We start from the raw sequence: 56205 nt of genomic DNA, 5'->3' as shown, positions 1-56205 counted from the left end.
TCGGAGTGCCCGCCGACGTACTTCGTCGTGGAGTGCACCACGACGTCGGCACCGAGCGCGAGCGGGTTCTGCAGATAGGGCGAGGCGAAGGTGTTGTCGACGACGAGACGGGCCCCCGCCGAACGCGCGATGTCGGCCACCGCGGCGATGTCGGCGATGCCCAACAGCGGGTTGGTCGGCGTCTCGCACCAGACCGCCCTGGTGCTCGGCCGCAGCGCGGCGCGCAGCGCGTCGATGTCGGCGAGGTCGACCGGGGTGTACTCGATGCCCCACGCTGTCAGTACCTTGTCGACGAGCCGGAACGTGCCGCCGTAGGCGTCGTGCGGAATGACCATGTGGTCACCGGGGCGCAGCAGAACCCGCAGCAGCGTGTCGGAGGCCCCCATCCCGGAGCCGAACGCGAAGGCGTGCCGCCCGCCCTCCAGCGAGGCAAGGCATTCCTGCAGCGCCGTGCGGGTCGGGTTCGCACTGCGGGAGTACTCGTAGCCGCCCCGCATCCCCCCGACGCCGTCCTGGGCGAACGTCGAGGAGGCGTGGATCGGGACGATCACCGCACCGGTGGTCGGGTCTGGGTCCTGGCCGGTATGGATGGCCCTGGTCGAGAAACCGCGCATACCGCGACGCTAGCCGTGTTCTTCGCACAGGAGGGAGGCCGGGCTCGGTAGCGCGCGTCGCTGCTGAGCGTGGGTGACACCCCCGCACGACCCGACGCTCATGAGGCAGAGCCGAGAAACGCCAGCACATCCGATCGGGTCACCACGCCCGCCGGCTTGCCGTCCATGAGCACCAGCGCGGCGTCGGCCTTGGCGAACGCGGTCATCGCACTGCCGAGCGACTCCCCCGCGCCCAGCGTCGGGAGCTTTGGGGACATGTGCTTCTCCAACCGGTCGCTGAGCTGGGCACGGCCGGTGAACAGCGCGTCGAGCAGGTCGCGCTCGATCACCGCGCCCGCCACCTCCGCGGCCATCACCGGCGGCTCGGCCCGCACCACCGGCATCTGCGAGACGTGGAACTCGCGCATGTACCGCACCGCGTCGGCGACGGTCTCGTTCGGGTGCACGTGTACCAGGTCCGGGGTCGACCCGTCCTTGCGCCGCAGCACGTCACCGACGGTGGCGCCCTCGGCCGGCGGTAGGAAGCCGTACCTGGCCATCCACTTGTCGTTGAAGACCTTCCCGAGGTACCCGCGGCCGCCATCGGGCAGCAGCACCACGACGACGCTGTCGGCCGCCCGGTCGGCGGGAATCGCCGCGGCGACGCGCAACGCGGCCACCACCGCCATCCCGCACGAGCCGCCGACCAACAGTGCCTCCTCGCGGGCCAGCCGCCGGGTCATCTCGAACGAGTCGGCGTCGGAGACGGCGATGATCGCGTCGCAGACGTTCTTGTCGTAGGTGCTCGGCCAGAAGTCCTCGCCCACCCCCTCAACCAGGTACGGCCGTCCGATGCCGCCGCTGTACACCGATCCCTCCGGATCGGCGCCGATCACCTTGACCCGCCCGCCGGAGACATCCTTGAGGTACCGGCCGGCCCCGCTGATCGTCCCGCCGGTGCCGATCCCGGCCACGTAGTGCGTGATCCGTCCTTCGGTCTGTTCCCACAGTTCGGGACCGGTCGTGGCGTAGTGCGACGCCGGGTTCTCCGGGTTGGCGTACTGGTTCGGCTTCCAGGCCCCCTCGATCTCGGTGACGAGCCGGTCGGAGGTCTTGTAGTAGGAGTCCGGATGATCGGGATCGACCGCGGTCGGGCATACGACGACCTCGGCCCCGTAGGCCTTGAGCACGTTGCGCTTGTCCTCGCCGACCTTGTCCGGGCACACGAACACGCAGCGGTAGCCCTTGCGCTGCGCGATCATCGCGAGGCCGACACCGGTGTTGCCCGACGTCGGCTCGACGATCGTGCCCCCGGGCCGCAGAGCGCCGGACGCCTCCGCGGCCTCGATCATGCGGGCGGCGATGCGGTCCTTCACACTGCCGCCCGGGTTGAGGTACTCGACCTTCGCCAGCACCGTCGCGGAGATGCCCGCGGCGACCGATCCCAGCCGGACGAGAGGGGTGTTGCCAACCAGGTCGGCGATGTGCTCGGCGTAGCGCATAGCGCAATCGTTGCACCCGGCTGGGGTCACCAGCAGAGCGCCACCAGGTGGACATTCGATCCGAATCCGTACGACTTGCGGTCGTTCTCGCGTCCCGGGGTTGCTGGACCCGGCCGGGCAGGGGATACAGTTCGACAGTCCAAGGCGGCGCCCCGGTCGGCGGGCATGCCGGCCGGGCGACCACGTCGTCGCGGCGGACGACCATGCACCCACGTTGCTCACCTGCCACCTCTCCGACCAGCTCCACATCTCCACGACACGCTCAGCTGATCCAGCAGGGAGTCGATGGGCGGGACATCGTCCGTCCCGCCGACGAGCGCGCGGAAGGGGGGAACTGTCTGTGCAGCCGCTCGGAGAGGGCGACGAATCCGGGTTCGCTCCGGTCAGACGGCCAGGCTGGGCCCGCTGGTGCCCGACGGATCCGAGGCCATCGGAGTCGCCCTTGACCCAGACGCCGGAAGCCGCCGATTGCGAACCCGAGATCAACCGGCTGGCCCGCGCCGCCGGCATGGGCGACCAGGACGCACTCGCCCGGCTGCTCGCGATCGTGAATCCGCTGGTGATGCGCTACTGCCGGGCCCGCCTCAGCGGTCATCAGGATGGGCTACAAGGCCCGGAGGACGTCGCGCAGGAGGTGTGTCTGGCACTCTGTTCGGCCCTGCCCCGGTTCCGGCTCGGGTCGACCCCGTTCATGGCGTTCGCCTACGCGATCGCCTCGAACAAGGTCGCTGACGCATTCCGTGCCGCGCGGCGCGACCGGTGCACGCCGACGGACATCCTCCCCGAGCGCATCGATGATCGGTCCGGCCCGGAGGCGCTGGCCGTGGACGGCGACGGCGTCCGGCACCTCTCGCAGCTGCTCGACCGGCTGCCCGAGGTGCACCGGGAGATCCTGCTGCTTCGCCTGGCCCTGCAGTTCTCGGCGGACGAGACCGCGCAGATCGTGGGGATGAGCCCCGGGGCGGTCCGGGTGGCGCAGCACCGCGCGCTGACCAAGCTGAGGCAGTGGATCGCCGGGCCGACCACCTAGCGGGGTCTACCTGCGCGGCACGCTATTCGCGTTCGACTCGGCGCAGGCCCGTTCCGGGCCGCCACGTCTCGATCACGAGCCGGTCGCCCTCGTCGTTCAACCCGGTGAGGACGACCTCCTCGATGTCGGCGCGGAACCCGTCGCCTGCGGTCGGCCCGGCAAGCGCGCCGGTGGGTATCGCGCGTCCGGAGATCTTGGCGTCACCCGGCCAACGTGCGGCGTCGTCCTGCGGCGGGTCGACCGACGCGCTGTGCAGGGCGAACCGCGGGTCGCGGCGTAGGTCGGCGCCCTTGCGGGCGCCGGGCATCGACCCGAAGGTGAGTTCCCCCTCGGCGAACTCGGCTTCGATCCCGCTGATCCGGGGCGAACCGTCGGCCCGCAGCGTGGCGATCGTCTTGTGCTTGTGCGCGTCGAGGATCTTCCGGACCCGGTCCGCGAACTCGGGCGCCGACCCGTTGACGTCCTTCCAGGTGGCCATGCGGCTCATCGTGGACCAGCACCCCGACAGAAAGCCGGCGCCGAAGGGACCCGCACCGGCCGTAAGGTCGAGCTGACGAGGTCTGTTGCGTCTTGGAGGAGAAGGACCATGCCCGAAGCAGTGATCGTCGCAGCGGCGCGATCCCCGATCGGCCGCGCGTTCAAGGGCTCGATGACCACCATCCGGCCCGACGACCTGACTGCACAGATCGTCCGTGCGGCGCTCGACCAGGTCCCGCAGCTCAGCGCGGGCGACATCGACGACCTCATGCTCGGCTGCGGGCTGCCCGGCGGCGAGCAGGGTTTCAACATGGGCCGCGTGGTCGCTGTGCTGCTCGGCTACGACACCCTGCCGGGCACCACCATCACCCGGTACTGCTCGTCGTCGCTGCAGACCACCCGGATGGCGTTGCACGCGATCAGGGCCGGCGAGGGTGATGTGTTCATCTCCGCCGGTGTGGAGACCGTCTCCCGATTCGCCAAGGGCAACTCCGACTCGCTGCCCGACACCCACAACCCGATCTTCGCCGACGCCGAGGCGCGCACCGTCGAGGCCGCGGCCGGCGGGGCCGAGGGGTGGGCGGATCCGCGGGCCGACGGCCGGCTGCCCGACATCTACATCGCCATGGGCCAGACCGCGGAGAACCTCGCGCTCCGCATGGGGGTCACCCGCGAGGACATGGACCACTTCGGCGTCCGCTCGCAGAACCTTGCCGAGAAGGCCATCGCCGACGGGTTCTTCGCCCGCGAGATCACCCCCGTCACCCTCCCGGACGGGACCGTCGTCTCGCGCGACGACGGCCCCAGGGCCGGAGTGACCTATGAGGCGGTCAGCCAGCTCAAGCCGGTGTTCCGGCCCGACGGCCGGGTCACCGCGGGCAACTGCTGCCCGCTCAACGACGGCGCCGCCGCACTCGTGGTCATGTCCGACACCAAGGCGCGCGAGCTGGGCATCACGCCGCTGGCCCGGGTCGTCTCGACCGGTGTCTCAGCGCTCTCGCCGGAGATCATGGGCCTCGGCCCGGTCGAGGCCTCCCGGCAGGCGCTGGCCCGGGCGGGCATGACCATCGACGACGTCGACCTCGTCGAGATCAACGAGGCGTTCGCCGCGCAGGTCCTTCCCTCGGCCCGTGAGCTGGGCATCGACCCGTTCGACCCCGGAAAGCTCAACGTCCACGGCGGCGCGATCGCAGTGGGCCACCCGTTCGGGATGACCGGTGCCCGGATCAGCACGACACTGATCAACGGCCTGCGCACGCGCGACAAGCAGATCGGTCTGGAGACGATGTGCGTCGGTGGCGGTCAGGGGATGGCCATGGTCATCGAGCGGCTCAGCTGACCCCGGAACAACGAACGCCGCGGACGTTCGCTCTCGCGAGCGGCGTCCGCGGCGCCGACGGCCGAGGGAGGGGGGATCACCCGGCCGTGCCTCAACTAGTCCTGTCGCAAATAGGACAGCAGACGCAGGATCTCGATGTACAGCCAGACCAGCGTCGTCATCAGGCCGAAGGCGATGTACCAGGCGAACGAGGCCGGTGCGCCCCCACGAATCGCCTGGTCCGCCATGTCGAAGTCGAGCAGCAGACTGAACGCGGCCACCCCGATGACGACCAGGCTGAAGATGATCGCGAGCGTGCCGCCGCTGCGCAGCCCGAGGTCAGCACCGAACAGGTTGCCGATCAGGTTGGCCAACATCAGCACGACGACGCCGACCATCGCGCCCATCAGCCACTTGGTGAACCGCGGCGTGACGCGGACGGCGCCCGTCTTGTACACGACGAGCATTCCGACGAACACTCCGGCGGTGCCGATCAGGGCCTGGAAGGCGATCCCGGGGAAGTAACTGTTGATCACCCCGGCGATGCCCCCGAGCGCGACGCCCATGGCGGCGGAGTAGGTCAGCACGAGCGCCGGGTTGCTGCTCTGCTTGAAGATGACGATCAGCGAGACGACGAAGCCGACAATGAACGCAGGCAACGCGACCCAGGCGAAAGCGGGCCCGGCGAGTGCCGTCAGCACCCCGGCGACGATGGCGATGCCGGCGCTGATCGCGGTCTTGGTGACGACATCGTCGATGGTCAGCGGGCGCTCGCCAGCGCCTGCCCGCCCGTATCCGGCCTGCGCGGCGTGCGCATCGGCATAGGCGGTGGCACCGCCCATGGTGCTGCCCTGGTGGCCGAACGTGGCGTACCCGCCCTGCCCGCCGGGCAGGTTGCGGAACGCCGGGTTGCTACTGGTGCGCACCTGGATCCTCCTGATAACGCGGGTGAGCGTCCATGCAGTTCAACGCGGGGGTGGCACGGATGGTTCCCCGCAAGGGTAAAGCCAACTTTACTCTCCCCGGCCGACCCGGCAGCGCCTCCCCGCGGCACAGGGTCAGGCGACCGCACGGCCGCTTCCTGGCGGGTCGATCGCAATCCCGACGGCCTCGACCCCGGCCTCGGCGAGCAACCGCGCGAATGCTCGTTCGCTGCTGGCCTCCGCCGTCGCGACCAACGGATCGGCATCGACGCCCACGGCTCGGCACACGTCGACGAGCACATCGTCGTAGGCGGACTGCAGGGCGATCCGGCGCAGCCGGGTGCGCGGGCGTGAGCTGCGCAGTTCCCCACGCAGCCTCCGCAGGTCGGTGACGAGCGATTCCAGTGGCGGCCCGGCCGGAGCGGAAGCGCGGCGGAGCCGCCACCCGGCGACGATCGTCGGCACGCCCAGGGCCGCCCGGAACAGAACTATCGGCGCCACCGTGATCAGGACGTAGACCACCACGCCCCACCACAGCGGACGGTCTCCCGTCACAGCGACAGGGTACCGCCGGAGGATGCTACCGGGAGGCGTCCCTGGGAACTGGCCGCTTCGGCGATAGCGTCGCGGTCATGAGCGACGACGACATGGCCGGCATCGGCTCGCTCGTACACCGCTATCGCGCGACCTCCACCTGGTCGGGGTCGACCGGCGCGGGGTATCGGGAATACGACCGGGCGCACAGCGGGGCGGCGCCACCGGCGAAGGCCGACCTGCGGCTGAGTGCCGACCCCGCCTTCGGCGGCGACTCCGGGCTGCTCAACCCCGAGCAGCTCGTCGTGCTCGCGGCGTCGTCGTGCCAGCTGCTGTCGTTCCTCGCGGTCGCCGCCCGCGCCCGGCTGGACGTGCGCGACTACCGCGACGAGGCGGAGGCCTCGATGCCCGAGGCCGACCGGCCGATCCGGCTCGCCGAGATCGTCCTGCGGCCGCATATCTTCCTGGCCGAAGGTCCGACCGAGGAGCAGGTCCGTCATCTCGTCGAGGTCGCGCACCGGGAGTGCTTCATCGCCAACAGCCTCACGACCCCGGTGCGGGTGGAACCCGTGATCACCTTCGTCCCGGCCTGAACGGCATGATCGCCCGTTGGGCGGCTTCCGCCGCGGCGTTCGCGGTCGCAGCTGCCCAACGGGCGATCTTCCGTAGCGGCGCACGGCGGCGGACGGCGCTACCGCGCCCCACCGGCCTCGAGCAGCACGACGCCGACGACCACGGCCACCAGGCCGCCGACCTGCATCCAGGTCAGCCGCTCCCCGAGGAACGTCGCGCCGATCAGGGCGACGAGCGTCACCCCGGCCGCCGCCCAGATGGCGTAGGCAACGCCGACGGCCAGGCCGAGCTTCAGCACCTGAGCCAGCAGGAAGAACGCCAGCACGTAGCCGACGACCACGATGATCGACGGAACCAGCTTGGTGAAACCCTCGGAGAGCCGGAGGCTGATCGTCGCGCAGACCTCCGACGCGATCGCGCCGGCCAGGAAAACCCAGACCATGTCCCTCCGTAGGCCGACAGCGGGATCCACCGGCGCATCCGCGTCCCGATCAGCGCCGGATTCGCACCATATCCGGATCGGCCAACGGTTTCCCGGCGACAGTCATGCCGGGCAGGTCCGGGCGCAGGTGGTGGTCCGGTACCGGGGAGGCCGACCTGGACGTCGCCGTCGTCGGCGACTGCGTCCATGTGGCCTGCAAACCGGACCACAGCACCCACAGCGCGCCGCTCGACCACGGTCGGTACGGTCGGCCCAACCATGGGGACGAGCGCAGCACCCGAGACGGTCGCCGTGCCGCCCGGCCGGGTGACCCTGTCGGACCGACGAACCCCGCAGCCGCGGGCAGGCGGCAAGCGGCCCAACCCCTGGGGCCTGCACGACATGCTGGGCAACGTCTGAATGGTGCTGGGACCTCTACGACCCCGAGGTCTACGGCCCCTACCGGGTCCTGCGCGGCGGCGGCTGGTTCGCCGAGCACTGGCGCTGCCGGGCCTCCGTGCGCCGGCGCAGCCACCCGACCCTCCGCATCGACGACGTGGGGTTCCGCATCGTCCGCGGGTGACTCCGCTCGACCGACCCCCGGCAAGAGGATCTCAGCGACGACCGGGCTCGGCGGTACCACCACTCGCTGGCCGTCGCCGGTTTCTCTCCGTCACTGCACCTGAACCTGGCCGATGTCTACCGTCGGCTCGGCGACCGGGAGCGGGCACGTCAGCACCTGGCACGAGCCCGAGAGGTCGTCAGCTGAGGACGACGGATACGGCCAGATGATTCGAGGCGGCATCGCTCGATGTGCGGCCCGGCTCAGCGGCAGCACTCCACGGCGCCCTCCTCGCTGAGACCGGCCGGCACCCCGCACTCGCACGACGCCTGCGCCGAGACCCCGACCGGATGGATCGACGTGGCATCGGGCGCGTCGGCCTTCACCGTGTAGACCTCCCACGGCTCGCGGCCCGGCCCGTGCACCCACACCTTGTCCTGCAGCGCGTAGCAGCACGTCGTGTCATCCTCGACCTGGGTGAACAGCCCAAGACCGGACAGCCGCTCGGTGGCCGCGTGGACCTCGTCGGTCGTCTCGACCTCGATGCCGAGGTGGTCCATCGCGGTGGGCTCACCGGCCGGACCCTCGATGAGCACCAGCTTCAACGGCGGTTCGACGATCGCGAAGTTGGCGTAGCCGGGCCGGCGCTTGGCCGGCTCCACGCCGAACAGCGACCGGTAGAAGTCGATCGACCCCTCGAGGTCGGCGACCCGCAGGGCGAGCTGGACACGAGACATGACCCCTCCTTGTTTCGAGAAACATCGAGACAAGCGTTGCACCCTTCATCGAAGGCTGTCAACATAGATGTATGTCGAAGCAAGAGCTTCCGGTTGCGGACGCGACCGCCGAAGCATGCTGCTCCCCGCTGACCACCGAACCACTCGGTGCGGAGCGGGCCACCGAGCTGGCCCGCGTGTTCAAGGCGATGGGCGACCCGGTCCGGCTGCGACTGCTGTCGATGATCGCCTCGCATCAGGGCGGGGAGGCATGCGTGTGCGAGCTGACCGGGGTCTTCGACCTGAGCGGCCCGACGATCTCCCACCACCTCAAGGTGCTGCGTGAGGCGGGTCTGATCTCCGGTGAGCGCCGCGGGACGTGGGTCTACTACCGCGTGCAGCCGGACCGGATTCACCAGGTGTCGGCGCTGCTCGACCTGGACGCCGTGTCGTGACGTCGGTTCCGCCGACCCGTCGGCTGCTCACCGAAGCGGTCGGGACGGCGCCGCTCGGCACCATCGTCATCGGCTCCGGGATCGCGGCTGCGCGGCTCTCGCGCGGTGCCGTCGGCCTGGTCGTCGCGCTCCACCCGACTCGCGCCACCGCACTCGACACCACGTCCGCGGCCGTGGCGCGGCGCCTGTCCCCCACCGTTTCCGAGGAGTGACCGTGTCCGACCTGCCCGACCTTCCCGAGGTCCTGTTCGTCTGCGTGCACAACGCCGGCCGCTCCCAGATGGCCGCAGCGCTGCTGCACCACCACGCCGCCGGCCGCGTCCGGGTCAGCTCCGCCGGTTCGGCTCCCGCGGACGAGATCAACCCCGCGGTCCGCGTCGTCATGGCCGAGCTCGGGATCGACCTTTCCCACGAATTCCCCAAGAAGCTCACCACCGACGCCCTGCAGGCCGCCGACGTCGTCATCACCATGGGCTGCGGTGACACCTGCCCCGTGTTCCCCGGCAAGCGCTACCTCGACTGGCAGCTCACCGACCCCGCCAACCGCAGCGTCGACGAGGTCCGCCCGATCCGCGACGAGATCGACTCTCGGGTCCGCGAGCTGCTGCGCACGCTCGTGGCGGAGCCGGCGGTCTAGCCGTGGCCGGCCCTGGACGCACGTGCCCCCTCGCCTACCGCCACCAGCCCGAGGACCTCGCCGGTCCCCCGGTCTTCGAGACCACGACGCTCTATGTCGTGGGCGGCCTCTACGGCAACACCCACGCCCTCGATGCCGTCCGCACCCGCGCCGCCGCCGAGACCGCCCGGACCGAGATCGTGTTCAACGGCGACTTCCACTACCTCGACACCGACCCCGAACTGTTCACCGCCATCGAGGAGGGCGTCCATGCCCACCACGCCACGCTGGGCAACGTCGAGTACGCCCTGACCGCGGATGACGACACCCTCGGCTGCGGCTGCGACTATCCCGACTACGTCGCCGACCCGGTCGTGGCCAACTCCAACCTCGTGCTCGCCCAGCTCCGGGCCAGCGCCGGCCTCACCGACGCCGTTCGAGCCCGGCTCGCCGCTCTGCCCCACCACCTCACCGTCACCGTCGGCGGATACCGCGTCGGGATCGTCCACGGCGACCCGGAGAGCCTGGCCGGCTGGCGCCTCGCCCTCGAAGCCCTCGACCCACCCGACGAGCAGGCCCGCACCGAGACCGGCTTCACCGGCCCGGCCACGACCTCGGAAACCGTCGTCGACTGGTGCCGCCGCGCCGACATCACCGCCCTGTGCTGCACCCACACCGGCCTGCCCTACACCCAGGATCACACCGCTGACGGCGCCCGGTACCTGGTGGCGAACAACGGAAGCGCCGGCCTGCCCAACTTCACCGGGCGGCGCATCGGGGTCATGACGCGGCTCTCGGCCGACCCTCACCCGCCCACGGACAGCCTCTACGGCACCGCCCTCGACGGGCTCCGCGTCGACGCTCTCCCGGTTCGCTACGACCACGACCGCTGGTCCGAAGACTTCCTGCGCTGCTGGCCCGCCGGCTCCCCCGGCCACGACAACTACGCAGCCCGCAACGACGCCGGCACGTGGCTCACCGTCGACCGCGCTGCCCGCGGCGGCGTGCGGTGCACGCGCGTGCCCTGAGCCCACAGCCGAAAGCTGTGGTGATCTCCGTGCGGAGCCGGAGCGGGATACGCGATCTGCCGCTCAGGACCGGACGAGGCGGGCGACTGCTTCGTAGGCTTCCTTGATCTTCTCGTCCGCTTCGGGGCCTCCGGCGGCGGCGGCGCGCAGCACGCAGTGCTGCAGGTGCTCTTCGAGCAACCCGAGAGAGACCGCCTGAAGGGCCTTGGTGACGGCGGATATCTGCTGGAGGATGTCGATGCAGTACCTCTCGTCCTCGACCATCCGTTGCAGCCCTCGGGCTTGTCCTTCGATACGGCGCAGCCGCTTGAGGTAGTCGTCCTTGCGGTGCAGGTAGCCGCGCTCGAGGGCGTGGTCGGCGGTGTCCATGAGGGTCCTTCGTTCAGCATTCGCGCCGCCCATAGTCTACTCGGGTGTAGTAGCTGCTCGACCGTGCCGACGGAAGCACATTGGCAGGTGGCACCGATGCGCGAGCGGCCTGCCGGATCATGGTCAGACCTCGCTCGTCGTACGGGTCTCGGGGGTGGCCGCCTTCTCGGGTGTGCTGTTGGCGGCCTGGAAGCGGCGCAGCCGCTGGCTGTTGGAGACGACGAACACCGAGGAGAACGCCATCGCCGCGCCGGCCAGCATGGGGTTGAGCAGACCCGCCGCCGCGAGCGGCAGGGCCGCGACGTTGTAGGCGAAGGCCCAGAACAGGTTGGTCTTGATCGTGCCCAGGGTCTTTCGGGAGAGCCGGATCGCGTCGGCGGCAGCGCGCAGATCGCCGCGGACCAGGGTGAGGTCGGAGGCCTCGATGGCCACGTCGGTGCCGGTGCCCATCGCCAGGCCGAGGTCGGCCTGAGCCAGGGCGGCGGCGTCGTTCACGCCGTCGCCGACCATCGCCACGGACTTGCCCTCGGCTTGGAGCCGCTTGACGACATCAACCTTGTCGGCAGGCATCACCTCGGCGATCACGGTGTCCGGGCCGGGGTCGATCCCGACCTGTTCGGCGACGGCCGCCGCGACGGCGGCGTTGTCGCCGGTGAGCAGCACCGGGGTCAGGCCCAGCTCGCGCAGCTGCCGGATGGCGTCGGCGGAGGTGGGCTTGATCGCATCGGCGACGACGAGGACGCCGCGGGCCTTGCCGTCCCAGCCGACGGCGACAGCGGTCTGCCCCTTCTCCGCCGCGGCGGTCATCGCCGCGTCGAGCTTCGGAGGCAGGTGCTGCGACCATTCGGCGAGCAGCCTGGGCCGGCCGACGAGCACCGCCCGGCTGGAGTCCCCGTCGGCGACGATGCCTTGGACGCCGAGTCCTTCGAGGTTGGCGAAATCCTCCACCGTGGGCAGGTCGCCGACACGCTCGGTCGCGCCCCTGGCGATGGCCTGGGCGATCGGGTGCTCCGACGCGTTCTCCAGAGCACCGGCGAGGCGCAGCAGCTCGTCGGTGTCCTCGCCGTCGGCGACGATCGCGTCGATGAGGGTCATCTGCCCGGTGGTGACGGTTCCGGTCTTGTCCAGCACCACGGTGTCCACCCGGCGGGTGGTCTCCAGCACCTCGGGGCCCTTGATGAGGATGCCGAGCTGGGCGCCGCGCCCGGTGCCGATCATCAGCGCCATCGGCGTGGCCAAACCGAGCGCACACGGGCAGGCGATGATGAGCACGGCGACGGCGGCGGTGAACGCGGAGGCGAGGGGCCCGCCGGTGCCGGCCCAGAACCCGAAGGTGGCGAAGGCCAGCAGGATCACGATGGGTACGAAGATGCCGGCGATACGGTCGGCCAGTCGCTGTGCTGCCGCCTTCCCGTTCTGCGCGTCCTCGACCAGCTTCGCCATCTGCGCGAGCTGCGTGTCCGATCCGACACGGGTGGCCTCGACAACGAGCCTGCCACCGACATTCACGGTGGCGCCGACCACGGCGTCGCCAGGGCCGATTTCGACGGGCACCGACTCGCCGGTGATCATCGAGGCGTCCACGGCGGACGAGCCCTCCACGATGCGTCCGTCGGTGGCGATCTTCTCGCCTGGCCGGACGATGAACCGGTCGCCCACGACGAGCTGGTCGATGCCGATGCGCTCCTCACGCCCATCGCGCAGGACGGAGACCTCCTTGGCGCCGAGCTCCAACAGGGCACGCAGCGCGGCTCCCGCGCGGCGCTTGGAGCGGGCCTCGAAGTAGCGGCCGAGCAGGATGAACGTGACGACCCCCGCGCCGACCTCCAGGTAGATGTTGGCCGCGCCGTCTCCGCGGGCGATGGTGAGCTCGAACGGGTGGGTCATCCCCGGCTCTCCGGCGGTGCCGAAGAACAACGCATACAGCGACCACAGCAGCGCCGCGCCGGTACCCATCGAGATGAGCGTGTCCATCGTGGCGGTGGCGTGTTTGAGGTTCGCCCACGCGGCCCTGTGGAACGGCAGCCCCGCCCACACGATGACGGGTGCGGCGAGGGTCAGCGAGAGCCACTGCCAGTAGGTGAACTGCAGGGCGGGGATCATCGCCATCGCGATCACCGGCACGCTCAGTACCGCGGAGACGATCACCCGGTTGCGCAGCGCACGAACGGGCGCGTCCTCGTCCGTGTGGTCCGACGTGTCCGAGCCGGCAGAATCCGACCGGGAGGCCGCCGGTCGCGAGGCCTTCGCGGTGTAACCGGCCTGCTCGACCGCTTCGATCAGGTCTTCCTGCCGGACGTTCTCGTCGTAGGTGACCTTGGCCTTCTCGGTCGCGTAGTTGACGATCGCGGTCACACCGTCGAGCTTGTTCAGCCGGCGCTCGATGCGGCTCGCGCACGAAGCGCAGGTCATCCCGCCGATCGTGAGCTCGACCTGGTTACCAGCGCCCGGGGCTGGGGTCACGTCACTGAGCGCACTCATCGCTTGTCCTTTCTGGTGGAACGCTTCGCCGGCGGCGATCGTCAGTCGTGGTCGCCGTGGCCGCCGGAGTCCTCGCCGCCGCCATCGGGCGCGGAGCCTGTGGCGTGCTGCGTGAACTCGACGGTGCGCACGACGTCCTCGTGCTGGAAGTCGAGGAACAGGCGGTACGGGCCCGCCGACGGGGTGGTGACGATGAAGGTGATGTCCGGACCCGGTGTGGTGGTGCCGTCGCCCGGCTCACCCTCGGGGTGAACGTGCAGGTAGCCGAGGTCGCCGACGCGCAGGGCCACGAGGTGGCCGTAGGCGGCCAGATAGGGCTGCAGGTCGATGACCGGCTCGCCGTCCCGCCTGACGGTGAGGGTGAGCGCGCGGGCCTCGCCCGGCACCAGGTCGCCGTCGAGGGTGACGGTGTAGTCGCCGGCCTGCGCGGTCCGGTTCGGTTCCGGGAGGGGCCGCGGGTCGTAGGGGCCGCCGACGGCGGCGTCGATCCCGAGCGTCGTGGTCCTGGCCTGGCCCGTGGGGTGGAAGTCGGCGACGAGCCGCCAGCTGCCGGGGGCCAGGTCGAGTTCGGTGCTCCAGGTTCCGGACTCGTCCATCACGGGATGCACATGCTGGAAACCCGTGGTGTCGCGGTTCACCGCGATGAGGTGGAGCTCCTTGTCGTGCGTGGGATCGAACTCGGTCACCGGCTGCCCATCGGGGCCGGTGATCTGGAAGGTCACCGTCCGGGTGCCGGCGTCGAAGATGGTCGAGTCGAGGGTCAACGTGTAGCCGTGTTCGGAGACCAGCAGCCCGCCGGGCCCGCCGTGGCCTTGATGACCGGCCTGCTCGTCGCCACCGGGTCCGTGGTCGTGTTCGTTCGTCATCTCGTGTCCGCCTGAGTGGTGTGAGTCGTGGATGCGCCCTGATCGGTCAGCGCCCGTCGGCGAGGCTGTAGCCGGCGTCGGCGACCGCTTCACGGATGCGCTCGTCGGAGACGGGCTCGTCGCTGGTCACGGTGAGCCGGCCGGAGGCGAGATCAACATCGACATCGGTGACGCCGGGAACCTCGCTGACCTCCTCGGTCACCGACAGCACGCAGTGGCTGCAGGTCATCCCGACGACGGTGTAGTTCGCGGTGCTCATGGTGGTTCTCCTTCGTCGGCTGGTCTCGGGTTCCGGTACGGGGTCAGGTGCGAACGGGGTGGGCGATGGCGTCGGAGACCTTCCTGACCTCCTGCTCGGCCCAGCTGCGCCAAACCCGTACTTCAAAACACTATACCCCTGTGGAGTATGTATGGATACTATACCCGCCCACGGTATCAATGCGGGATGCGGTCGACGCCCCGCGACCGCGAGCAAGTGAAGGAGGACGCGATGTCAGCGCATCGGACAGCCATCTCGCAGGAGGACACCATGCCGACCGTGATCAAGACGGTGAACAACGGCCCACTCCGGATCAAGGGCGCGTTCCGGGTCGTCGACCACGACGGCACCACCTATGACCTTGACGGCCGTCGCACGGCGTCCCTGTGCCGCTGCGGCCACTCCAGCAACAAGCCCTTCTGCGACGGCACTCACAACAAGGTCGGCTTCACCACCGACGACCAGAAGCCTGCCTCGCCGGAAGACGACCAGAACTGACCTGACCCCACCGGCCCGGAAGACCCGGACCCTCCCTCGACCTCGTATACCCCCTACTAGTTCGGAGTAAAAAATGTCCACGGCACACGCATCACCGACAAACAGCGTGAGGTGGTGGGGGCTCGCTCTGATCGCCCTGGCCCAGTTCATGGTGATCATGGACGCCTCCATCATCGGCGTCGCCCTCCCGCATCTGCAGGTCGACCTCGGCTTCACCCAGGCCAACCTCTCCTGGGTGTTCAACGCCTACGTCATCGCCCTGGGCGGCATGCTGCTTCTCGGCGGCCGGCTGTCCGACCTGTTCGGCCCGCGGCGCATGTTCGCCACCGGATGGGTCATCCTCGGCATCGGTTCACTGGTGGCCGGGTTCGCCGGCAACGTCGGCGTCGAACTGACCGGCCGCGTCCTGCAAGGCGTCGGCTCGGCACTCATCGCCCCGGCCGCGCTGACCCTGCTGATGATGCTGTTCGGGTCGAACCCGAAGGAGCTCACCAAGGCGATGGCGTTCTACGGCGCCGCCGCTCCCGCCGGTGGTACCGCCGGCGTGTTCCTCGGTGGCGTGATCACCGAGTTCATCTCCTGGCAGTGGGTGTTCTTCATCAACGTGCCGATCGCCATCATCGCGCTGATCGCCACCGGTCCGCTGATGCCGGGGGGCACGATGGGCGCGCGCGGCTCGGTGGACGCGTTCGGCGCGCTCACCGTCACCCTCGGTCTAGCCGCCGTCGTGTTCGGCATCGTCCGCGCCGAGGTCGCCGGCTGGGCCTCGGGCGAGACATGGATCGCGATCGGCATCGGTGTGGCGCTGCTGATCTTCTTCTTCGTCTCTCAGAAGGTGAAGAAGGAGCCGCTGATGCAGCTGTCGATCTTCCGCAGCCCCAACCTGGCCTCGGCCAACGTGGCCCAGTTGCTGCTGGGTGCGGCGTGGATTCCGATGTGGTTCTTCCTGAACCTCTACCTGCAGCAGGTGCTGGGCTTCACCGCCTTCCCGGCGGGCGCCGCGCTGCTGCCGATGACGGTCCTCATCATGATCGGCATGATCGCGCTGGCCCCACGGATCATCGCCGCCGTCGGGCCGAAGATGCCCATCGTCCTGGGCCTACTGGCGCTCGCGGTGGGCTTGGGCTGGATGTCCTTCATCCGGCCCGACGGGAACTACTGGGTCGATGCGTTCGGGCCGTCGCTGCTCGTCGCCTTCGGACAGGTGCTGGCCTTCATCCCCTCGCTGCAGACCGCCATCTCCGCGGCCCCACCCGAGGCAGGTGGGCTGGCCTCCGGGATCGTGAACACCAGCTACCAGGTCGGCTCCGCCCTCGGCCTGGCCGTGGTTACCGCCGTAGCCGCCAGCTACGGGGCAAGCCAGCTCGGCAACCCCTCAGCGTTGACCGACGGATTCTCGGCCGCCTTCATCACCGCAGGCATCATCGCCCTGGTCGGCGCGCTCCTGGCGCTGATCACATTCCACACCCGGCCACGGGTCGCCGAGTCGATCCCGGCCGAATCCACCAGCGCGGGCTGAGCCACTCACCCCACGGGGTCCGGCGGGCCGCCTCATGGTCCGCCGGACCCCGGCAGTCTCACGGAGCTCACAATGCCGAACCTCACCACCGTCCGCAGCAACATCATCTCGGTCAGCAGGTCCCCTGTCGCACGACATATCGCGCGCTGCCTCCTCGGCTGCGCCCTCGCCGCCCTCACCGCCCGATCGCAGTCCGCAGCTCCTCCCGAGCGGGACGCTCGCCGTGATCGGTGTTGACGATGCTCGACGCGGATCGGGACGTTGATATCGGTGAGAATCCGCCGTGACGCGCGAACGACGTAGCCGTCCCGGCACCGGCTCAGCGGCGGTCAGGCAAGGGCTTCCTTCATGGACAGCAGGTGGGCACGACTGCGCTGACCAGCCGCCGGGCCATCGCGGTCGGCGATAGCGTCGGCCAGCGCGATATGCGCCTCGTGATCGGCGTCGCTTCCGAAGTCACTCCGGATGCGAAGCATTTCGATCATGGACTGGCGTAGTCGCGGGGTGAAGCTGTCGAACAGTTCGATCAGGACCGGGTTGTGCGCCGCGACGACGATGGCGCGGTGGAATGCGGTGTCGGCATCGACGTGGTTCTCGATGTCGGAGCGTTGTTCGGCCCGCTGCGCGAGCGCGCGGCGGATCGCGCGGAGGTCAGCGGGGGTGCGACGGGTGGCGGCGAGGCCGGCGGCCTCGGTTTCGATGGCGATGCGTGCCTCGATCACCGCCACGATGTCGGCCTTGCGCAGGACGGTGTCCCAGCCCTCGGGGGCGTCGAGCGCCGCGACGAAGACGCCAGCGCCCTGACGTGAGACCAGCACGCCACGCCCGGCGAGCTGCCGGATCGCCTCGCGCACGGTTGAGCGCCCGACACCGAGTTGCGGGGCGAGGGTCGTCTCGCCCGGCAGTTTCTCGCCGAGACCCCACTCGCCCGCTCTGATGCGTTCGAGCAGGAGCTCTGCGGCCTGGTCTGCCAGGGGCATCCGTGTCACCTGCGCCATACCCGTCACCTATTCTGCTCAGCTTGTCTGAGGAGTTGTGATAGAGTCTACCCGTGCGCTCAGTCGAGTTCCTCCTCCTTCGCTGCCACGGCGGGGCTTAGCCAGACCGGCTCCCCGACGTGGAGCCCAAGCGCGCCGGTCGATCATCCACTGATCGAGAGAGCAAACAAGAACATGACCAGCAGCACCTTCCCGACCATCTCGACGCCTGCAGGTCCGATCCCGGCAGACGCTCCCCTGTGGAACCGGCAACGGCATTCGCACATGCCTTCACATCGCTATCGCGACGTCTACTCCCGCGTCGAGGTGCCGCTCACCGAGCGCGACTGGCCAACCCGGAGACTCACCGCGGCGCCACTGTGGGTTCCGGTGGACCTGCGTGACGGCAATCAGGCCCTGGCTGAGCCGATGGACCCAGCGCGCAAACGTCAGTTCTTCACGCTCATGGTCGCGATGGGCTACAAGGAGATCGAGGTTGGCTACCCCTCTGCCTCGCAGACCGACTACGACTTCGTGCGGCTGATCGCCGATACCGACATCGCGCCCGACGACGTGACGATCGTCGTGTTCACCCCGGCCCGCAGAGACCTCGTCGAGCGCACCGTCGCCTCCATCCAGGGCATCACCAACCCGGTTGTGATCCACATGTACACCGCGACCGCACCGACGTGGCGCACGACCGTGCTCGGGCGCGACCGCGACGAACTGCGCGAACTCATCCTCGCCGGGGGCCGCGACGTGCTCGACCTCGCCGGTCATCTGCCGAACGTACGGTTCGAGTTCTCCCCGGAGGTCTTCAACCTCACCGAGCCCGACTACGCCCTCGATGTCTGCAATGCCATCACCGAACTGTGGAACGCCACCCCCGAGCGCCCGGTGATCATCAACCTGCCCGCCACCGTCGAGGTCGCCACGCCCAACGTGTACGCCGACCAGATCGAGTACATGCACAAGCACCTCGCCCGCCGCGACTCCGTGATCCTCTCCGTGCACCCGCACAACGATCGCGGCACCGGCATCGCCTGCGCCGAACTCGCCCTGCTCGCCGGCGCCCAGCGGGTCGAGGGATGCATCTTCGGCAACGGCGAACGCACCGGGAACGTGGACATCGCCACCCTCGCGCTCAACCTGCATGCCCAGGGCATCGATCCGATGATCGACTTCTCGGACGTCGACGAGGTGCGGCGCACGGTGGAGCACGCAAACCGGATCGAGATTCATCCCCGGCACCCCTACGTCGGCGACCTGGTGCACACCGCGTTCAGTGGCACCCATCAGGATGCCATCAAGAAGGGACTCGCCGAGCACCGCGCACGCGCGGTGACCGAGGGCAGAGCAGAAAGCGATATCGCCTGGCAGGTGCCTTACCTGCCGATCGACCCCGCGGATATCGGCCGAAACTACGACGCCGTGATCCGGGTGAACTCCCAATCCGGGAAGGGAGGCATCGCGTACCTGCTCGAAACCGAGTACGGCGTCGAGCTGCCCCGCCGTTTGCAGATCGACCTCGCGGGCCGGGTGCAGCAGCACACCGACGACTCGGGAGCCGAGGTCACCGCCGAGGAAATCTGGAGCATCTTCCAGCGGAGTTACCTCTCGGCGAACGACGGTGACACAGCCGTCGTCGAACTCGTCCGTTACGAGACATCCGAATCGGCGGGGCGCAGCAGGACGCGAATCGTGCTCCGCGCGCAGGGCCAGGAGCACGCGAGCAGCCACGACGACGTCGGGCCGGTCGAGGCGCTGGCGGCCGCACTGGCCGCGGTCGGCATCCGAATCCAGGTGCTCGAACTGCACCAGGTCAGCATCGGCCAGGGCAACAGCAGCGACGCGCTCACTGTCATCGAGTATCGCCACGACGGAGCCAACGGATGGGCAGCGGGCAGGGCGGGATCAGTGCTCGCAGCGAGCCTGGCCGCGGTGGTCACTGCAGCCAACACCCGCACACGCAGCGCGGCGCCCGCCATCGGGTGAGCACGCGAGGCGCCTGAGGAGGTCCGGTCGGCAACCGCGTAAGAACGCGGTCCACTCCCGTCGGCGGGGAGAGGGCGACGCCCCGATTTCGGCGCGCACGTCGATTCTGGGCCAGGCTCGCAAACCGCCGTACCGTCGGCACATGACCTTCGACCGGATCACAGTGGATCCCGACCTGATGGGTGGCGTCCCGACGATCCGCGGTATGCGCATCCCGGTCGCCACCGTTGTCTCCATGGTCGCCGACGGCATGACGGTCGGCGAGATCGCTCGCCCGTCTGCATGAGGCTGCTCGACTGAACGACGCCGGATGTGGGCGGAGCGCACGTCGTGATCTGAACTTGCACAAAGGTGCAGCATGGTCATCGTGAATCTGGATCTGGTGCGCGCATTCGAGCAGGCAGTCACCGCCGGCGATGTCGAGGCGGCGGCCGGTCTCGTCACCGACGACATCGAGGTCGGAGGCCCGCGGGGCTCGGCGTCCGGGCTGAACGTCTTCCGTCGGTGGGTAGCCAGTTCGGGCATCTCACTGGAGACCGTGCAATTGTTTGGACGCGGCGATACCGCCGTCGCGGTGCAGAAGGCCAGCTGGGCCGCCAGTGCTGATGTCCACACCGTCGCGACAGAGTTCGGTGTGCGGGCCGGACGGATCTGCCGGGTCATTCGCTACGACGACGGCGTGGACGTAGCGCTGGCAGCGGCTGGCCTTGGCCGTACCGACGAGCTGCCCCTCTGAGGATCTGGCGGACGTCGTCCCCCGAACGCCGTGCCCGCTGGCTCGTGAGTGGCGTGTGCTGGGCGCGACGTGGGGCACGAGCGACAGGTCCTTGCCACGCACACGCGGGCGCCCCAAGAGATCGCCGACGGTCTCCATGCCGTGGCCGGCGACGGCACGAGCGCTGGGTTGGCCTGTGACGCCCACGGCCCGCTCGCCGGTGGTGAGTTATCGGGATGCAGGGGCAGGGTACGGCGGCGAGGATTGGCTCGTGCACGTCGAGTTCGCGAGGCGCAAAGGCGGAGGTTCTTTGGCCACGATTGACCGCCCAGATGGAGTCCGGCTCCTGCTGACCTCGTACGACCGCGCGAACACGGTCCCGCACGATCTCGCTCACTTCGTCACCGAACGCGACCTCGGCCTGCGGCGCGGATTGTGGGGCAGCATCGCCACCGGGGCCCTGTTCGACAGCCTGCAGATCCTCTCCGGCAGGCGGCGGCACAACGACGCAGCCCGATCACAGGCGGTCCGCCGGGCCAACGCCGACGAGCTGGCTCTCGCCGAGATCCTGGTCGCAGCGGTGCACCGGGGCCTGCAGCTGAGTGACACCGCCGCGACGCGCGAGATCGAGCGCGCGTGGTCGAGCGTCCGCGACTCACCGTGCCCGTTCCCGCCCGACCGCAGAATCCTCGCTGTCACCGAGCTGCGTCGGCTCGGCCGCCTCTTCGGTGAGCTGGATGACTCAGGCAGGCTACCGCTCGACTGGCCCACTGCTTCGCCCCGCAAGATCGGCGGGAAACGACGGCGCCGCTGATCCCGTACGCCGGCCGAAGCGGCACAACTCGGCCTTTCGGTCCCGTTCGGTAGTGGGGCCGGGTAGCCGGTGCCTCGTGGATCGACTCGGGAGGAACGGCAGCTCGAGCACCGTGCCCGCGGCACAACCCGCGTCCTCCCGAACTGAGGGCGCTGCTTCATGACCACATCGGAGCGGTCGGCAACTCGCCCGACGGCCTCCTGTCCCACGGAGTCCGCGGCGTTCAGCGCGCCGAGAGCACGTACTGCCGTGTGTGGCGCAAGGCCCGTGTCGACGCGCTGAGCGCCGAGGACGCCGCCCGCCGCCCCTCGGGACGGAACTTTGGCGCGTATTGAGCGTGATCAGCCGGACAACACCGGCAACGAGAGATGAGGGAATCCTCAGCTCAGAGCATGGTCGGGCCGGTCAGGCGGGGTGCCCCCGGTGGGATTCGAACCCACACTGTGACCCTTTTAAGGGGCCTGCCTCTGCCGATTGGGCTACGGGGGCGCGGGCCACAGCCTACGGGCGACGGCCCGGCGCCCCGCGGGCCCCGCTCAGACCCCGACGCGCTCGGCGGCCGCGTCCATGGCCAGGCGCACCGGCTCGGCGGATGGCGCGGCCGGAGCGGGGCTGCCGACGACGCGGCTGAACTCCGCGCGTGGGGCGTGGATCTGGCCCAGCGCAACGACCTCGCGGCCCAGCACCAGCGCCCCCGTCCAGTCGAAGATGATCCGGATGCGCCGGTTCCAGGTCGGCATCCGGCTCACGTGGTAGGTGCGGTGCATGAACCACGCGACGATGCCGCGCAGCTTGATCCCGTAGATCTCGGCGACTCCCTTGTAGAGGCCAAGACTCGCCACCGAGCCGGCGTAGGAGTGCTTGTACTGGGTGAGCTTTCGGCCACGCAGGTGCGCGATCACATTGTCGGCCAGCACCTTCGCCTGGCGCACCGCGTGCTGAGCCGAGGGGCTCGTCGTCGCGTCCGGGTCGTCCTTGGACAGATCGGGAACCGCCGCGCAGTCACCGGCGCTGAACACGTCCGGCATCCCGACGACCTGTAGCTCCGCGGTGCAGTCGACTCGCCCGCGGGAATCGCGCGGCAGGTCGGTGTTGTCCAGCATCGGGTTCGGCCTGACCCCGGCGGTCCAGATGATCGTGTCCGCATCGAAGGACTGACCGTCGTCCAGCACCACGTGCCCGTCCACCATGCTCGTCACCCGGGTGTCGAGGTTGACCTCGATATCCGCATCGAGCAGCCGCTCAACGGTGTAGCGGCCCAGCTTCGGGCCCACCTCGGGCATGATCCGGTTCGCCGCCTCGACAAGCACCCAGCGGATGTCCTCGCGGTTGATGTTGTCGTAGTAGCGGCTGGCGTAGCGGGCCATGTCGGCCAACTCGGCGAGCGCCTCGATCCCGGCGTACCCGCCGCCGACCACCACGAAGGTCAGCAACTTGCGCCGAAGTTTCGGGTCGGTCGTCGCGGCGGCCTCGTCGAGCCGCGAAAGGACGTGATTCCGCAGAAAAATGGCCTCGCCGACGTTCTTGAACGCGATTCCGTGCTCGGCCAGACCCGGGATCGGCAGTACCCGCGCGACCGAACCGGGTGCGACGACGAGGATGTCGTAGTCGATGGTGGCGACCCGCCCGGTGGCCAACTCGGCGGTGACCTGCCGCACCGAATGGTCAATCCGGGTGACCCGCCCGGTGAGATGGTGGCATTGACGCAGAACCTTCCGCAGCGGCACGACCACATGCCGGGGCTCGATCGAGCCGGCCGCCGCCTCGGGCAGGAACGGCTGATAGGTCATGTGGGACTGCGGATCGATCACGGTGACGGAGGCCTCCGCGCGACGCAGTTTCTTCTGCAGCCGCAAAGCGGTGTACATCCCGACGTAACCGCCGCCAACCACCACGATCCGCGTGTCGCGCGCCATGGGTCCATGCTCGCATCCGAGGGCCGTCCGCCCACAACGCAGAGGACCGATTCCGCTATACGTCACACCGTCAACAAGGTCAAGACTGCCGTTCGGGTACGCCCTGTCCGTCGCCGATGATCCCCGCCGCACGGCCCGCGGCGTCCAGCACGTCCTGCAACATCTGGGGGGTCAGCCGTCCGGTGAAGGTGTTCTGCTGGCTGACGTGGTAGCTGCCGAACAGGCGCAGCGGGGCACGGCCCGGCGCGCCCGGGGCGAGCTCGGTGTGGGCACCGTGGCCGAACCGGGGCCTCGGCTTCGGCACCACCCAGCCCGTCGCCGCCAGCACCGGCAGCAGCGCCTGCCACCCGAACCCACCCAGCACCACGATCGCGCGCAGCGTCGGCGCGAGCAGCGTGAGCTCGGTGTCAAGCCAGAACCGGCAGTTCTCCCGTTCGGCCGGGGTCGGCTTGTTCGCGGGCGGGGCGCAGTGCACCGGCGCGGTGATCCGGGTACCGCGCAGCACCAGCCCATCGTCGCGATGAACCGCTGTGGCCTGGTTGGCGAGGCCGACGGTGTGCAGCGCCGCATAGAGGACGTCGCCGGAGCGGTCCCCGGTGAACATGCGGCCGGTGCGGTTGCCCCCGTGCGCCGCGGGCGCGAGGCCCACGATCAGCAGCGCCGCATCCGGGGGGCCGAAGCCGGGCACCGGACGTCCCCAGTACTCGTGCTCGCGGAACGCGGCGCGCTTGTCCACCGCCACCTTCTCCCGCCAGGTCACCAGCCGCGGACAGGCCCGGCAGTCGAGGATCGCCGCGTCGAGCGCCGCGATGCTCTCCGGAACGACGCAGGCGTGACGGACCATGGTCAGGCGATCGATCGGGCGATGCCGTCGAGAATGTCGTGCTCGCTGATGACGAGCTCGGAGATGCCCGCGCGCGCGTGCAACTCGTCGGACAGCACATCGACGATCAGCGCGCCGGCCCCGATGACGTCGACCCGTCCGGGATGCAACGCGCCCAGCTTCGCGCGCTCGGAACGCGGCGTGCGCAGCAGACGCTGGGCGACCTCGCCGAGCTCGTCGCGGGAGAGCCGGGACAGGTGCACGGCATCGGGGTCGTAGCTGGGCAGCTGCTGCGCGATGGCCGACAGGGTGGTGATGGTGCCCGCCACCCCGACCCAGGTGCGCACGCCCTCGACCGGGACCGCGGCGAACGCCTCGTCCAGGATCGTGGTGGCGACCGCGCGGGCCTTGTCGATGTCGTCACCGCTCGGCGGGTCGCCGGTCAGGCAGCGCTCGGTGAGCCGGACGCTGCCGATATCCACCGAACGGGCCGAGTGCACCCTCGCCGCGCCGTCGTCCAGCGACCCGACGACGAGCTCGGTCGAGCCGCCGCCCACGTCGACGACGACGAAGGGTCCGTCGGCCGGCTCGAGGTCACCGACCGCGCCCACGAACGACAGCGTCGCCTCCTCCTCCCCGGAGATCACCTCGGCCTCGGCGCCGAGCACGTCGCGCACCATGGCGAAGAAGTCCTCGCGGTTGGATGCGTCGCGGGTTGCCGATGTCGCGACCATCCGGATGCGTTCGACACCCGCGGCGCGCAGCGTCCCGACGTAGTCGACGAGCGCAGCGCGGGTACGTTCCAACGCCGCGGGCGCCAGCATGCCGGTCGCGTCCACGTCCTGGCCGAGCCGCACGATGCGCATCTCGCGGTGCACGTCACGCAGGTCGAGGGTCCCCGCGGTGCTGGCCACGTCCGCGACGAGCAGCCGGATCGAATTGGTTCCGCAGTCGATTGCGGCCACCCGCGGCATGCGCTCCCCCTCATCCGGTGTCGGAGATCTGCCGTCACGGTACGCGCGGTCGCGCACCGTCCAGCGTGGCCATGCCCCGATCGGGTTGTTCGCCGCTAGTCTCGGCCGGGTGACGGATGGACGGATGCGCGGCACCGAACAGACCGTGACCACCCCGGTCGAGGCGCCAGGAAACGGAACCGAGTCGGGTGAGGCGACGGCGGGGCGCCCGTCGTCCTCCACCGGGGTGACGAGCGCGCCGCGTACCCGCCCCCGGCCGGTCGCGGCGCCGGTCGGGACCGACCTCGGTACCCACGAGGTGCTCAACCAGGTCCCGCCACTCGCCGGGTACGACCCGCTGGCCTGCGACCCCGCGCTGGTCGACGCCGTGCGCCGAGAGGGCGCCGGGGACGCGCTGGACAACCTGGCCGTGCTCGGCCGCACCATCGCCTCCGAACCGGCTCGTGAGGACGCCCGGTTGGCCAACGAGAACCCCCCCGTGTTGCGTACCCATGACCGGTACGGGCACCGCATCGACGAGGTCGAGTTCCATCCGTCCTGGCATCGGCTGATGGCGCTCTCGGTCGGGTGGGGCCTGCACGGCGCTCCCTGGCAGGCCGATCCCGGGTCCGGGGCGCACGTCGCCCGCGCCGCGGGCTTCTACCTGATGAACCAACTCGAGCAGGGACATTGCTGCCCGATCTCGATGACCTACGCGGCGATCCCCGCGCTGCGGCACGACCCCGACCTCATGGCGCGGTTCGAGCCCGGCCTCATGGCCCGCGAGTACCAGCCCGGGCTCGCCCGGCCCGACACCAAGTCCGGGCTGCTCGCCGGGATGTCGATGACCGAGAAGCAGGGCGGCTCCGACGTGCGGTCGGGAACGACCGTGGCGGCGTCACGGTCGGACGGCACCTACGAACTCATCGGCCACAAATGGTTCACCTCGGCGCCGATGAACGATCTGTTCCTGACGCTGGCGCAGGCCCCCGGGGGGCTGACCTGTTTCGTGCTGCCCCGGGTGCTGCCCGACGGCAGCCGCAACCCGATCCGGCTGCAACGGCTCAAGGACAAGGTGGGGAACCGGTCCAACGCCTCGGCGGAGATCGAGTACGACGGCGCGATCGGCTGGCGGCTCGGCGATGAGGGCCGTGGCGTGGCGACGATCATCGAGATGGTCTCGATGACCCGATTGGACTGTGTGCTGGGCTCGGCCGCGATCGTCCGGGCCGCGCTGACCGAGGCCGCGCACCACGTGGCGCATCGCAGCGCGTTCGGCTCACGGCTCGCGGACACGCCGCTCATGCAGACCGTGATCGCCGACCTCGCCCTGGAGTCCGAGGCGGCGACCTCGCTGGCGCTGCGGCTGGCGGGCGCGGTCGACCGCGGGGAGCGCCACCTGCTGCGGCTCGCGCTCCCGGCCACGAAGTACCTGGTCTGCAAGCGGACGTCGACGGTCGTGGCCGAGGCGCTGGAATGCCTGGGCGGCAACGGGTATGTCGAGGACTCCGGGCTGCCTCGGCTCTACCGCGAAGCCCCGCTGAACTCGATCTGGGAGGGGTCCGGAAACGTCACCGCACTCGATGTGCTGCGTGCCGTGACCCGCGAGCCCGACTCCGTCGACGCTGTACTGGCCGAGATCGACGCGGCGAGCGGGGCCGACGAGTGGTTCGACCGCGGGGTGCGCGAACTGCGGACCGAACTTCGTTCCCGCGAGGAGCGACGCGCCCGGCGACTGGCCGAGATGCTGGCGTTGTGCCTACAGGGCTCGCTGCTGCTGCGGCATGCCCCGGAGGAGGTGGCCTCGGCGTTCGTGTCGTCGCGGTTCCTGCCCGACGGTCCCTGGCGGACCGCCGGCACGCTGCCCGCCCAGGTGCACACCCAAGCCCTGCTCCAGCGCATCACCCCCACCACCGTCTGACCCCTCCCCCGCGAGTCGCGGTATTTCCGACCGCGAGTCGCGGTCATTCCGCGAGCGAGCCGGGATGGTTGCGGACGTCTCATGCGAACTTCGGATCGGGTCTGCGGATCGAGGCTCGCCGGGAAGGACAGGGCCCCCTACGGTGCTGGCCGTACCGCCTCGACGCGGCCTCGTCATGAACCGTTGCGACGTCAGCACGAAGGAGTGCCAGGTGACGACGTCAGGGATGCAGCGATCGCAGCGTCTCCGAGGGGTTCTGCCCGAACCTCTCGCGGTAGGCGCGGGCAAAGCGCCCCACGTGGGCGAAACCCCAGCGATAGGCGACCTCGCCGACGGTGACGGTGGCGGGCGACGCCTCCCTCAGATCCCCGTGCGCCCGATCCAGCCGGCACCTGCGCAGGTAACCCATCGGGGAGATACCCACATGACGGCGGAAACCGTCCTCGATCGAACGGACACTGATCCCGACGGACGTGGCGAGCTCGGTGATCGTCCACGGATGCTCCGGGCGGGACTCGATGAGGTCCATGACCAGCTTCACATTGCGCGGCCGAGGCGCTCGGCCCGGAGCCCGCAACTCGTCGAGGTACGTATGCGGCTGGCCCCAAAGCAGACCGCCGAGGATGAGGTGTTGCACCTCGGCCGCGAGCAGCGGATGGGCGGCGAACCTCGTGCTCGGCGAACGCGTTGCTGGGCCGCGTCCTCCGGCTGGTGCGTCTCGCCACCGGCCGGTTGCCGCTCGACCTGCGCAGCGACCTGCTGACCCCCACTCAGCTCGACGGGATCGTTGACGGGCGGATCGATATCGGTTTCATGGTCCGACCCGACTGTCCGCCGCCCGCCGAACTCGTGATGCACACCCTGCTCGTCGAGTCGTTGGCTGTCGTGCTCCCCGACGGGCACCCGCTCGCGGGTTACGACGCGGTCCCGCTGGCGGAGATGGCGAACGACGACTTCGTGTCGTTCCCCGCCGACAGCGGCTCGGCCGTCCGGTGGCTGTTCGAGAACGCGTGCCGGACCGAGGGTTTTCAGCCGCGCATCGTGCACGAGGCGCGGGACACCGGCACACTGCTCGGGCTGGTCGCCGCCGGGCTCGGCAGTGCCGTGTTCCCGCTCTCGGTTCGCGACGGCGCAGCGGCGGGCGTCACGGTTCGTCCGCTCGCCGAACATCCACCGGTCGAGATCGTCATGGTGTGGCGACGCACCGAACAACGACGCCTGGTGCGCGAGGTCGTCGACACCATCAATCACGACTTCGGCTCACCCCAGCGGCCCGGCCGGGATCCCGAACCGGCCCGGCAGGGTGGGCACAGCCGCATTCCGGTCGTTCAGCTTCCGACGACCGTACGCTGACGGCTCACCCTCCCGGCCGCCGCGTCACGTCGAACCACGGACAATCGCGATCCCGCCAGTCCCACCGCCAGACCTCGAAGCTGATCGGATCGCTGCCGTCGTCGGGATCGTCGTCCAGCCCGAACCCATAACCGCAGCGCGGGCAGCGCTGCCGCGACGGGTCTCCGAAGTGGACGGCATAGGGCGGTTTGAGCGGTTCGTTCGGCGGTCCCTCGAAAGCCAGATAGGGCGGTTGATCCAACCCGACGAACCAGCACGCCGGGCACGTCACGGCCCGTTCCTGCTGAGTCCGCAGCTCGACCAGGCGCCAGGCGGCCCGACCGAGCCGTTCGAAGACGCGCAGCTCCTCCCGCCGGGCCCCCTCGAGGTCGGCCCGGTCGAGCTCGGCCGCGATCCATTCGCGACAGCCCCGCCATCTGGTCGCGAGTTCACGCACCTCGGCGGTCGTCATCCGGTGCACAGCGGCGATCGCCGGAACCAACTCGGAAAGGTCGCGAGCCACCGAGGGAAGCCGGAGATCCGGATCGGAATATGCATTCGATCCGATTCTTCTGGTCGATTCACACACCCCTGTCATGTCCACCATCGTGCAAGCCCACGGCAATCCGAACAAGAGGAAACCCGGCAAAGATCCGTTATTCACGCCATTTTCCCTGGCCCGGGGATTGAGACCGATCCGGTTCGCACTCAGACCGGATCGATCCTTTACATACGCCACATCCTACAAGACCGTGGTTCCTCAACAGGAACGGAAGCACGCGAAGAGGAGAAGCATGCCCAGCCTGAAACGCGAGGACTGGTTCGATCTCGGACGTCAGCTCGACTGGACCCCAGAGTACGCACCTCGAGACATCCTCTTCCCAGAGTTCGCCACAGACAGCTCCCGACTGCCGGCCGAGGCCTGGGAGAAATGGGACGAGCCGTACAAGGTCTCCTACCGCGAGTACGTCGATATCCAGCGGCAGAAGGACGAGGGTCTCTACGGGGTGAAAACCGCCGTCGGCCGTACCCGGTACATCGAGGGCGCCGACCCGCGGTGGCGCGCGATCATCAAGGAGCACTACGGGATCGCGTCGGTCGCCGAGTACTTCGCCGGGCTGTCCGAGGCGAAGCTCGCCCGGTTCGCACCGTCGGCCGCCTGGCGCACCGTGGCGACGCTGGGCATGCTCGACGAGATCCGGCACGGGCAACTGCAGTTGTTCTTCCCGCATTCCTACGTCAAACAGGACGACCAGTTCGACTGGGCGCACAAGATGTATCACACCAACGAATGGGGGGCGATCACCGCTCGGTCGATCTTCAGCGACCTGTTCCTCGCCGGCACCGCGGTCGATGCCGCGATCGCCGAGACCTTCGTCTTCGAGACCGCCTTCACCAACCTGCAGTTCCTGGGCATGGCGTCGGACGCGCTGAAGGCCGGTGACGTCGAGTTCTCCTCGCTGCTGCAGTCGATTCAGACCGACGAGGCCCGGCACTCCCAGCAGGGCGCCGCGGTGATCGAGGTGCTGCGCCACCACGATCCCGAACACGCCCAGTACGTTGTGGACAAGGCCGTCTGGCGCACCTGGAAGGTCTTCGCGCTGCTGACCGGAATGGGCATGGACTACTACATGCCGCTGGAACACCGGAGGCACTCGTTCAAGGAGTTCATGGAGGAGCTGGTCCTCGACCAGTTCGCCAAGTACATGCTCGACGCAGGTCTGGACCTGCCGTGGTACTGGGGCCAGCTGCTCGACGAGGTGGACAACTTCCACCACTCGATGCACCTGGGTTCGTGGACCTACCGGCCGACGTTGTGGTGGGATCCCGCGGCGGGTGTCTCCCCCGAGGAGCGGGAGTGGCTGGCCACCAAGTACCCGAAGTGGGAGCAGACCTGGGGCCGCAAGTGGGACGTTATCGTCCAGAACGCCCGCAGCGGGCGCGAGGAGCTCACGCTTCCCTCGACGCTGCCGGTCACCTGCAACATGTGCCACCTGCCGATGACGGTGTGGCGTGAGCATGCGGCACCGCTGCGGGTCATCCGGCGCGATGGCCGAACCTACCGGTTCTGCTCGGACCCCTGCCAGTGGATCTTCGAGCGGGAGCCGGAGAAGTACGTCGGCCACGAGTCGCTGATCGACCGATTCGTCACCGGTCAGATCCAGCCGCCCGACCTGGGTGGGGCCTTGAGCTACATGGGCATCACCCCGGAGGTCGCCGGCAAGGACGCGCTCGACTACGCCTGGGCCCGCACGGCCTGATAGGAGACGATCATGGGCAACCCCATGCCGGTCGTCGCGCACTTCCGCGGCGACTTCCTCTACAGCCTCGTCCTCATCGAGGACACCGACACCATCGCCGAGGTCGCGCACAAATGCGCGGAGCACTCGGTCGACCGCCGGGTGCCGCCCCAGAACCGGCCGATGCAGGTCGAGTACGCCGGCCGCGTCCTCGACAACTCGCTGACAGCAGCCCAGGAGGGTGTGGCGCCGATGGAAGAAGTGATCGTCTCCTACGCGGACCGGTGACGGCGTGATGACGACCCTCTCCGAGGCCGCCTGGGAGCGGCTGTGCGCGGCCGACGATGTCTGGGAGGGCGAGATGTCCTTCCACCGGCTGCCCGACGGCACCGCGGTGATCCTGGTGAACACCGCCGGCCGGCTCCGCGCGTTCCAGGGCATCTGTCCGCATCAGGACAACACGCTCGAGGACGCGGACTTCGACGGGGAGATCATCACCTGCCCCGCGCACATGTGGGAGTTCGACGCATGCAGCGGTGCCGGGATCAACCCGACCAACGCCCGCCTCACCGAGTACCCGACCGAGGTCCGCGACGGCGAGTTGTTCGTCCGCGTCCCGCGGAGTCACCCACGAAAGGCATCCCAGACATGACCCAGACCAAGGCGCCGAGCCCCGACGGGCCGTCGGTCTCCGCCGACGCCGCGTTGGTCGGTCCCATCATGCAGGCCGGCGAGATGGCCGAGCTCGTGGCCGAGGCGATCGCCGAGGACAACCCCGACGCGGAGGTCCAGGTCCGCGACGAGGGCTCCTACATCCGCATCCACACTCCCGGGCGTTGCCGGCTGACCCGCCGGACACTGAGCGAACTGGCCGGGCGCCCGGTGCGGATCGGTGACGTCGAACCCCACATGGCCTTCTTCGCCGGCCACATCATCACCACCACCGACGACATCGTGTGGCACTCCCGGCAGGGCGCCGCCCGCCCGACCCCCAAGGAGAGCTGAGGCATGAGCGCACCCACCCGCAAGCGGCGCAGCTGGAGCCGCTACACCGAGCGCAAGGTCCCCACCGAGTACGAGTTCGTCTCTCACGACCTGCACTGGCACTACAAGCCCGGGCAGAGCCCGTGGGAGATGTCCCCGGACCACGTCTGGAACCGCTGGTATGTCGAGCATCGCAACGAGTCGCCGTTCCGGTGCGCGGACTGGAACCGCTTCCGTGACCCCGACATGCTGGTCTACCGCACCTACGTGCGGATGCAGGACGAGGCCGAAACGTACGTGGACGGCCTGATCGACGATCACGAGGGTCGCGGCTCCTACGCGGCACTGACCCCGGAGTGGCTGCGCGCCCTGCGCGGGGGCTACACCCCGTTCCGCTACCTCGGACACGCACTGCTGATGTCGGCCACCTACGTGATGTCGATGGCGCCATCGAGCTACATCAGCAACGCGGTCGCCTTCCAGGCCGGTGACGAGCTGCGCCGCATCCAGCGGATCGCCTATCAGACCCGGCAGCTGCAGCTGCACCACCCGGACCTGGGGCTCGGGGACGACGACCGCGCCCGCTGGGAGCGGGATGCGGCCTGGCAGCCGCTGCGAAAGGTCGTCGAGCTGCTGCTCGCGGAGCGAGACTGGGGCAAGGTGTTCACCCAGCTCAACTTCGTGGTCAAACCCGCGGTCGACGCCGTGTTCAACCTGCGGCTCGCCGAGGCCGCCGCCGCCAACGGCGACGACCTCACCGCGATGCTGCATCGCAACCTGCAGTTGGACACCATCCGCAGCCGTCGCTGGTCGATCGCGCTCGCCGAGGTCGCGATCGAGGACACGGCGGACAACCGGCCACTGATCGCCGGCTGGGTCGAGGAGATCCGGGCGGGCGTTGTGGACGCCGTCGTCGACGCCTCGGCGCTGCTGTCCACATCTGCGTTCGATCTGGATCCGGCGGAGACCCGCAGCGCAGTCGACCACGCCCTGGCCGCCGGGCTGAGCACGATCGATATCGGCTCCGTCCAAGCCTGACGGCCGTTCCCGAGCGGCGGGGCACCCCAGCGCGCCCCGCCGCTCTCGTCCACGGAGAGACTCGAACATCGATGCGCGCATCCGATACCGCCCTTCCCACGACAGGCCGCGGCATCGTCGTGGTCGGCGGCTCGCTGGCCGGCCTGCACGCCGCCGAGGCGTTGCGCGAGCACGGCTACGACGGACCGGTCACGCTCCTGGGCGCCGAGGACGAACCGCCCTATGACCGTCCTCCGCTCTCGAAACAGGTCCTCACCGGCGAATGGCAACCCGGCCGCGCGGCGCTACGGAACGGCGGGGAGCTCGCGGCGGCGCGGATCGAGGTGCGCGTCGGCGTTCGCGCGACCGGGCTGGATCCCGACCGTCGCGAGGTCCGGACCGCCGACGGCGCCGCGGTTGCCTACGACGGTTTGATCATCGCGACTGGCTGCGCCGCCCGCACATTGCCCGGCGCCGACCCGCGTCCCGGTCTGCACACCCTGCGCACCCTGGCCGACTGTATGGCGCTGCGCGCGGAGCTGCGGGCCGGGGCCCGGCTCGTCGTGATCGGCGCCGGGTTCATCGGGATGGAGGCCGCGGCCGCCGCCCGGTCGCTCGGCGCCGAGGTCACCGTCGTCGATCCACTCCCCACCCCCATGCAGGCAGTGCTCGGCCCGCGGATCGGCGCTGCGTTGGGCCGGTTGCATCGGGAGCACGGCGTCCTGTTCCGATTGGGCCGGAACGTTCGTGCAGTCATCGGCAGCTTGCGAGTGGAGGGCGTCCAACTCGACGATGGCACCGTCTTGCCCGGCGACGCCGTCCTGGTGGGCATCGGCGCAACCCCCGCGGTGGGATGGCTGGCCGACAGCGGTTTGGACATCACGGCGGGATTGCGCTGCGACGAGTACCTGACCGCAGGCCCACCTGAGATCACAGCGGCCGGGGATGTCGTCAGCTGGACGAATCCGCTGTTCGGTGAGCGGATGCGGATCGAGCACTGGTCCAACGCCATCGAGCAGGGCGCCGCCGCGGCCCGCAATCTGCTCGCCGCCCCGGCCGAGCGCACGCCGTTCGCCTCCGTCCCCTACTTCTGGTCCGACCAGTACGACGTCAGGATTCAGTTCGCGGGACGGGCGGGCGCGGACTGTCTGACGCTGCTCGAGGACCCGGACGCCCCGGTATTCCTGATCCTCTCCGGTCGGGCCGGGCGGCTGAGCGGGGTCCTGTCGGTCAACGCCGCAAGGGCATTCACCCGTGCGCGTCGGATGATCGCTCAGCAGCGGCCGCTTCAGCAGGCGGCGAACGAGCTCAGTCGGCTGCTGCCCGTTGAGCCCAGCCGCCTGTAAAGGCAGGGCGAGACACCCCCGGACACCTCGCGACCGGACCCAGAATCGGATGAACGTCCGTTTGCGGTGGCGGTCGGGTCGGATCCCGGCGGAGGTGATGCGCGGCGACGTGCTCGATCTGCTGCGCACGAAGTCCGGCGATCATCGCAGCCGGCTCATCTCGCGGCCGAGCGCGGATCTGCCCCGACTCGGTCGCGGAAATACCGCGACTCGCGCTCGGAAATACCGCGACTCGCGGGTCAGGCGCAGGGGCCGGCGGGCCACCACTCGCCGATCTCGTCGAGCGCCTCGTCGCCGAACGGGTTGACACCGCGCCCGCGCGCCAGCGCGTGGGCGACGTGCACATGCAGGCATTTGACCCGGCCTGGCATGCCCCCGGCGCTGACATCCGTGCCGAGGGACTCGATCGCGTCGCGTTCGGCCAGGTACGACTCGTGCGCCCGCCGATAGGCGGCGGCGAGTTCGGGGTCGGTGGCCAGGCGTTCGGTCATCTCCCGCATCCGCCCCTGCGCCTCGAGCGTGCCGATCCGCGCCGCGAGCCGGGAACAGGTCAGATAGAACAGCGTCGGAAACGGCGTGCCGTCGTCGAGCCGGGGTGCGGTCTGCACCACCGCCGGCAGCCCGCACGGACACCGGTAGGCCACCTCTCGGATCGCCCGCGGTGGACGGCCGAGCTGCGCGGCGACCGCCGCGACGTCATCAGCAGCGATGCGGGACTCGTCGATCACGTCGTTCCTTCCGAAACCTCACGCCACAGCCGCGCGTACCACGGTGCGTCTCCGGCCCCATCCTGGCCGGGGCCGCTGCGCACCGGCTCGGGTAACTGCACGATGAACGGGACCTCCCCCGGCCGGACGTAGCCGAGCCGCGACCGCGCGTCGGCCACCACCCGGTCAGGATCGGCGAGTTCCGCGCGCCGCCGGGTCAGCTCGTCGACCTCCGCGGCGAGCGCCCGCTGCTGCTCGCTCACCGCGGCCAGCTCCTGGCGCTGGGTGAGGAAGTTGCGCAGCGGGACGGCGACGCTCAGCGCGATGGCGCACGCCACGAACGCGAGCACCGCGGCCCGTCGGGCGGAGGAGACACCGAGCCAGTCCGTGGTCGCCGCGACGACGCCGACGGCCCGCGCCCGGGTGCGCGTCAGCCGCGGCTCCCGGGTGCGGCGCCCGGTCGCCGCCGGCCGCGGGGGTGCCGCGCCGCGGCCGAACCGGACCCGATCGCTGCGGCTCCGGCCGCGCTCGTCCGCGGCGGACATGCGGATCAGACCCCGGACTGCGGCACCGTGTAACGCGGGAAGGCCAGCTCTCCCGCGTAGCGCGCGGCGTCAGCGAGTGCCTCCTCGATACGCAGCAGCTGGTTGTACTTCGCGACCCGTTCCGACCGGGCCGGGGCGCCCGTCTTGATCTGGCCGCAGCCGGTCGCCACGGCGAGGTCCGCGATCGTGGTGTCCTCGGTCTCGCCGGAGCGGTGGCTCATCATGCAGCGGTAGCTCGAGGTGTGCGCGAGGGTCACCGCATCCAGGGTCTCCGACAGAGTGCCGATCTGGTTGACCTTGACCAGCAGCGCGTTCGCGGCGCCCCGCAGGACGCCCTCCTCCAGCCGGTCCGGGTTGGTGACGAACAGGTCGTCACCCACGAGCTGGACCCGGTCGCCGAGGGAGTCGGTGAGCGCGATCCAGCCCTCCCAGTCGTCCTCCGACAGCGGGTCCTCGATCGACACCAGCGGATAGCTGCCGACTAGATCGGCGTAGATCGAGGCCAGATCCGAGGATGTCAGGTCCTTGCCCTCGTAGCGGTACGTGCCGGCCGAATGGAACTCGGTGGCGGCGACGTCCAGAGCGAGCACGATGTCGCGGCCCAGGGCGTAGCCGGCCCGCTCGACCGCGCCCGCGATCAGGTCGAGCGCGGCCTTGGTTCCACCCTCCAGGTCGGGGGCGAAGCCACCCTCGTCGCCGAGCCCGGTGGCCAGGCCCTTCTGCTTGAGCACCGACTTCAGCGCGTGGTAGACCTCCGCACCCCAGCGCAGCGCCTCCCGGAACGAGTCCGCACCGATCGGCGCGATCATGAACTCCTGCACGTCGACGGACGTGTCGGCGTGGGCGCCGCCGTTGAGGATGTTCATCATCGGCACCGGCAGCACATGCGCGTTGGGCCCGCCGATGTAGCGGAAGAGGTCCAGCCCGCTCGACTCCGCGGCCGCCTTGGCCACCGCGAGCGACACCCCGAGCAGCGCGTTGGCGCCGAGCCGGGACTTGTCGGGGGTGCCGTCGAGGTCGACCAGACGCTGGTCGACCAGGCGCTGGTCGACGGCGTCCATCCCGGTGAGCTCAGGCCCGATCTCGTCGAGCACCGCGGCGACGGCCTTCTCGACACCCTTGCCGCCGTAGCGGCTCGCGTCGCCGTCGCGCAGTTCGACCGCCTCGTGCTCACCGGTCGACGCACCGGACGGGACGGCCGCCCTCGCCAGCGTTCCGTCGTCGAGCGCGACTTCTACCTCGACCGTCGGGTTCCCCCGCGAGTCGAGGATCTCCCGCGCGCCGACCTGCTCGATGACCGCCACCAGTGCTCCCGTCCGAGATCAGAAGGTATGACCCGGTGCGTCAGCCTAACCGCCGCATCCGATACGCGGGTCTCGGAGCCCGCGTCGTGTCCCACTGCCGGTTGTCCACCCTCGCGGATCTCCCGTCGGGCACCTAACGTAGGCATGACCATGATGGGACAACCGGCTTCTGACAACGTGTTCGCTTCATATCGTCGCGCCGAGATGCTGCTTGCCAGCCGGCGCCCGCTCGACGCACTGCAGGCCCTGCTGCCCGTGCTGGAGAGCCAACCCAACGACACCTCCGTGCAACTGCTGGCGGGCCGCGCCTATCTCGACTCCGCGCAGCTGCACCTGGCCGAGGAGGCGTTCCGCCGCGTCGTCGACCTCGACCCTTCCGACCACTACGCGCGGTTCGCCCTCGGCAAGGCACTGCAGCGGCAGAGCCGATTCGACGAGGCCCAGGCCCAGCTGAAGATCGCCGCGGCGATGGACCCGCGCCCGGAGTACCAGGAGGCGCTCGGCGAGGTTCTGGCACGCCTCGCGGCAGACAGCTCCGGGCTGGAGTAGCGCCGTAGTCCGGAATCACAACCGGACGGATCGGGGCAAACTTCTTGTTGTCGAGCCGAGATATGCCACGAGATCTTCCTTCGTCCGCATTGATCAGGCTAGCCTCCCCAGAAATCTGATGAGGCTTGCCTAATCAATCGAAGGACCGTCATGTCCAGATCTCGGATCCCTGCAATCCTGCTCACCGCGGGCGCGGTCGGGCTACTGACCGGTTGTGCCGGCACCACCGGTCCCGCGCCGGCCGACCCCGCCGCGGTGGGCCCGGTCACCGTGACGGCCCACGACACGGCCTGCGACCTCTCCCGCACCCAAGCACCCGCGGGGACGATCTCTTTCGCGATCACCAACAGCGGATCCCAGGCCACGGAGTTCTACCTCTTCGGCGCCGGCGATCGGGTCATCGGTGAGGCCGCGAACATCGGCCCCGGACTCACCCGGTCGCTGACCGTCGAGGTCCCGGACGGCGGCGCCTACACCACGGCGTGCAAGCCCGGGATGACCGGCGAGGGCATTCGCGTCCCCTTCACCGTGACCGGCTCCACGGCCCGCTCCACCGACACGGACGCGCGGCTCGCCGAGGCCACCGGTAGTTACCATCGCTACGTCACCGCGCAGGTCGAGGCGCTGGTGACCAAGGCCGGCGAGTTCGCCGCCGCGGTGAAGGTGGGCGACGTCGAATCCGCCAAGGCGCTGTTCCCGGTGGCGCGCACCCACTGGGAGCGCATCGAGCCGGTCGCCGAGTCGTTCGGTGACCTCGACCCCCGGATCGACGGCCGGGAGGACGACGAGCGCGAACCCGGCGTCCGCTGGACCGGGTACCACCGGCTGGAGAAGGACCTGTGGGTGACCGGCCTGCAACCCGACTCCGGCACGATCGCCGACCAGCTCGTCGCCGACATCCACGACCTGCAGACCCGCGTCGCGAGCGTGCGGCTCACCCCGCTGCAACTGGCCAACGGCGCCAAGGAACTGCTCGACGAGGTGGCCACCGGAAAGATCACCGGCGAGGAGGACCGCTACTCGCACACCGACCTGTGGGACTTCCAGGCCAACGTCGAGGGCTCGCAGGCCGCCATCGCGGCGCTGCGGCCGGTCCTCGACGCCAAGGATCCGCAGCTCGGCGCCGCTCTCGACCAGCGGCTCGCCGCCGTCGAGGCGTTGCTCGCCACCCACCGTTCCGGCGACGGCTTCCAGCCCTACACCGCTCTGGCCCCCGAGGACGTCAAGCGGCTCTCCGACGCCCTCGACGCGCTGGCCGAGCCGGTCAGCCAGGTCGCAGGGGTCATCACGGCATGAGTCCCGCCGACGCAGCGACGTTCCGCGATGGCGGTGCGCCTCCCGCGCTGTCTCGCCGCAGACTGTTCGGTCTGGCCGGGGCCGGCCTCGCCGCGGCCGGCGCGACGGTGGCCTGCTCGCCCGAGGGAGCCGCCGGTGGCGCGGCCGGGGTCGTGCCGTTCCGGGGCGCGCATCAGGCCGGGATCATCACCCCGGCCCAGGACCGGCTGCACTTCGTCGCGCTCGACGTCACGACCACTGACCGATCCGCGCTCAACGCCCTGTTCAGACGATGGACCACCGCCGCCGAACGGATGGTCGCCGGACAGGAGGCCGCGCCCGGGGGCGCGGTGGGGGGCAACCCGCACGCCCCGCCCTCCGACACCGGCGAGGCACTCGGGCTGCCGGCGTCGTCGCTGACGCTGACGTTCGGCATCGGCGCAAGCCTGCTCGACAAGCTCGGGCTGCCGCGGCCGGCCGCGCTCGCCGACCTGCCCGCCTTCACCGGCGACAACCTCGATCCCACTCGCTCCGGCGGCGACCTGTGCATCCAGGCCTGCGCCGACGATCCCCAGGTGGCCGTGCACGCCGCCCGCAACCTCATCCGGATGGGATTCGGGACGACGTCGGTGCGGTGGTCGCAACTGGGTTTCGGACGCACATCGTCGACATCCAGGAGTCAGGACACCCCACGCAACCTGTTCGGTTTCAAGGATGGCACCCACAACCTCAAGGCCGAGGATTCCGATCTACTCGATCGGCACGTCTGGGTGCAGCCCGGCGACGAGCCGGCCTGGATGACCGGGGGGAGCTATCTGGTGGCGCGCCGGATCCGGATGCACATCGAGGTGTGGGACCGGACGTCGCTGGCCGAGCAGGAAGAGATCGTCGGGAGAACGAAGGGTGAAGGAAACCCGCTCGGCGCCCGCGCCGAGTTCGACCCCGCCGACTTCACCGCGCGAGACCCCGGCGGGGCCCCGGTCATCCCTGCCGACGCGCATATCCGCCTGGCCTCGGCAGAGCACCTGGGCGGCATCCGGATCCTGCGCCGCGGTTACAACTTCGTCGACGGCTCCGATGGGCAGGGCCATCTGGACGCTGGGCTGTTCTTCGTCGCGTTCGTCCGCGATCCGCAGGCGCAGTTCGTGCCGATGCAGCGGGCGCTCGCGAACCAGGATCGGATGATGGAATACCTGCAGCACAATGGGTCGGCGGTGTTCGCCTGTCCGGGCGGTCTGGCGGGGGGCGGCCACTGGGGACAGTCCCTCCTGGACTCCTGACCCGCCCCGCCCCGCCCCGCGAGTCGCGGTATTTCCGTGCGCGAGTCGCGGTATTTCCGTGCGCGAGTCGCGATATTTCCGTGCGCGAGTCGCGGTATTTCCGTGCGCGAGTCGCGGTCAGGGCGCGGTGGCATACCGGTTGGCAGCCGCCCAGACGAGCTGGGCGTACTCGACCGACCGGTTGTAGGTCAGCACCCCGTCCCACCAGCCCACCCCGCTGGCCGTGTCACGTCCCTTCGCACAGAGGTAGGCGGCAGCGGCGCGCGCGGCGTCGTCGATGTTCTGTGGATCGCCGTTCCCGCCGTAGCGGGCCCAGGTCGCCGGAAGGAACTGCAGCGGACCGACGGCCCTGTCGTACGTCGGGTCACCGTCGAGCCGACCGCCGTCGGTGTCGCGAATCTCAGCGACTCCGGGAGAGCCGTCCAGCTGCACGCCGATGATCGGCGGACGAGCCACGCCGTCGGAACCGAGCTCGGTCCCGCGCCACCGGCCGTGGTCGGACTCGACCCGTCCGATACCAGCCAGAGTGGTCCAGGACAACCGGCAGTCCGGCGTCACAGCGCGCTGGTCGAGTTCGGCTGCGGCGTAGGCCCGCAGCGCACGAGCGGGAATCGCGGTTCGGTCGGCGGTGTCACGCGACCATCCGACGAGGTCGAGGCCGGCCGGCAACGGGATGCCCTGCGCCACCGGTGTGTTCCGCGTGACGGGCGCCGGCCTCAGCCCGTCCGTCCGGGTCGACGTGCCCAGCGGATCGCCGAGCAACAACACGATCGCGACGACCAGCACACCGAACAGCCCCATGACGATCATCGCGGTGCGCACGACTCCACGGTACGGATTGCCGCTGAGAGCGCCCTCAGACTCGACGGCTCCGGCTCGCCGGGAGCAACTCGATCGCGGAAATACCCCGACTCGCGCTCGGAAATACCCCGACTCGCGCTCGGAAATACCCCGACTCGCGCTCGGAAATACCCCGACTCGCGCTCGGAAATACCCCGACTCGCGGGGCTAGGGGATGGGCCAGTAGTGCTTCCAGCAGTCGTGGTCGAGAGCGTGCGGGTCGAGCCCGTCGGCCCGGGCCGCGGTCTCGGCGGCGCGCACGGCCTCGGCGAAGTGCCGGGCGGCGGCCCGCAGCTCCGCCTCCGGGTCGAGCCCGGCCAGCTTGGCCTTTGCCGCCAGCGCGAACAGCTGATCCCCGACTCCCGGACCGGCGGGCAGGAGCTCGACGGGCAGCCGGGCCCGAGCGGTCCGGCTGGTGAGCTTCGCCGCCAGCGCGACAGCGGGCTGACCGAGCGGAACACCGTCGACGCTCGACTCCCGCTGCTTCTCGGCGCGCTTGAGCTCCTCCCAGCGGTGCTCCTGCCGCTCGGCGGTGTCGATTCGCTCGCCGTCGGCGAAGACGTGCGGGTGCCTGCCGACCAGCTTGGCGACGAGATCGGCGGCCACGGCGTCGATGTCGAACGGCTCGGCGCCGTCCTCGGCGGCCACCCGCGCGTGGAACAGCACCTGTAGCAGGACGTCGCCGAGCTCCTCGCGCATCGCTGCCCGGTCCTCGTCCTCGATCGCCTGGTAGAGCTCGTAGGCCTCCTCGATGAGGTAGGGCCGCAGCGACGCGTGGGTCTGCTCGGCATCCCACGGACAGCCACCGGGCGAACGCAGCCGATCCATCACCGCGACGGCATCGAGCAGCGCCCAGCCCGCCGAATCCGGGGCTCGGACGACGACGTCGGCACCGGCCAGCACCGGATGCTCGGGATCGGTGGTGAGCACGACGGCGTCGGCGGGTGGATCGCCCTCGAGCGGTTCCGCGCCGATGGCCGCGGCGTCCGGGACGTCGGCGGTGGCCAGCACCACCGATGCGGAGCGCAGCGCCGGCAGCGCGGCGGCAGGCAGCACCGAGACCCACCGCGGCAGCAGGACGACGGTGCGGGGCACCTCAACCCGCCGCCGGGGTGATGATGGATCCCGCCTGGTGTCCCGCCGCCACCACCCGCATCTGGATCGGGTCCCACACGCCGTAACGCGGGTTGACCCGCACCCCGAGCTCCTGGGACAACGGTTGCAGCAGCCGCTCCCCGATCTTGGCCAGGGTTGTCTCGTCGATCCGGCTCACGGCCGACGGATCGGTCGCAGCGGCGTCGATGGTGCGCTGAACCACCTTGAGCACGAGCCAGCCGCTCTGGCTGGGGGCGGGCTGGAACACCACGATCTGCCCCGCCGGGGTTCCGAACAGCGCCATCGAAGCGGCTTCCGGGTCGGCGGCGGCCCGGAAGGGCAGGTCGCGCTGTGCGTTCGTCCGGAACGCCGCGTCGGCGGCGGCCCCGCCCGCGGCGATCGCGCGGGCCTTGGCCTCGGCATCGGCCCGCGAGGGTGCCGCGACGATATCGACGACGACGTTCAGCCGGTCGACGTAGCGTTTGGCAAGCTCGACGGCGAGCAACTGGTCGCGGACCCGCTGGCGCAGCGAGTCCCGGTCGTGCAGCGACGACCGCAGCAGCGCGTCGGTCCCGCCGACGGCGGTGAGTTCCTGATCGATCTGAGCGTCGGTGACGGTGAGGCCCTCGGTGGCCGCAGTGCGTTCCAGCAGGTCGTGCATGATCGCGCGGGTCACGACGTCGCGGGCGATGTCGTCGGCACCGACCCCGCGCACGGCGAGCTGCGCCACCACATCGGTCTTGCTGAGCGCCGCATCGATGCGGGACTGGACCTGCGTCAACGAGACCGCGTCCGGCCCGATGATCGCGGCAGAGCCCACCTGGTTCGGGCCGCTCCCGCACCCGCTGATCACCGCGCCGACAATCGCCATGGCCACCGCGACGCGCCTCACTCGCCTGCGCACGCGGGCTACCCTCTCACGGCCCATCGAGGGCCGGCTCAGCCCCCCGCAACCGGCATCGGCGTGCCCGCCGGCACCACCAGAGCGTCGAGCAGCTTCGAGGCCCATTCGAGCAACGCGACATCGCGCAGCGGCGCCCCACCGATCCGGTTGCCCGCCATCGGCTTGGGCACCGTGACCAGACGCGCGGCGGGTTTGTAGGCGCTCTTGGGGTACAGCCGCCGCAGCCGTAGCTGCGCCGACTCCGCCAGCTCGACCGGTCCGATCCGGATCGAGGACCCGGCCACCGCGACCTCGGCGACCCCGAGGCTCCGGCACCGCTGCCGGAACGCCGCGACGGCCACCAGGTTGTGGACCGGGACCGGTGGCTCACCGTAGCGGTCGACGAGCTCCTCGACGATCGCGTCCAACGCCTGCTGGTCGGGCGCCTCGGCGATCTTGCGGTAAACCTCCAGGCGCAACCGCTCGCCCGTCACGTAGTCATGCGGGACGTGCGCGTCGACGGGCAGGTCGACCCGAACCTCGGCCAGCTGCTCGGGCTCCTCGCCGTCGGCCGCCCCGGCCTGTTTGCGGAACGCCGCCACGGCCTCGCCGACCAGCCGGATGTAGAGATCGAACCCGACGCCCGCGATATGCCCGGACTGCTCGGCGCCGAGGATGTTGCCCGCGCCGCGGATCTCCAGGTCCTTCATCGCGACCGCCGCGCCCGCGCCCAGCTCGGAATGCTGCGCGATGGTCGCGAGCCGATCGTGCGCGGTCTCGGTGAGCGGACGCTCCGGGGGGAACAGGAAGTACGCGTATCCCCGTTCGCGACCGCGCCCGACCCGGCCCCGCAGCTGATGCAGCTGGGCGAGCCCCAGCGCATCGGATCGCTCGACGATCAGGGTGTTGGCGTTGCTGATGTCCAGTCCGTTCTCGACGATCGTCGTGCAGACCAGGACGTCGAACTCGCGCTGCCAGAACCCGTTGACCGTGCGCTCCAGCAGGTCCTCGTTCATCTGACCGTGTGCGATGGCGATCCGCGCCTCGGGCACCAGCTCCTGGAGCCTGCGGGCGGCCCGGTCGATCGAGCTGACCCGGTTGTGCACGTAGAACACCTGGCCGTCGCGCAGCAGCTCGCGACGGATCGACGCCGCGACCTGCTTCTCGTCATAGACGCCGACGTAGGTGAGTGTGGGATGCCGATCCTCCGGCGGCGTCGCGATCGTCGACATCTCACGGATGCCGGCGAGGCTCATCTCCAGGGTCCGCGGGATCGGGGTGGCCGACAGCGTCAGCACGTCGACGTGGGTCCGCAGCGCCGTGATGTGTTCCTTGTGTTCGACCCCGAAACGCTGCTCCTCGTCGACGATCACCAGCCCGAGATCACGCCAGCGCACGCCGGGCTGCAGGAGCCGGTGGGTGCCCACCACGATGTCGACGGTGCCGTCGGCGAGGCCCTCGATCGTCTGCTTGGCCTCGCCGTTGTCGGTGAACCGGGACAGCCCCTTGACGGTCACCGGGAACGCCCGCATCCGGTCGGCGAACGTCTGCAGGTGCTGGGTGGCCAGCAGCGTCGTGGGCACCAGCACCGCGACCTGCTTACCGTCCTGCACCGCCTTGAACGCCGCCCGCACCGCGATCTCGGTCTTGCCGAACCCGACGTCACCCGAGATCACCCGGTCCATCGGCACCGGCCGTTCCATGTCGGCCTTGACCTCGTCGATCGCGGCCAGCTGGTCGGGCGTCTCGGTGTAGGGGAACGCGTCCTCGAGCTCGCGCTGCCACGGGGTGTCCGCGCCGAAGGCGTGCCCGGGCGCGGACTGGCGCGCGGCGTAGAGCTGTACGAGACCGGCCGCGATGTCCCGGACGGCCCGGCGGGCGCGCCCCTTCGTCCTGGCCCAGTCGGCGCCGCCGAGCTTGTTGAGCGCGGGCTGCTCGCCCCCGACGTACCGGCTCACCTCGTCGAGGGCATCGGTCGGGACGAACAGCTGGTCGGCGGGCTGCCCTCGCCTGCTGCTGGCGTACTCGAGCACCAGATACTCGCGGGTCGCCCCCTGGACCTCCCGGTGCCGCATCGTCACGAATTTTCCGATGCCGTGTTGGTTGTGCACCACGAAGTCGCCGGGCTGCAGGGTCATCAGATCGACGGCGTTGCGCCGGCGGGCGGGCATCTTGCGGGCGCTGTCGAGACCGGCGCGGCTGCCGGTCAGATCGGCCTCCCCGAGCACGACCAGCCCGATCTCCGGGGCGACGAAGCCATCGGCGACCCGGCCGCAGGTCACGGTGACCAGGCCCTTGTCCGGCGCCGAGGTGAGGTCCTCGACGAGCCGGGACGCGACGTCGGCGTCCTTGAGCTGCTCCATCGCGCGCCGCGCGGTGCCGTGCCCGGCCACGACGATCAGCGCGGCGCCACCCGCCGCGGTATGTGCGCGCAGGTCGACCAGCGCACGATCGGTGTCGCCGCGGTAGGACTCGACCTCGTGCACGGCGGGCACGAGCGCGTTGTCGGCCCCGGACAGCAACGGGGACAACGAGATCACCGGCCGCCCGGTCGCCGTCGCGTGCTCGAGCACATCGGTGAGATCCCGGTAGGCCGAGGCGCCGACGTCGATCGGGGCCGCGCCACCGGTGCCCGCGGCCAGCCAGGACGCCTCCAGGAACTCCTGCCCGGTGCGGACGAGGTCGTGGCTGCGGGTGCGGATGCGCTGCGGGTCGGCGAGCAGGACGGGCGAACCGACCGGGAGCAGGTCGGTGAGCAGGTCCAGCTGCGTGCCGACGAGCGCCGGGATGAGCGATTCCATGCCCTCGGCCGGAATACCCTGCGCCAGGTGATCGAGCAGCTCCCGCAGCTGGGGGTTGTTCTCGTGCTCGCGGGCGAGCGCGGCCGCGTGCTCCCGGACCGGCGCGGTGAGCAACAGTTCCCGGCAGGCGGGGGCGACGACCTCGTCGACGGCTGCGACGGAGCGCTGGTCGGTGACGGCGAACGCCCGCAGCTCGCTCACCTCGTCGCCCCAGAACTCGATGCGGACCGGGTGCTCCGCGGTCGGCGGGAAGACGTCGACGATGCCGCCGCGCACCGCGAACTCGCCCCGGGCGGTGACCATCTCGACGCGCGTGTAGGCCAGTTCGACAAGCCGCTCCAGCAGCCCGTCGAAGTCGTGTTCGTCGCCGACCCGCAACCGGATCGGGTCGAGCGTGCCCAACCCGGGCGCGATGGGCTGGATCAGGCTGCGCGCCGCGGCGACGACGAGTCGCAGCGACTCGTCGTCCGTCGAGAGTCTGCGGAAGATCGTGAGTCGGCGCCCGACGGTGTCCGGGCGCGGCGAGAGTCGCTCATGCGGCAGCGTCTCCCACGACGGGAGCACCGCGACGGCCGGCTCGCCGAGCAGATCGGCGGCGGCCGCGCCCAGATCCTCGGCCTCCCGATCGGTCGCGGTGATCGCCAGCACGGTGCGCCGGGCCCCGTCCTCGCTGACCGGGTTGGTCAGCGCGCAGGCGAGGAACGGCCGCAGCGGCGTGGGGGCTTCGACCTGAACCGCGGGGGTTTCGGGAGGCCGCGCCGGCGAGTCCGCCGCGGCGTGCGCGGCCTCGATGACGGCGCGCACGCCGGGGTCGGACAGGACAAGACCGAGCAGACCGGACAGGGTGGCCACGATGGTCAGATAACCCCTCGATAGAAAGGCGCACGCGGACAAACCCCTGACCGGTTCCCCGGGCGGGGTCTTGCGACTGCCAGGCTACGCCCGCCCTCCCGGCCCGCGACTCGCGCACGGAAATACCGCGACTCGCGGGGATCAGGGGCGGGGTGGGAGGGTCGGGCGGCGGCGCGACGGGCGGGTCTGCGGCTGCGGCGGGCGCACCGCCGGGTGCTGCCGTAGTGCCGCCATGGCCAGCTCGATCGCCCGTTCCAGCTGCGGGTCGCGCCCGGCCACCCAGTCCTGCGGACTGATCACCACCTCGACGTCGGGATCGACGCCGTGGTTCTCCACGTCCCACCCCAGATGGTCGAACCAGAACGAGTACCTCGGCTGGGTCACCCGGGTGCCGTCCACCAGGCTGTAGCGGCTGTCGATCCCGATCACCCCGCCCCAGGTCCGGGTGCCGACCACCGGGCCGAGCCCCAGCCGCTTGAACGCCGCTGTGACGATGTCACCGTCGGAGCCGGCGTGCTCGTCGGCCAGGGCGACCAGCGGTCCGCGGGGGGCATCGCCGGGATAGGTCTGCGGCTGCCGGTGGCGCACCACGTCCCAGCCGATCACCTTGCGCGCCAGCTTCTCGAGCACCAGCTGCGAGGTGTGGCCACCGCCGTTGCCGCGGACGTCGACGATCAGCCCGTCGCGCCGGGTCTCCCGGCCCAGGTCGCGGTGCAGCTGCGCCCAGCCGTTGGCGACCATGTCCGGGACGTGCAGGTAACCCAGCCGGCCACCGGAACGCTCGGCCACGTGGGCGCGCTGGCAGGTCACCCAGTCCTGGTAGCGCAGCGCGCGGTCGTCGGACAGCGGACGGACGACGACCCGCCGCAGCTCGCCGGACGTCCCGCGCACGGTCAGCTCCACCAGCTGGTCGGCGGTCCCGACCAGCAACGGGGCCGGCCCCAGCTGCGGGTCGATCGGCGCACCGCCGATCTCGAGGAGGACGTCGCCCGCGCGGACATCGACGCCGGGGTCGGACAGCGGGCTGCGGGCCCGCGCGGCCGACGTCTCCGGGGGCAGCACCCGGACCACCCGCCAGTTCCCCTCGCCGTCGCGCTCCAGATCGGCACCGAGCAGCCCCGGCCGCCCGGACCGGTCTGCCTCACCCGATCCGCCGATGACATACGCGTGTGACGAGCCCAGCTCGCCGTGCAGCTCCCACAGCAGGTCGATCAGGTCGTCCTTGCTGCCCACCGCCTCCACCAGCGGCCGGTACCGGGCGAGCTCACCGGCCCAGTCGACGTCGGCCATGTCCTCGACCCAGAAGTGGTCGCGCATCAGCCTGCCCGTCTCGTCGAACATCTGCCGCCACTCCGCGACCGGGTCGATCATGACCCGGATGCGACGAAGGTCGATCTCGAACTCGTCGGCGTCGGAGTCGCCCGGCACGCCGGAGCCGGACCGATCGGCGCGCAGTACCCGCAGGGTGTTCCCGTCGCGGACGACGAGCCGGGTGCCGTCGCCGCTGACCTGGTAGGCGCTCACCGGGTCGACGATCGTGTCGAGCTTGCGGCGCACCAGGTCGTAGCGTTCGAGCACCGGTCGCGGTCCGTTGTCGCCGGTGATCGCGCGGCCCTCGCCGAGTACCCCGGCGACCGGTGAGCGCAGCCACAGCAGACAGTCCTTCGCCGCCGCCAGACCGCTCAGCCTGCCCTCCGGGACCGGGATGGGCACCACCCGTGCCGCCAGCCCCTCGATATCGACGACGACCTCGGTCGAGTCCGGCTCCGTCGTCGGCTCCACCGTCTCGTCGGCGGCGGTGGTGGGCAGATCCTGCGGGCCCTCGCCCGCCGCCGCGACCGGGCGCCCATCGGGACTCGCCCCGAACGGTGAGGGCGTGCGGGCGGCCAGCGGGACCAGGAACGGCCGCCAGGACGCCGGGAAGGACAGGTCGAAGGAGTGCTCGTCGTAGATCGGGTCGAAGCTGCGCAGCGACAGGAACGCCAGGTAGCGGCCGTCGGTGGTGAAGACGGGATGCTGGTCGACGAACCGGGGCCCGGTGACCTCGACGAGGGTGTCGTCGGCCAGCCGGGCGATCATGATCCGGCTCAGGCCGGTCTCGGCCGGGTCGGCGAAGGCCAGCCACGCGCTGTCGGGCGAGTAGGCCAGACCGGAGACCTCGCCGTCGGCGCCGCGGGCCAGCTCGCGCAGCGCCCCGGTCGCGACGTCCAGGACGAGCAGCCTGCCATCGTGGGTGGCCAGCGCGGCCGTCGAGCCGTCGGGAGCGGCGGCCAGTTCCAGCACCCGCCCGAGCTCGCCGGTCCCGTACCGGACGAGCCCGGCGGCATCGTCGGCGATGGCATCGATCGGGGCGACGGTGACGGCATCCTCACCCTCGGCGTCATCGACCCAGATCGCCCGGTCCTCGCCCAGGGGCTGCGCCAGCCGGGCGCGCACCCCCGGCTCGGCGAGCAGCGTGCGCGCCGGACCGTCGCGGTGGGTGAGCCGGTGCACGGTGCCGCGGACCTGCACGATGCTGGTGCGGCCGGTGCGGTCGGGTGCGGCCCGCCGCAGCCACCCGGCCGCGTCGACGCGCATCGGGTCCCGCGCGGTGCGCGGCCCACCCAGCTCGACCTCGAGCCTGCGGGGGGCGCCGGTCGGGTCGTCGAGGCGCTCGACCAGCCACAGCTCGCCGGCCGACTCGTAGACGACCCGACGGCCATCGGTGGCGGCGTGCCGGGCGTAGAACTGCGGAGCCCCCTCGGCTCCGTGGTCGGTGTGCCTGCGCAGCCCGGCGAGGTCCCCGTCACGCCCCAGCGAGTAGAGGTTGCCCCAGCCCTCGTGGTCGGACAGGAACGCGATCCGGTCACCGACCAGCATCGGCGAGTCGAGTTGGCCGTCGAGCCCCGCGGCGAGCCGCTCGAACCGCCCCGACCCCACCGGGTCCCACCACAGCTTGCCCGCGGTGCCGCCGCGGTAGCGCTTCCACCACGCCATCTCGCGCGACATCGTGGTGGTCAGCAGCACCACGGGGGCCCCATCGGGCGCCATCGCCAGGTCCGAGACCGGCCCGTAGTCCAGCCGGCGAGGTGCCCCACCGTCCACCGGAATCGCGTACGCCCAGCTGCGCCGGATCGAGGGCTGGCTCGCCGCGGTCACCGCGAGCACCTGGCCGTCGGCGGTCCAGCCGACGGTGCGGGTGCGCGCGTCACCCCACCAGCTGAGCCGTCGGGCGCCTCCGCCCGCGAGGTCGGACACGAACACCTCCGGGGCGCCCTCCCGCCAGGACGTCCAGGCCACCCGCGCCCCGTCGGGCGACAACCGTGGGTGGGCGGCCGGGACCACATCGGCGGTGAGCCGGTGGGCGCGGCCGCCGACCACCGGCGCGCACCAGACGTCGTCCTCGGCCACGAAGACAACCGTGTCATCGTGCAGATGTGGGAAGCGAAGATAGCTACGGGGCACGACCAGACGGTATAGCCCCCGGACCTGCGGCGCCGACGGCGCCTACTCGACCGATTCGAGACTACTATTCGGGTTAGTACGATCCGACTGAACTACTATTTTTCTTCGTAGAAAAGTGCGCCGAACCCGATGCGATAACCTCGGCTCGCCTTGAGTCAGCGACCGAACGAGACGAGGACAGGCGTTGATCACGCTCTATTTGAACCGAGAGATTGCCGACGACGCGCGACGCGAATCACTGTTCGCTGGCAACTTCTATCTCTACACAAACCTGCCGGGCGCCCACGCCCTGGCCGACCATGCGAAGTCCCTCATCGCCGAGGCCTTTGCCGAGCGCGACCCGGAACGCGCCCAGTACGAGATGCCGGTCGACGAGTTCGTGGAACTGGTGGGCCCGCTCAAGGCGGAGTTCACGAATGGTCAACGCACCAAGGAACTCTGCCAGCAGTTCGCCCTCGACCTCGGCGTCGACCCCGAGAACACCTATTTCGACATTCCGCGCCTTCGGGTCATCCCGGCCGATGACTACCTCTCGGCGGGTGTCAGCTACAACTACAAGGCGCACCGCGACATGTGGTACGGCCACCCCCAGCAATTGGTGAACTACTGGGTCCCGGTGTTCCCGGTCGTCGGGGACAACGTGATGAGCATGTTCACCGACTACTTCGACCGGCCGGTCAAGAACGGCTCGAACGCCTACGACTACGACGAGTGGGTAGCCAAGTACCGCCCCGCCGCGGCGGAGAAGATCACCACCGACGACCGGCCACACCCACTGCCGCTCGAGGAGATCGACTCGCGGGGGGAGATCCGGATCGCGGGCGGTTCGGGCGATGTGATGATGTTCTCCTCGAACCACCTGCACGCGTCGGCGCCGAACCTCTCGGGCGTCACGCGGTTCTCCTACGACCTGCGCACGATCAACCTCGACGACATCCGCGCCGGCCGCGGCCCGCGCAACGTCGACTCCGGCGCCACCGGCACCACGCTGGGCGACTTCCTACGGGTCAGCGACCTGGCGCCGCTCCCGGCCGAGAAGTTCGCCGCCGCCCTTCAGGACAGCTGATCCGCGGCGACCGGGCCGTTCCCCGCGAGGGCGGCCCGGTCGCGGCCGCGGCGCTCAGCCGGTGACGCGCATCGAGCCGTCGAGCGAGCCGTCCTTCTGCCGGGCCGCCAGTACGGCGAGCCGGATGAAGCGATTGTCGAACGCCTCCTTGGTGAGCCCGCGCGACCGGTACTCGTCGGCCAACTGCTTGGCCCCCTCGGGGATCGTCCACTGCGCCTCGAAACCGAGGAACTCGCGGGCCCGGGAGAAGTCGACCCGGTAGGAACGCGGGTCGTTGCCGGTCTCGCCGGTGATGTTCAGCGTGGACCCCGGGACGGCCTCGACGACGGACTGCGCGATCTCGGCGACCGTGCTGTTGTTCTTCTCGGTACCGATGTTGAACGCCTTGGCCCGCACCGCGTCGGCCGGCGCAGCCAGCGCCGCGACGACCGCACCCGCGATGTCGTCGGCGTGCACCAGCGGGCGCCACGGGGTGCCGTCGGACAGGACCTTGACCTCGTCGGTCAGCACCGCGTACCCGACGAGGTTGTTGAGCACGATGTCGGCCCGCAGCCGCGGCGAGAACCCGAAGGCCGTCGCATTGCGCATCGACACCGGGATGAAGTCGCTGTCGGCCAGCTCGGCCAGGTCGTCCTCCACCCGCACCTTGGACACCGCGTACGGGGTGACGGGCTTGAGCGGGGCGTCCTCGTTGACGAGCTCGTCGCCACCCTGCGCGCCGTACACCGAACACGTCGAGGCGTAGACGAACCGGCGGACCCCCGCCTCCTTCGACAGCCGGGCCAGCCGGCTGGAGGCGTGGTGGTTGATGTCGTAGGTGATCTCCGGGGCGAGCGAGCCCAGCGGGTCGTTCGACAGAGCTGCCAGGTGCACGACGGCATCGAAGCCGGTCAGCTGCTCGACCGTGATGTCCCTCAGGTCAACCGGCAGCCCCTGGACGTCCGGAGTGTCCAGCGAGCCGAGCACGCAGTCGGCGAACAGACCCGAGTCCAAGCCGATCACCTCGTGTCCGGCCGCCGCGAGGATCGGCGCCATCACGGTTCCCAGATAGCCCTGGTGTCCGGTCAGCAGAACACGCACCTGGCAGATCCCTTCTCGTCGAATTGATGTCTCGGTGCTCGACCGCGTCGGCTCACTCGCCCGGGTCAAGACCGGTCAGGGGCGCCACGCCGAGCACCAGCTTGGCCACGTGGTAGGCCTCGGCGTAGCGGGCGTGGCACTGCACGCCGCGGATTCGCGCCAGCCCACCGAACGTCTCGGCGTCGAACCAACTGCGGTCTCGCTGCGAGCCGTAGTGCTCATGCAACTTCGCGATCTTCTCCCGCAGCACCGGCTCGGCCAGCGGCAGATAGACCGACGGCTGGGCGAGGTCGCCCTCCCACTTGAGGATCTCGTAACCCAGGGTCAGGTGGTCCCGAAAGACCGTCGGCACGATCTGGGCGAGCGTCCGGTGATCCTGGTGCGCATCGTGCGGCGAGGGCGCCAGGATCAGGTCCGGTTCGCCGAACGCCCGCAGATCCTCCAAGGCGAGCTTGGCGCGCTCCCAGCGGGTCGGCACCCGGCCGTCGGGCAGATCCAGCACGTTGATCTCGAGGTGGGCCCCCGGGCAGAACGCGGTCAGCGCGGCCCGTTCCTCCTCCTCGCGCAGGGAACCGCCACCGGTGAGGACCAGCGCGGTGACCTGGACGCCGGGGTGGGCCCGGCACAACTCCAGCAGCGACCCGCCCGCGCCGATGGCGATGTCGTCGCAGTGCGCACCGAGCAGCAGCATCCGGTCGAGCCGCTCCGGTAGCAGGCTCAGCATGGCGCGGACCCGGGTTCGGCAGGCACGCTCATCGCTCCAACGGTGCCGTGTTGAGCGCGGCGATCGCGGCCTGCAACGGGTCGCGGTCCGGTGCCTCGGACGGGCGCCGCTCCCACAGCATCCAGGGCCGGGTGCCGCCCTGGTAGGCGGCCTCCAGCGCGGTGCGCTCCTTGACCGTGTCGGCGGGCTGCCAGAAGCCGCGGTGCCGGTACGCCATCATCCGGCCCTCCTTGGCCAGCGGCGCGCATGCGTCGGCGATCAGATCGCCGTCCTCCGGAAGGTGGTCGAAGATCTCCGGCCGCAGCACGAAGTAGCCGCCGTTCTCCCACAGCGGCATCTGCTGCAGCGTGGAGATCGAGGCGATCCGGTCGTCGTCGCCGACGTCGACGCAGTGGAACGCCGACTGCGGCGGCACCGCCAGCAGCGCACCGACCGCGTCGGTCGCCCGGAACTTCTCGATCATGTCGTTGAGCGGCATGTCGGTGAGCACATCGGCGTAGTTGGCCAGGAACATCTCCTCGCCGTCGACGAGGGTGCGCACCCGCCGCAGCCGCTCCCCGATCGGCGAGTCCAGGCCGGTGTGCACGAACGTGATCGTCCAGTCCTGGATGTCACTGCCGAGCAGTTCGACGTCACCGCCGCGCAGCACGAAGTCGTTCGACGCGGTCTCGGAGTAGTTGAGGAAGAAGTCCTTGATGTGGTGCGCCCCATAGCCCAGGCACAGCACGAAGTCCTTGTGGCCGAAATGGGCGTAGTAGCGCATCACATGCCAGATCAACGGCCGGGGACCGACCGGGTGCATCGGCTTGGGCAGGTCGGACACGCCGTCGCGCATCCGCATGCCGTACCCACCGCAGAACAGGACGACCTTCACCGCGTCAGATCACCTCGAGCGTCGGGATCGGGAACACCAGGCGTCCGCCCCAGTCCCGCACGTAGGCGAGCTGCTCAACCAGCTCGGTGCGCAGGTTCCAGGGCAGGATCAGCACGTAGTCCGGGCGGTCCTCGGCGATCCGCTCGGGCGCCAACACCGGAACCCGCGTGCCCGGCGTGTAGCGGCCGTGCTTGTAGGGGTTGCGGTCGACGGTGTAGCTGAGCAGGTCGGGTCGGATGCCGCAGTAGTTCAGCAGTGTGTTGCCCTTGCCGGGCGCCCCGTAGCCGACCACCTTCTTGCCCTGCCTGCGGGCGTCGATCAGGAAGCCGACCAGATCGTCCCGGACCCGGGAAACCGCCGTGGCAAAACCGTCGTGGCCCTCGGCGGTGTGCAGCCCGGCGGCCTCCTCGGCGGCCAGGACGTCGCGCACCGCCTGGGACGGCTCACCGGCCACCTCCGCCGGGCGGGCCCACAGCCGGATGGACCCACCGTGGGTGTCGAGCAACTCGACGTCGACGAGCGCGAGGCCGCCGGAGGCGAGCGCCCGCTGCGCCGTCAGCACCGTGTAGTACTGGAAGTGCTCGTGGTAGATCGTGTCGAACTGGGTGCGCTCCACCAGCGTCAGCAGGTGCTGCACCTCGATCGTGACCCACCCGTCGTCGGCCACCAGCGCCCGCAGTCCCTTGGTGAACCCCACGACGTCCGGGATGTGCGCGTAGACGTTGTTCAGCGCCACCAGGTCGGCGGGCCCGTACTCGGCGCGCACCTGCTCACCGGTCTCCGGGGTGAGGAACGCGGTGAGGGTCGGGATGCCCTTCTCCCGCGCGGCGGCACCGACGTTGACCGACGGCTCGATCCCCAGACAGCGAATGCCCCGGTCGACGACGTGCTGCAGCAGATAGCCGTCGTTGCTCGCGACCTCGACGACGAACGAGTCCGCCCCCAGCCCGAGCCGCTCGATCGCGCCGGAGACGTACCGCTGCGCGTGCTGGACCCAGGAGGTGGAGAACGACGAGTAGTAGGCGTACTCGATGAACGTCTCCTCGGGGGTGATCAGCGGCGGCAGCTGCGCGAGCAGGCACCGGTCGCACACCCGCACGTGCAGCGGATACGTCATCTCGGGGCGGTCCAGTGCGTCCGCGGTGAGGAACAGCTCGCACGGCGGAGTGGCGCCGAGGTCGACGAAGCTGCGCAGCTGCGCCGATCCGCAGAGGCGGCAGGTGGCGACCGGATCGGTGAGCACACCGTCGTTGCCGGTCTTGGTCGCGTTGTCGGCAAGCGTCACAGCGACCTCGCCTGGGCATCACCGGGCATCACGAGTTCCAGGTTGAGCACCTGGCCAGTGTTCCACGAACGACGCAGCACTCACCCAGGGGTGGGTCACCCGGCTGCACGATGGGCGTTTGCCCACCTCAACCGGGTCAGCGGGCGCGCAGCTTCGCCAGCCTGTTCGTGGTCGGCCAGCGTACCTCGTGCACCCAGCCGAACCGCTCGAAGATCCAGATGATCCGGGCCGAGATGTCGATCTGGCCGGGCAGCACGCCGTGCCGGGCGCAGGTCGGGTCGGCGTGATGCAGGTTATGCCAGGACTCCCCCATCGACAGGATCGCCAGCGGCCAGAAGTTGCGCGAGCGGTCGCGGGAGCGGAATGGCCGCGACCCGACCATGTGACAGATCGAGTTGATCGACCAGGTGACGTGGTGCACGAGTCCCGTCCGGACCAGTCCACCCCAGAAGAAGCCGGTCAGCACGCCCACCCAGGACCACGTGAGCAGGCCCCCGAGTACGGCCGGAAGGATGAGGCTCAGCGCCACCCACAGGCCGAACAACTTGCTCACCCGTCGCACAGCGTGATCGGCGAGCAGATCGGGGATGAACCGCTCGTAGTTCGTCTTTCGGCGCTCGAACAGCCAGCCGACATGTGACCAGACGAAGCCCTTCGCCACCCCGATCGGCGAGGTGCCGTAACGCCACGGCGAATGCGGGTCACCCTCCTTGTCGGAGTACGCGTGGTGGCGGCGGTGGTCGGCGACCCAGGCCATCACCGAACCCTGGATCGCGAGCGATCCGCTGATCGCGAGCGCGATCCGCAACCACCGCCGGGCCTTGAATGACTTGTGGGTGAAATGTCGGTGATATCCGACCGTGACGCCGAGGATGCCGACGACATAGAACGCAGCGGCGATGCCGATGTCGTGCCAGCCGAGGCCCCAGCCCCACATCACCGGGACACTGGCGATCAGCGCCAGCATCGGGGCGACGACGAACGCCCACACCAGGCCTTGCTGCCAGTGTGTGCGGGTGGCGCCGAGAATCGGCCGGACGGGCGACGGGCCCGGCGGGTCCTCGGGCGCGGTGACTTCGGCGGTCATGCTCACCTCTGCGATCGGAACTCATGATCTGTCGGCGGTGCGCGCCCCCCGCCCGCACCGTCCGGAGCGTAGGGGAGGGCGACGCCGGCCCGCATCGCGTGGGGTGAAAAGCGGACGATTCGGGTGACATCCGCGCAGGCGATCACCTGCGGCGTCGGGTGCCGGGGCTCGGGGGGCGCATGTCAGGATGGAGGCCTGTCCGCCGTGGTGTAACGGCAGCACCTCGGATTTTGGTTCCGATGGTCCAGGTTCGAATCCTGGCGGCGGAGCGGCAGGTCAGGGCGAGGTTGCAGGTGGTCAGCCGCCGAGATCAACCCTCGGGCGCCGGGAGCCGCGGTGGGCGCGGCCTTCCCTGCCCAACTGCTGATCATGACTCGAGAGCCGCGGGGATGGACCCCATCACCTCGGCGGCACGGAAGGGCGCCAGGCCGAGGGGCGGCTCGTCGCGCATCGGGACCGCGCGGCCCTCGACGCCACGGTCACGTCGAGGGAAAGTCCGGCCCCGTCGCCGATCGCCCGCGTGCGGGCATGTGTCGTCGGAGCCGGATCGTCAGCGATCGCCCTTGGGCGACGGTGGCGGTGGCTTCGGTCGTCCGTTGCCGGTGCACCTCACGTTGTCCCCCTCCCCAACTCCGCACTCAGAGAGTGTTGGGGAACCCGGGAGATCAGTCCTGATGCTCGTCTGCTAGGCGGCGGGCGGCCTCGGTCTCGATCGGTCCTTGAGGTTCCAGGTCCTCGCCT

The 56205-nt window shown here is 70.2% G+C and carries 55 protein-coding genes, 2 tRNA genes and 1 pseudogene (1 of these 58 only partly in view); 27 read left to right on the top strand and 31 right to left on the bottom strand.

What is annotated here, in order from left to right; genetic code table 11:
- A protein-coding gene (locus tag ACFQE5_RS06615) for a cystathionine gamma-synthase (protein ID WP_379583924.1) crosses the window boundary here: on the bottom strand, window positions 1-614 show its 5' portion. The gene continues 535 nt to the left of window position 1, outside the view; the window shows 614 of its 1149 coding nt (coding positions 1-614); its start codon is at window positions 612-614; its stop codon lies beyond the left edge, outside the window.
- 98 nt (window positions 615-712) lie between these two features.
- Complete coding sequence (locus ACFQE5_RS06610; RefSeq protein ID WP_379583923.1) at window positions 713-2095, bottom strand: cystathionine beta-synthase; 1383 nt, start codon at window positions 2093-2095, stop codon at window positions 713-715.
- 442 nt (window positions 2096-2537) lie between these two features.
- Here ACFQE5_RS06610 and shbA point away from each other — a divergent pair, with 442 nt between their 5' ends.
- Window positions 2538-3125, top strand: a complete 588-nt coding sequence (shbA, locus tag ACFQE5_RS06605; protein ID WP_379583921.1) for an RNA polymerase sigma factor ShbA — start codon at window positions 2538-2540, stop codon at window positions 3123-3125.
- A 22-nt stretch (window positions 3126-3147) separates the two neighbouring features.
- Here shbA and ACFQE5_RS06600 read toward each other — a convergent pair whose 3' ends face one another.
- The gene (locus ACFQE5_RS06600; protein WP_379583919.1) at window positions 3148-3603 is read right to left on the bottom strand and encodes a pyridoxamine 5'-phosphate oxidase family protein; all 456 of its coding nucleotides are present in this window, start codon (window positions 3601-3603) and stop codon (window positions 3148-3150) included.
- A 108-nt stretch (window positions 3604-3711) separates the two neighbouring features.
- Between ACFQE5_RS06600 and ACFQE5_RS06595 the strand changes: the two genes are divergently transcribed.
- On the top strand, window positions 3712-4941 hold the full coding sequence (locus ACFQE5_RS06595) for an acetyl-CoA C-acetyltransferase (RefSeq protein WP_379583917.1): 1230 nt from the start codon (window positions 3712-3714) through the stop codon (window positions 4939-4941).
- 95 nt (window positions 4942-5036) lie between these two features.
- On the opposite strand, the gene ACFQE5_RS06590 is transcribed toward ACFQE5_RS06595, so the two are convergent.
- Together ACFQE5_RS06590 and ACFQE5_RS06585 are read right to left on the bottom strand one after the other, a co-directional pair.
- Entirely contained in the window at window positions 5037-5846 is an 810-nt protein-coding gene (locus ACFQE5_RS06590) for a Bax inhibitor-1/YccA family protein (protein WP_379583915.1), read from the bottom strand.
- Between the two features lie 132 nt (window positions 5847-5978).
- Window positions 5979-6398, bottom strand: a complete 420-nt coding sequence (locus tag ACFQE5_RS06585; RefSeq protein ID WP_379583913.1) for a hypothetical protein — start codon at window positions 6396-6398, stop codon at window positions 5979-5981.
- Between the two features lie 77 nt (window positions 6399-6475).
- On the opposite strand from ACFQE5_RS06585, the gene ACFQE5_RS06580 reads away from it, so the two are divergent.
- Window positions 6476-6970: an OsmC family protein gene (locus ACFQE5_RS06580; RefSeq protein ID WP_379583911.1), complete on the top strand. Its 495-nt coding sequence runs from the start codon at window positions 6476-6478 to the stop codon at window positions 6968-6970.
- 98 nt (window positions 6971-7068) lie between these two features.
- On the opposite strand, the gene ACFQE5_RS06575 is transcribed toward ACFQE5_RS06580, so the two are convergent.
- Window positions 7069-7392, bottom strand: a complete 324-nt coding sequence (locus ACFQE5_RS06575) for a DMT family transporter (protein WP_379583909.1) — start codon at window positions 7390-7392, stop codon at window positions 7069-7071.
- A gap of 345 nt (window positions 7393-7737) precedes the next feature.
- On the opposite strand from ACFQE5_RS06575, the pseudogene ACFQE5_RS06570 reads away from it, so the two are divergent.
- Window positions 7738-7954 (top strand): annotated as a pseudogene (locus ACFQE5_RS06570) (formylglycine-generating enzyme family protein); the annotation flags it as partial.
- 242 nt (window positions 7955-8196) lie between these two features.
- Here ACFQE5_RS06570 and ACFQE5_RS06565 read toward each other — a convergent pair.
- Window positions 8197-8670 (bottom strand): ArsI/CadI family heavy metal resistance metalloenzyme, encoded by a 474-nt coding sequence (locus ACFQE5_RS06565; RefSeq protein WP_379583907.1) that lies wholly within the window; start codon window positions 8668-8670, stop codon window positions 8197-8199.
- A 71-nt stretch (window positions 8671-8741) separates the two neighbouring features.
- Between ACFQE5_RS06565 and ACFQE5_RS06560 the strand changes: the two genes are divergently transcribed.
- From ACFQE5_RS06560 to ACFQE5_RS06545, 4 genes are read left to right on the top strand one after another with little or no spacing between them, the layout of a single operon-like run.
- Window positions 8742-9104, top strand: a complete 363-nt coding sequence (locus tag ACFQE5_RS06560) for an ArsR/SmtB family transcription factor (protein WP_379583905.1) — start codon at window positions 8742-8744, stop codon at window positions 9102-9104.
- Complete coding sequence (locus tag ACFQE5_RS06555) at window positions 9101-9316, top strand: hypothetical protein (protein WP_379583903.1); 216 nt, start codon at window positions 9101-9103, stop codon at window positions 9314-9316. Before ACFQE5_RS06560 ends, ACFQE5_RS06555 begins: the two co-directional genes overlap by 4 nt.
- A gap of 11 nt (window positions 9317-9327) precedes the next feature.
- Entirely contained in the window at window positions 9328-9741 is a 414-nt protein-coding gene (locus ACFQE5_RS06550; protein WP_379584069.1) for an arsenate reductase ArsC, read from the top strand.
- A gap of 2 nt (window positions 9742-9743) precedes the next feature.
- Window positions 9744-10748: a hypothetical protein gene (locus tag ACFQE5_RS06545; RefSeq protein ID WP_379583901.1), complete on the top strand. Its 1005-nt coding sequence runs from the start codon at window positions 9744-9746 to the stop codon at window positions 10746-10748.
- A 63-nt stretch (window positions 10749-10811) separates the two neighbouring features.
- Here the strand turns inward: ACFQE5_RS06545 and ACFQE5_RS06540 are convergent, their stop codons facing one another.
- From ACFQE5_RS06540 to ACFQE5_RS06525, 4 genes are all read right to left on the bottom strand, one after another.
- Window positions 10812-11117 carry a metal-sensitive transcriptional regulator gene (locus ACFQE5_RS06540; protein ID WP_379583899.1) on the bottom strand — a complete coding sequence of 102 codons (306 nt, stop codon included), beginning with the start codon at window positions 11115-11117 and terminating at the stop codon, window positions 10812-10814.
- A 123-nt stretch (window positions 11118-11240) separates the two neighbouring features.
- Window positions 11241-13598 carry a heavy metal translocating P-type ATPase gene (locus ACFQE5_RS06535; protein WP_379583897.1) on the bottom strand — a complete coding sequence of 786 codons (2358 nt, stop codon included), beginning with the start codon at window positions 13596-13598 and terminating at the stop codon, window positions 11241-11243.
- A gap of 41 nt (window positions 13599-13639) precedes the next feature.
- Window positions 13640-14464: a hypothetical protein gene (locus ACFQE5_RS06530; protein WP_379583895.1), complete on the bottom strand. Its 825-nt coding sequence runs from the start codon at window positions 14462-14464 to the stop codon at window positions 13640-13642.
- Between the two features lie 46 nt (window positions 14465-14510).
- The gene (locus ACFQE5_RS06525) at window positions 14511-14723 is read right to left on the bottom strand and encodes a heavy-metal-associated domain-containing protein (protein WP_379583893.1); all 213 of its coding nucleotides are present in this window, start codon (window positions 14721-14723) and stop codon (window positions 14511-14513) included.
- A 231-nt stretch (window positions 14724-14954) separates the two neighbouring features.
- Here ACFQE5_RS06525 and ACFQE5_RS06520 point away from each other — a divergent pair, with 231 nt between their 5' ends.
- Together ACFQE5_RS06520 and ACFQE5_RS06515 are read left to right on the top strand one after the other, a co-directional pair.
- Window positions 14955-15221, top strand: coding sequence for a CDGSH iron-sulfur domain-containing protein (locus ACFQE5_RS06520; protein WP_379583891.1), 267 nt, complete (start codon window positions 14955-14957; stop codon window positions 15219-15221).
- 73 nt (window positions 15222-15294) lie between these two features.
- Window positions 15295-16740, top strand: coding sequence for an MFS transporter (locus ACFQE5_RS06515; RefSeq protein WP_379583889.1), 1446 nt, complete (start codon window positions 15295-15297; stop codon window positions 16738-16740).
- 329 nt (window positions 16741-17069) lie between these two features.
- Here ACFQE5_RS06515 and ACFQE5_RS06510 read toward each other — a convergent pair whose 3' ends face one another.
- Window positions 17070-17720: a FadR/GntR family transcriptional regulator gene (locus tag ACFQE5_RS06510; protein WP_379583887.1), complete on the bottom strand. Its 651-nt coding sequence runs from the start codon at window positions 17718-17720 to the stop codon at window positions 17070-17072.
- 282 nt (window positions 17721-18002) lie between these two features.
- Between ACFQE5_RS06510 and ACFQE5_RS06505 the strand changes: the two genes are divergently transcribed.
- From ACFQE5_RS06505 to ACFQE5_RS06490, 4 genes are all read left to right on the top strand, one after another.
- The gene (locus ACFQE5_RS06505; protein ID WP_379583885.1) at window positions 18003-19712 is read left to right on the top strand and encodes a 2-isopropylmalate synthase; all 1710 of its coding nucleotides are present in this window, start codon (window positions 18003-18005) and stop codon (window positions 19710-19712) included.
- Between the two features lie 142 nt (window positions 19713-19854).
- Complete coding sequence (locus tag ACFQE5_RS06500) at window positions 19855-19998, top strand: DUF433 domain-containing protein (RefSeq protein ID WP_379583883.1); 144 nt, start codon at window positions 19855-19857, stop codon at window positions 19996-19998.
- A gap of 72 nt (window positions 19999-20070) precedes the next feature.
- Window positions 20071-20448, top strand: a complete 378-nt coding sequence (locus ACFQE5_RS06495) for a nuclear transport factor 2 family protein (RefSeq protein WP_379583881.1) — start codon at window positions 20071-20073, stop codon at window positions 20446-20448.
- A gap of 289 nt (window positions 20449-20737) precedes the next feature.
- Window positions 20738-21241 carry a hypothetical protein gene (locus ACFQE5_RS06490; RefSeq protein WP_379583879.1) on the top strand — a complete coding sequence of 168 codons (504 nt, stop codon included), beginning with the start codon at window positions 20738-20740 and terminating at the stop codon, window positions 21239-21241.
- A 415-nt stretch (window positions 21242-21656) separates the two neighbouring features.
- Here the strand turns inward: ACFQE5_RS06490 and ACFQE5_RS06485 are convergent.
- From ACFQE5_RS06485 to ACFQE5_RS06470, 4 genes are all read right to left on the bottom strand, one after another.
- A tRNA-Leu gene (locus ACFQE5_RS06485) sits at window positions 21657-21730 on the bottom strand.
- Window positions 21731-21777: 47 nt separating this feature from the next.
- A complete protein-coding gene (locus ACFQE5_RS06480; protein WP_379583877.1) occupies window positions 21778-23157 on the bottom strand; it encodes an NAD(P)/FAD-dependent oxidoreductase in 1380 nt (459 codons plus the stop codon).
- A 79-nt stretch (window positions 23158-23236) separates the two neighbouring features.
- Complete coding sequence (locus tag ACFQE5_RS06475) at window positions 23237-24001, bottom strand: uracil-DNA glycosylase (RefSeq protein WP_379583875.1); 765 nt, start codon at window positions 23999-24001, stop codon at window positions 23237-23239.
- A 2-nt stretch (window positions 24002-24003) separates the two neighbouring features.
- A complete protein-coding gene (locus ACFQE5_RS06470) occupies window positions 24004-24954 on the bottom strand; it encodes a Ppx/GppA phosphatase family protein (RefSeq protein WP_379583873.1) in 951 nt (316 codons plus the stop codon).
- A gap of 109 nt (window positions 24955-25063) precedes the next feature.
- On the opposite strand from ACFQE5_RS06470, the gene ACFQE5_RS06465 reads away from it, so the two are divergent.
- Entirely contained in the window at window positions 25064-26854 is a 1791-nt protein-coding gene (locus tag ACFQE5_RS06465; protein WP_379583871.1) for an acyl-CoA dehydrogenase family protein, read from the top strand.
- A gap of 220 nt (window positions 26855-27074) precedes the next feature.
- On the opposite strand, the gene ACFQE5_RS06460 is transcribed toward ACFQE5_RS06465, so the two are convergent.
- Entirely contained in the window at window positions 27075-27383 is a 309-nt protein-coding gene (locus ACFQE5_RS06460) for a helix-turn-helix transcriptional regulator (RefSeq protein WP_379583869.1), read from the bottom strand.
- A 158-nt stretch (window positions 27384-27541) separates the two neighbouring features.
- Between ACFQE5_RS06460 and ACFQE5_RS06455 the strand changes: the two genes are divergently transcribed.
- Window positions 27542-28207, top strand: a complete 666-nt coding sequence (locus tag ACFQE5_RS06455; protein ID WP_379583867.1) for a LysR family substrate-binding domain-containing protein — start codon at window positions 27542-27544, stop codon at window positions 28205-28207.
- A 4-nt stretch (window positions 28208-28211) separates the two neighbouring features.
- Here ACFQE5_RS06455 and ACFQE5_RS06450 read toward each other — a convergent pair whose 3' ends face one another.
- Entirely contained in the window at window positions 28212-28925 is a 714-nt protein-coding gene (locus tag ACFQE5_RS06450; protein ID WP_379583865.1) for a hypothetical protein, read from the bottom strand.
- Window positions 28926-28980: 55 nt separating this feature from the next.
- On the opposite strand from ACFQE5_RS06450, the gene ACFQE5_RS06445 reads away from it, so the two are divergent.
- From ACFQE5_RS06445 to ACFQE5_RS06420, 6 genes are all read left to right on the top strand, one after another.
- A complete protein-coding gene (locus tag ACFQE5_RS06445; protein WP_379583863.1) occupies window positions 28981-30447 on the top strand; it encodes a YHS domain-containing protein in 1467 nt (488 codons plus the stop codon).
- 12 nt (window positions 30448-30459) lie between these two features.
- A complete protein-coding gene (locus ACFQE5_RS06440) occupies window positions 30460-30714 on the top strand; it encodes a toluene-4-monooxygenase system B family protein (protein WP_379583861.1) in 255 nt (84 codons plus the stop codon).
- A gap of 7 nt (window positions 30715-30721) precedes the next feature.
- Window positions 30722-31078 carry a Rieske 2Fe-2S domain-containing protein gene (locus ACFQE5_RS06435; RefSeq protein WP_379583857.1) on the top strand — a complete coding sequence of 119 codons (357 nt, stop codon included), beginning with the start codon at window positions 30722-30724 and terminating at the stop codon, window positions 31076-31078.
- The gene (locus tag ACFQE5_RS06430) at window positions 31075-31431 is read left to right on the top strand and encodes an MmoB/DmpM family protein (protein WP_379583855.1); all 357 of its coding nucleotides are present in this window, start codon (window positions 31075-31077) and stop codon (window positions 31429-31431) included. The genes ACFQE5_RS06435 and ACFQE5_RS06430 overlap by 4 nt, the downstream gene beginning before the upstream one ends.
- 3 nt (window positions 31432-31434) lie before the next feature.
- Window positions 31435-32448, top strand: coding sequence for a hypothetical protein (locus ACFQE5_RS06425; RefSeq protein WP_379583853.1), 1014 nt, complete (start codon window positions 31435-31437; stop codon window positions 32446-32448).
- Between the two features lie 71 nt (window positions 32449-32519).
- The gene (locus tag ACFQE5_RS06420) at window positions 32520-33773 is read left to right on the top strand and encodes an NAD(P)/FAD-dependent oxidoreductase (protein ID WP_379583851.1); all 1254 of its coding nucleotides are present in this window, start codon (window positions 32520-32522) and stop codon (window positions 33771-33773) included.
- A 239-nt stretch (window positions 33774-34012) separates the two neighbouring features.
- On the opposite strand, the gene ACFQE5_RS06415 is transcribed toward ACFQE5_RS06420, so the two are convergent.
- Genes ACFQE5_RS06415 through eno form a run of 3 tightly spaced genes read right to left on the bottom strand, consistent with a single transcriptional unit; the run spans window position 34013 to window position 36329 of the window.
- Window positions 34013-34501, bottom strand: coding sequence for a DUF501 domain-containing protein (locus tag ACFQE5_RS06415; RefSeq protein ID WP_379583849.1), 489 nt, complete (start codon window positions 34499-34501; stop codon window positions 34013-34015).
- Window positions 34498-35025, bottom strand: coding sequence for an FtsB family cell division protein (locus ACFQE5_RS06410; protein WP_379583847.1), 528 nt, complete (start codon window positions 35023-35025; stop codon window positions 34498-34500). The genes ACFQE5_RS06415 and ACFQE5_RS06410 overlap by 4 nt, the downstream gene beginning before the upstream one ends.
- A gap of 5 nt (window positions 35026-35030) precedes the next feature.
- Entirely contained in the window at window positions 35031-36329 is a 1299-nt protein-coding gene (eno, locus tag ACFQE5_RS06405) for a phosphopyruvate hydratase (RefSeq protein ID WP_379583845.1), read from the bottom strand.
- 150 nt (window positions 36330-36479) lie between these two features.
- Here eno and ACFQE5_RS06400 point away from each other — a divergent pair, with 150 nt between their 5' ends.
- The 3 genes from ACFQE5_RS06400 to efeB all read left to right on the top strand — a co-directional run bounded on the left by ACFQE5_RS06400 (window position 36480) and on the right by efeB (window position 39433).
- Entirely contained in the window at window positions 36480-36878 is a 399-nt protein-coding gene (locus ACFQE5_RS06400) for a tetratricopeptide repeat protein (protein ID WP_379584068.1), read from the top strand.
- Between the two features lie 150 nt (window positions 36879-37028).
- Window positions 37029-38174: an iron uptake system protein EfeO gene (gene efeO / locus ACFQE5_RS06395; RefSeq protein ID WP_379583843.1), complete on the top strand. Its 1146-nt coding sequence runs from the start codon at window positions 37029-37031 to the stop codon at window positions 38172-38174.
- Entirely contained in the window at window positions 38171-39433 is a 1263-nt protein-coding gene (gene efeB, locus ACFQE5_RS06390) for an iron uptake transporter deferrochelatase/peroxidase subunit (protein WP_379583841.1), read from the top strand. Before efeO ends, efeB begins: the two co-directional genes overlap by 4 nt.
- 117 nt (window positions 39434-39550) lie before the next feature.
- Here the strand turns inward: efeB and ACFQE5_RS06385 are convergent, their stop codons facing one another.
- The 5 genes from ACFQE5_RS06385 to ACFQE5_RS06365 form a co-directional block, all read right to left on the bottom strand.
- The gene (locus ACFQE5_RS06385; RefSeq protein WP_379583839.1) at window positions 39551-40255 is read right to left on the bottom strand and encodes a lytic murein transglycosylase; all 705 of its coding nucleotides are present in this window, start codon (window positions 40253-40255) and stop codon (window positions 39551-39553) included.
- A gap of 186 nt (window positions 40256-40441) precedes the next feature.
- Complete coding sequence (locus ACFQE5_RS06380; RefSeq protein WP_379583837.1) at window positions 40442-41368, bottom strand: MazG family protein; 927 nt, start codon at window positions 41366-41368, stop codon at window positions 40442-40444.
- Window position 41369: 1 nt separating this feature from the next.
- A complete protein-coding gene (locus ACFQE5_RS06375) occupies window positions 41370-42245 on the bottom strand; it encodes a peptidyl-prolyl cis-trans isomerase (protein WP_379583835.1) in 876 nt (291 codons plus the stop codon).
- A gap of 62 nt (window positions 42246-42307) precedes the next feature.
- Entirely contained in the window at window positions 42308-45895 is a 3588-nt protein-coding gene (gene mfd, locus ACFQE5_RS06370) for a transcription-repair coupling factor (RefSeq protein WP_379584067.1), read from the bottom strand.
- Window positions 45896-46045: 150 nt separating this feature from the next.
- Window positions 46046-49348 carry a S41 family peptidase gene (locus ACFQE5_RS06365; protein WP_379583833.1) on the bottom strand — a complete coding sequence of 1101 codons (3303 nt, stop codon included), beginning with the start codon at window positions 49346-49348 and terminating at the stop codon, window positions 46046-46048.
- Between the two features lie 184 nt (window positions 49349-49532).
- On the opposite strand from ACFQE5_RS06365, the gene ACFQE5_RS06360 reads away from it, so the two are divergent.
- Entirely contained in the window at window positions 49533-50414 is an 882-nt protein-coding gene (locus ACFQE5_RS06360) for a hypothetical protein (RefSeq protein ID WP_379583831.1), read from the top strand.
- Between the two features lie 54 nt (window positions 50415-50468).
- Here the strand turns inward: ACFQE5_RS06360 and ACFQE5_RS06355 are convergent, their stop codons facing one another.
- The 5 genes from ACFQE5_RS06355 to ACFQE5_RS06335 form a co-directional block, all read right to left on the bottom strand.
- Window positions 50469-51494, bottom strand: a complete 1026-nt coding sequence (locus tag ACFQE5_RS06355) for an NAD-dependent epimerase/dehydratase family protein (protein WP_379583829.1) — start codon at window positions 51492-51494, stop codon at window positions 50469-50471.
- Between the two features lie 52 nt (window positions 51495-51546).
- Complete coding sequence (locus ACFQE5_RS06350) at window positions 51547-52218, bottom strand: PIG-L deacetylase family protein (protein WP_379583827.1); 672 nt, start codon at window positions 52216-52218, stop codon at window positions 51547-51549.
- Between the two features lie 28 nt (window positions 52219-52246).
- Window positions 52247-53092: a sugar phosphate nucleotidyltransferase gene (locus ACFQE5_RS06345; protein ID WP_379583825.1), complete on the bottom strand. Its 846-nt coding sequence runs from the start codon at window positions 53090-53092 to the stop codon at window positions 52247-52249.
- Window positions 53093-53096: 4 nt separating this feature from the next.
- Window positions 53097-54335, bottom strand: coding sequence for a methyltransferase domain-containing protein (locus ACFQE5_RS06340; protein WP_379584066.1), 1239 nt, complete (start codon window positions 54333-54335; stop codon window positions 53097-53099).
- A 178-nt stretch (window positions 54336-54513) separates the two neighbouring features.
- Complete coding sequence (locus ACFQE5_RS06335) at window positions 54514-55464, bottom strand: acyl-CoA desaturase (RefSeq protein ID WP_379583823.1); 951 nt, start codon at window positions 55462-55464, stop codon at window positions 54514-54516.
- Between the two features lie 198 nt (window positions 55465-55662).
- Here ACFQE5_RS06335 and ACFQE5_RS06330 point away from each other — a divergent pair.
- A tRNA-Gln gene (locus tag ACFQE5_RS06330) sits at window positions 55663-55733 on the top strand.
- Window positions 55734-56205: the final 472 nt, after the last annotated feature.

The organism is Pseudonocardia hispaniensis (assembly GCF_042658695.1).
Lineage (GTDB): Bacteria > Actinomycetota > Actinomycetes > Mycobacteriales > Pseudonocardiaceae > Pseudonocardia > Pseudonocardia hispaniensis.
Note: the sequence above shows the minus strand (reverse complement) of the source record. Positions and strands in the feature narration are given on the sequence as shown.

Coding starts and splice junctions, on each gene's coding strand:
- ACFQE5_RS06420 (WP_379583851.1), top strand. CDS start 32,520: ATGCGCGCATCCGATACCGCCCTTCCCACGACAGGCCGCGGCATCGTC.
- ACFQE5_RS06350 (WP_379583827.1), bottom strand. CDS start 52,218: ATGCTGAGCCTGCTACCGGAGCGGCTCGACCGGATGCTGCTGCTCGGT.
- ACFQE5_RS06460 (WP_379583869.1), bottom strand. CDS start 27,383: ATGGACCTCATCGAGTCCCGCCCGGAGCATCCGTGGACGATCACCGAG.
- ACFQE5_RS06335 (WP_379583823.1), bottom strand. CDS start 55,464: ATGACCGCCGAAGTCACCGCGCCCGAGGACCCGCCGGGCCCGTCGCCC.
- efeO (WP_379583843.1), top strand. CDS start 37,029: ATGTCCAGATCTCGGATCCCTGCAATCCTGCTCACCGCGGGCGCGGTC.
- ACFQE5_RS06580 (WP_379583911.1), top strand. CDS start 6,476: ATGAGCGACGACGACATGGCCGGCATCGGCTCGCTCGTACACCGCTAT.
- ACFQE5_RS06430 (WP_379583855.1), top strand. CDS start 31,075: ATGACCCAGACCAAGGCGCCGAGCCCCGACGGGCCGTCGGTCTCCGCC.
- ACFQE5_RS06410 (WP_379583847.1), bottom strand. CDS start 35,025: ATGTCCGCCGCGGACGAGCGCGGCCGGAGCCGCAGCGATCGGGTCCGG.
- ACFQE5_RS06510 (WP_379583887.1), bottom strand. CDS start 17,720: ATGCCCCTGGCAGACCAGGCCGCAGAGCTCCTGCTCGAACGCATCAGA.
- ACFQE5_RS06525 (WP_379583893.1), bottom strand. CDS start 14,723: ATGAGCACCGCGAACTACACCGTCGTCGGGATGACCTGCAGCCACTGC.
- ACFQE5_RS06470 (WP_379583873.1), bottom strand. CDS start 24,954: ATGCCGCGGGTGGCCGCAATCGACTGCGGAACCAATTCGATCCGGCTG.
- ACFQE5_RS06500 (WP_379583883.1), top strand. CDS start 19,855: ATGACCTTCGACCGGATCACAGTGGATCCCGACCTGATGGGTGGCGTC.
- ACFQE5_RS06480 (WP_379583877.1), bottom strand. CDS start 23,157: ATGGCGCGCGACACGCGGATCGTGGTGGTTGGCGGCGGTTACGTCGGG.
- ACFQE5_RS06425 (WP_379583853.1), top strand. CDS start 31,435: ATGAGCGCACCCACCCGCAAGCGGCGCAGCTGGAGCCGCTACACCGAG.
- ACFQE5_RS06610 (WP_379583923.1), bottom strand. CDS start 2,095: ATGCGCTACGCCGAGCACATCGCCGACCTGGTTGGCAACACCCCTCTC.
- ACFQE5_RS06565 (WP_379583907.1), bottom strand. CDS start 8,670: ATGTCTCGTGTCCAGCTCGCCCTGCGGGTCGCCGACCTCGAGGGGTCG.
- ACFQE5_RS06440 (WP_379583861.1), top strand. CDS start 30,460: ATGGGCAACCCCATGCCGGTCGTCGCGCACTTCCGCGGCGACTTCCTC.
- ACFQE5_RS06530 (WP_379583895.1), bottom strand. CDS start 14,464: ATGACGAACGAACACGACCACGGACCCGGTGGCGACGAGCAGGCCGGT.
- efeB (WP_379583841.1), top strand. CDS start 38,171: ATGAGTCCCGCCGACGCAGCGACGTTCCGCGATGGCGGTGCGCCTCCC.
- ACFQE5_RS06575 (WP_379583909.1), bottom strand. CDS start 7,392: ATGGTCTGGGTTTTCCTGGCCGGCGCGATCGCGTCGGAGGTCTGCGCG.
- ACFQE5_RS06515 (WP_379583889.1), top strand. CDS start 15,295: ATGTCCACGGCACACGCATCACCGACAAACAGCGTGAGGTGGTGGGGG.
- ACFQE5_RS06535 (WP_379583897.1), bottom strand. CDS start 13,598: ATGAGTGCGCTCAGTGACGTGACCCCAGCCCCGGGCGCTGGTAACCAG.
- ACFQE5_RS06445 (WP_379583863.1), top strand. CDS start 28,981: ATGCCCAGCCTGAAACGCGAGGACTGGTTCGATCTCGGACGTCAGCTC.
- ACFQE5_RS06435 (WP_379583857.1), top strand. CDS start 30,722: ATGACGACCCTCTCCGAGGCCGCCTGGGAGCGGCTGTGCGCGGCCGAC.
- ACFQE5_RS06560 (WP_379583905.1), top strand. CDS start 8,742: ATGTCGAAGCAAGAGCTTCCGGTTGCGGACGCGACCGCCGAAGCATGC.
- ACFQE5_RS06505 (WP_379583885.1), top strand. CDS start 18,003: ATGCCTTCACATCGCTATCGCGACGTCTACTCCCGCGTCGAGGTGCCG.
- ACFQE5_RS06595 (WP_379583917.1), top strand. CDS start 3,712: ATGCCCGAAGCAGTGATCGTCGCAGCGGCGCGATCCCCGATCGGCCGC.
- ACFQE5_RS06400 (WP_379584068.1), top strand. CDS start 36,480: ATGATGGGACAACCGGCTTCTGACAACGTGTTCGCTTCATATCGTCGC.
- ACFQE5_RS06475 (WP_379583875.1), bottom strand. CDS start 24,001: ATGGTCCGTCACGCCTGCGTCGTTCCGGAGAGCATCGCGGCGCTCGAC.
- ACFQE5_RS06540 (WP_379583899.1), bottom strand. CDS start 11,117: ATGGACACCGCCGACCACGCCCTCGAGCGCGGCTACCTGCACCGCAAG.
- ACFQE5_RS06520 (WP_379583891.1), top strand. CDS start 14,955: ATGTCAGCGCATCGGACAGCCATCTCGCAGGAGGACACCATGCCGACC.
- ACFQE5_RS06495 (WP_379583881.1), top strand. CDS start 20,071: ATGGTCATCGTGAATCTGGATCTGGTGCGCGCATTCGAGCAGGCAGTC.
- ACFQE5_RS06600 (WP_379583919.1), bottom strand. CDS start 3,603: ATGGCCACCTGGAAGGACGTCAACGGGTCGGCGCCCGAGTTCGCGGAC.